This is a genomic window from Cupriavidus lacunae (assembly GCF_003353055.1).
Classification (GTDB): domain Bacteria; phylum Pseudomonadota; class Gammaproteobacteria; order Burkholderiales; family Burkholderiaceae; genus Cupriavidus; species Cupriavidus lacunae.
In genome coordinates this window covers 1-56,123 of record NZ_QKWJ01000027.1, presented here as the reverse complement: position 1 = coordinate 56,123, position 56,123 = coordinate 1, and the positions used below count along the sequence as shown (strand labels likewise).

51 protein-coding genes and 2 pseudogenes (1 of these 53 running past the window's edge) are annotated in these 56,123 nt (G+C 64.7%); 23 read left to right on the top strand and 30 right to left on the bottom strand.

What is annotated here, in order from left to right; translation table 11 throughout:
• The 3 genes from kce to DN412_RS21190 all read left to right on the top strand — a co-directional run.
• On the top strand, nucleotides 1-716 hold the 3' portion of the coding sequence (kce, locus tag DN412_RS21200; protein ID WP_115213377.1) for a 3,5-dioxohexanoate:acetyl-CoA acetone transferase. 214 nt of this gene lie to the left of the window's left edge; the window shows 716 of its 930 coding nt (coding positions 215-930); its start codon lies beyond the left edge, outside the window; the stop codon is at nucleotides 714-716.
• 319 nt (nucleotides 717-1,035) lie between these two features.
• Nucleotides 1,036-1,227 carry a hypothetical protein gene (locus DN412_RS21195; protein WP_244222727.1) on the top strand — a complete coding sequence of 64 codons (192 nt, stop codon included), beginning with the start codon at nucleotides 1,036-1,038 and terminating at the stop codon, nucleotides 1,225-1,227.
• A 383-nt stretch (nucleotides 1,228-1,610) separates the two neighbouring features.
• Complete coding sequence (locus DN412_RS21190; RefSeq protein WP_115213376.1) at nucleotides 1,611-2,768, top strand: pyridoxal phosphate-dependent aminotransferase; 1,158 nt, start codon at nucleotides 1,611-1,613, stop codon at nucleotides 2,766-2,768.
• A 167-nt stretch (nucleotides 2,769-2,935) separates the two neighbouring features.
• On the opposite strand, the gene DN412_RS21185 is transcribed toward DN412_RS21190, so the two are convergent.
• Complete coding sequence (locus tag DN412_RS21185; protein WP_115213375.1) at nucleotides 2,936-3,949, bottom strand: 1-aminocyclopropane-1-carboxylate deaminase; 1,014 nt, start codon at nucleotides 3,947-3,949, stop codon at nucleotides 2,936-2,938.
• Nucleotides 3,950-4,843: 894 nt separating this feature from the next.
• Between DN412_RS21185 and DN412_RS21175 the strand changes: the two genes are divergently transcribed.
• Nucleotides 4,844-5,152, top strand: coding sequence for a penicillin-binding protein (locus tag DN412_RS21175; RefSeq protein ID WP_244222726.1), 309 nt, complete (start codon nucleotides 4,844-4,846; stop codon nucleotides 5,150-5,152).
• Between the two features lie 68 nt (nucleotides 5,153-5,220).
• On the opposite strand, the gene DN412_RS21170 is transcribed toward DN412_RS21175, so the two are convergent.
• From DN412_RS21170 to DN412_RS21145, 6 genes are all read right to left on the bottom strand, one after another.
• Entirely contained in the window at nucleotides 5,221-5,787 is a 567-nt protein-coding gene (locus tag DN412_RS21170; protein WP_115213373.1) for a cytochrome b/b6 domain-containing protein, read from the bottom strand.
• A 24-nt stretch (nucleotides 5,788-5,811) separates the two neighbouring features.
• Complete coding sequence (locus tag DN412_RS21165; RefSeq protein ID WP_078199300.1) at nucleotides 5,812-6,078, bottom strand: PepSY domain-containing protein; 267 nt, start codon at nucleotides 6,076-6,078, stop codon at nucleotides 5,812-5,814.
• A gap of 142 nt (nucleotides 6,079-6,220) precedes the next feature.
• Nucleotides 6,221-7,411: a cellulose synthase complex periplasmic endoglucanase BcsZ gene (gene bcsZ / locus DN412_RS21160; protein WP_115213372.1), complete on the bottom strand. Its 1,191-nt coding sequence runs from the start codon at nucleotides 7,409-7,411 to the stop codon at nucleotides 6,221-6,223.
• Between the two features lie 357 nt (nucleotides 7,412-7,768).
• The gene (bcsS, locus tag DN412_RS21155; protein ID WP_115213371.1) at nucleotides 7,769-8,515 is read right to left on the bottom strand and encodes a cellulose biosynthesis protein BcsS; all 747 of its coding nucleotides are present in this window, start codon (nucleotides 8,513-8,515) and stop codon (nucleotides 7,769-7,771) included.
• 13 nt (nucleotides 8,516-8,528) lie between these two features.
• On the bottom strand, nucleotides 8,529-10,667 hold the full coding sequence (locus DN412_RS21150) for a glycosyltransferase family 2 protein (RefSeq protein ID WP_115213370.1): 2,139 nt from the start codon (nucleotides 10,665-10,667) through the stop codon (nucleotides 8,529-8,531).
• 543 nt (nucleotides 10,668-11,210) lie between these two features.
• On the bottom strand, nucleotides 11,211-12,095 hold the full coding sequence (locus DN412_RS21145) for a LysR family transcriptional regulator (protein WP_115213369.1): 885 nt from the start codon (nucleotides 12,093-12,095) through the stop codon (nucleotides 11,211-11,213).
• A 124-nt stretch (nucleotides 12,096-12,219) separates the two neighbouring features.
• Here DN412_RS21145 and argC point away from each other — a divergent pair, with 124 nt between their 5' ends.
• The gene (argC, locus tag DN412_RS21140) at nucleotides 12,220-13,146 is read left to right on the top strand and encodes an N-acetyl-gamma-glutamyl-phosphate reductase (RefSeq protein ID WP_115213368.1); all 927 of its coding nucleotides are present in this window, start codon (nucleotides 12,220-12,222) and stop codon (nucleotides 13,144-13,146) included.
• 219 nt (nucleotides 13,147-13,365) lie between these two features.
• On the opposite strand, the gene DN412_RS21135 is transcribed toward argC, so the two are convergent.
• From DN412_RS21135 to DN412_RS21055, 16 genes and pseudogenes are all read right to left on the bottom strand, one after another.
• Complete coding sequence (locus tag DN412_RS21135; RefSeq protein WP_115213367.1) at nucleotides 13,366-13,587, bottom strand: DUF1484 family protein; 222 nt, start codon at nucleotides 13,585-13,587, stop codon at nucleotides 13,366-13,368.
• A gap of 313 nt (nucleotides 13,588-13,900) precedes the next feature.
• Entirely contained in the window at nucleotides 13,901-14,398 is a 498-nt protein-coding gene (locus DN412_RS21130) for a hypothetical protein (RefSeq protein WP_115213366.1), read from the bottom strand.
• Between the two features lie 86 nt (nucleotides 14,399-14,484).
• Nucleotides 14,485-15,807, bottom strand: coding sequence for a sensor histidine kinase (locus tag DN412_RS21125; protein WP_115213365.1), 1,323 nt, complete (start codon nucleotides 15,805-15,807; stop codon nucleotides 14,485-14,487).
• A gap of 8 nt (nucleotides 15,808-15,815) precedes the next feature.
• Entirely contained in the window at nucleotides 15,816-17,108 is a 1,293-nt protein-coding gene (gene cqsA, locus DN412_RS21120) for an alpha-hydroxyketone-type quorum-sensing autoinducer synthase (RefSeq protein ID WP_115213364.1), read from the bottom strand.
• Between the two features lie 678 nt (nucleotides 17,109-17,786).
• Nucleotides 17,787-19,559 carry a SulP family inorganic anion transporter gene (locus DN412_RS21110; protein WP_115213362.1) on the bottom strand — a complete coding sequence of 591 codons (1,773 nt, stop codon included), beginning with the start codon at nucleotides 19,557-19,559 and terminating at the stop codon, nucleotides 17,787-17,789.
• Nucleotides 19,556-20,839 carry a glycolate oxidase subunit GlcF gene (glcF, locus tag DN412_RS21105; RefSeq protein WP_115213361.1) on the bottom strand — a complete coding sequence of 428 codons (1,284 nt, stop codon included), beginning with the start codon at nucleotides 20,837-20,839 and terminating at the stop codon, nucleotides 19,556-19,558. Before glcF ends, DN412_RS21110 begins: the two co-directional genes overlap by 4 nt.
• Before the next feature lie 6 nt (nucleotides 20,840-20,845).
• Nucleotides 20,846-21,919, bottom strand: a complete 1,074-nt coding sequence (glcE, locus tag DN412_RS21100; protein WP_115213360.1) for a glycolate oxidase subunit GlcE — start codon at nucleotides 21,917-21,919, stop codon at nucleotides 20,846-20,848.
• A 28-nt stretch (nucleotides 21,920-21,947) separates the two neighbouring features.
• Nucleotides 21,948-23,441 carry an FAD-linked oxidase C-terminal domain-containing protein gene (locus DN412_RS21095; RefSeq protein ID WP_115213359.1) on the bottom strand — a complete coding sequence of 498 codons (1,494 nt, stop codon included), beginning with the start codon at nucleotides 23,439-23,441 and terminating at the stop codon, nucleotides 21,948-21,950.
• A gap of 147 nt (nucleotides 23,442-23,588) precedes the next feature.
• Nucleotides 23,589-24,905, bottom strand: a complete 1,317-nt coding sequence (locus tag DN412_RS21090; protein ID WP_244222725.1) for an MFS transporter — start codon at nucleotides 24,903-24,905, stop codon at nucleotides 23,589-23,591.
• Nucleotides 24,906-25,042: 137 nt separating this feature from the next.
• Complete coding sequence (locus tag DN412_RS21085; protein ID WP_115213358.1) at nucleotides 25,043-26,500, bottom strand: sulfatase family protein; 1,458 nt, start codon at nucleotides 26,498-26,500, stop codon at nucleotides 25,043-25,045.
• Nucleotides 26,501-26,600: 100 nt separating this feature from the next.
• On the bottom strand, nucleotides 26,601-27,389 hold the full coding sequence (locus DN412_RS21080; protein ID WP_115213357.1) for a GntR family transcriptional regulator: 789 nt from the start codon (nucleotides 27,387-27,389) through the stop codon (nucleotides 26,601-26,603).
• A gap of 170 nt (nucleotides 27,390-27,559) precedes the next feature.
• Nucleotides 27,560-29,251 (bottom strand): GMC family oxidoreductase, encoded by a 1,692-nt coding sequence (locus DN412_RS21075; RefSeq protein ID WP_115213356.1) that lies wholly within the window; start codon nucleotides 29,249-29,251, stop codon nucleotides 27,560-27,562.
• A gap of 46 nt (nucleotides 29,252-29,297) precedes the next feature.
• The gene (locus DN412_RS21070; protein WP_115213355.1) at nucleotides 29,298-30,257 is read right to left on the bottom strand and encodes a PDR/VanB family oxidoreductase; all 960 of its coding nucleotides are present in this window, start codon (nucleotides 30,255-30,257) and stop codon (nucleotides 29,298-29,300) included.
• Nucleotides 30,258-30,291: 34 nt separating this feature from the next.
• Entirely contained in the window at nucleotides 30,292-31,719 is a 1,428-nt protein-coding gene (locus DN412_RS21065) for a Rieske 2Fe-2S domain-containing protein (RefSeq protein ID WP_115213354.1), read from the bottom strand.
• Nucleotides 31,720-31,764: 45 nt separating this feature from the next.
• A complete protein-coding gene (locus DN412_RS21060) occupies nucleotides 31,765-33,213 on the bottom strand; it encodes an NAD-dependent succinate-semialdehyde dehydrogenase (protein WP_115213353.1) in 1,449 nt (482 codons plus the stop codon).
• Between the two features lie 296 nt (nucleotides 33,214-33,509).
• Nucleotides 33,510-33,748, bottom strand: a pseudogene (locus DN412_RS21055) (hypothetical protein); the annotation flags it as partial.
• Nucleotides 33,749-33,786: 38 nt separating this feature from the next.
• Between DN412_RS21055 and DN412_RS21050 the strand changes: the two are divergent.
• The gene (locus tag DN412_RS21050) at nucleotides 33,787-34,392 is read left to right on the top strand and encodes a LysR substrate-binding domain-containing protein (protein ID WP_244222724.1); all 606 of its coding nucleotides are present in this window, start codon (nucleotides 33,787-33,789) and stop codon (nucleotides 34,390-34,392) included.
• A gap of 51 nt (nucleotides 34,393-34,443) precedes the next feature.
• Here DN412_RS21050 and DN412_RS21045 read toward each other — a convergent pair whose 3' ends face one another.
• The 3 genes from DN412_RS21045 to DN412_RS21035 form a co-directional block, all read right to left on the bottom strand.
• A complete protein-coding gene (locus tag DN412_RS21045) occupies nucleotides 34,444-35,622 on the bottom strand; it encodes an acyl-CoA dehydrogenase family protein (RefSeq protein WP_115213352.1) in 1,179 nt (392 codons plus the stop codon).
• Between the two features lie 59 nt (nucleotides 35,623-35,681).
• Nucleotides 35,682-36,683, bottom strand: coding sequence for a Bug family tripartite tricarboxylate transporter substrate binding protein (locus DN412_RS21040; RefSeq protein WP_115213351.1), 1,002 nt, complete (start codon nucleotides 36,681-36,683; stop codon nucleotides 35,682-35,684).
• 131 nt (nucleotides 36,684-36,814) lie between these two features.
• Nucleotides 36,815-37,660 carry an IclR family transcriptional regulator gene (locus DN412_RS21035; protein WP_425267434.1) on the bottom strand — a complete coding sequence of 282 codons (846 nt, stop codon included), beginning with the start codon at nucleotides 37,658-37,660 and terminating at the stop codon, nucleotides 36,815-36,817.
• A 125-nt stretch (nucleotides 37,661-37,785) separates the two neighbouring features.
• On the opposite strand from DN412_RS21035, the gene DN412_RS21030 reads away from it, so the two are divergent.
• Entirely contained in the window at nucleotides 37,786-39,021 is a 1,236-nt protein-coding gene (locus tag DN412_RS21030) for a CaiB/BaiF CoA transferase family protein (RefSeq protein ID WP_115213349.1), read from the top strand.
• Nucleotides 39,022-39,034: 13 nt separating this feature from the next.
• Here DN412_RS21030 and DN412_RS21025 read toward each other — a convergent pair whose 3' ends face one another.
• Complete coding sequence (locus DN412_RS21025; RefSeq protein WP_244222723.1) at nucleotides 39,035-39,628, bottom strand: LysR substrate-binding domain-containing protein; 594 nt, start codon at nucleotides 39,626-39,628, stop codon at nucleotides 39,035-39,037.
• Between DN412_RS21025 and DN412_RS21020 the strand changes: the two genes are divergently transcribed.
• Both DN412_RS21020 and DN412_RS21015 read left to right on the top strand, forming a co-directional pair.
• Complete coding sequence (locus tag DN412_RS21020) at nucleotides 39,620-40,603, top strand: DUF3100 domain-containing protein (RefSeq protein WP_244222722.1); 984 nt, start codon at nucleotides 39,620-39,622, stop codon at nucleotides 40,601-40,603. The two genes, DN412_RS21025 and DN412_RS21020, sit on opposite strands and share 9 nt — an antisense overlap.
• Before the next feature lie 25 nt (nucleotides 40,604-40,628).
• Nucleotides 40,629-41,801 (top strand): M20 aminoacylase family protein, encoded by a 1,173-nt coding sequence (locus tag DN412_RS21015; protein ID WP_115213348.1) that lies wholly within the window; start codon nucleotides 40,629-40,631, stop codon nucleotides 41,799-41,801.
• Between the two features lie 10 nt (nucleotides 41,802-41,811).
• Here the strand turns inward: DN412_RS21015 and DN412_RS21010 are convergent, their stop codons facing one another.
• A complete protein-coding gene (locus tag DN412_RS21010) occupies nucleotides 41,812-42,393 on the bottom strand; it encodes a nuclear transport factor 2 family protein (RefSeq protein WP_115213347.1) in 582 nt (193 codons plus the stop codon).
• Between the two features lie 109 nt (nucleotides 42,394-42,502).
• On the opposite strand from DN412_RS21010, the gene DN412_RS21005 reads away from it, so the two are divergent.
• Nucleotides 42,503-43,045: a MarR family winged helix-turn-helix transcriptional regulator gene (locus DN412_RS21005; protein WP_078199349.1), complete on the top strand. Its 543-nt coding sequence runs from the start codon at nucleotides 42,503-42,505 to the stop codon at nucleotides 43,043-43,045.
• A gap of 13 nt (nucleotides 43,046-43,058) precedes the next feature.
• Here DN412_RS21005 and DN412_RS21000 read toward each other — a convergent pair whose 3' ends face one another.
• Nucleotides 43,059-44,282, bottom strand: a complete 1,224-nt coding sequence (locus tag DN412_RS21000) for an IscS subfamily cysteine desulfurase (protein ID WP_115213346.1) — start codon at nucleotides 44,280-44,282, stop codon at nucleotides 43,059-43,061.
• A 369-nt stretch (nucleotides 44,283-44,651) separates the two neighbouring features.
• On the opposite strand from DN412_RS21000, the gene DN412_RS20995 reads away from it, so the two are divergent.
• The 13 genes from DN412_RS20995 to DN412_RS20935 all read left to right on the top strand — a co-directional run bounded on the left by DN412_RS20995 (nucleotide 44,652) and on the right by DN412_RS20935 (nucleotide 55,608).
• Nucleotides 44,652-45,197 (top strand): flavin reductase family protein, encoded by a 546-nt coding sequence (locus tag DN412_RS20995; RefSeq protein ID WP_115213345.1) that lies wholly within the window; start codon nucleotides 44,652-44,654, stop codon nucleotides 45,195-45,197.
• Nucleotides 45,198-45,230: 33 nt separating this feature from the next.
• On the top strand, nucleotides 45,231-46,715 hold the full coding sequence (locus DN412_RS20990; protein ID WP_115213344.1) for a 4-hydroxyphenylacetate 3-hydroxylase family protein: 1,485 nt from the start codon (nucleotides 45,231-45,233) through the stop codon (nucleotides 46,713-46,715).
• A 45-nt stretch (nucleotides 46,716-46,760) separates the two neighbouring features.
• Complete coding sequence (locus DN412_RS20985; protein WP_115213343.1) at nucleotides 46,761-47,141, top strand: cupin domain-containing protein; 381 nt, start codon at nucleotides 46,761-46,763, stop codon at nucleotides 47,139-47,141.
• A gap of 2 nt (nucleotides 47,142-47,143) precedes the next feature.
• On the top strand, nucleotides 47,144-48,457 hold the full coding sequence (locus DN412_RS20980; RefSeq protein ID WP_115213342.1) for an amidase: 1,314 nt from the start codon (nucleotides 47,144-47,146) through the stop codon (nucleotides 48,455-48,457).
• 48 nt (nucleotides 48,458-48,505) lie between these two features.
• Nucleotides 48,506-49,732: an ABC transporter substrate-binding protein gene (locus DN412_RS20975; protein ID WP_115213341.1), complete on the top strand. Its 1,227-nt coding sequence runs from the start codon at nucleotides 48,506-48,508 to the stop codon at nucleotides 49,730-49,732.
• 66 nt (nucleotides 49,733-49,798) lie between these two features.
• Entirely contained in the window at nucleotides 49,799-50,488 is a 690-nt protein-coding gene (locus tag DN412_RS20970; protein WP_115213340.1) for a DUF2848 domain-containing protein, read from the top strand.
• 49 nt (nucleotides 50,489-50,537) lie between these two features.
• Nucleotides 50,538-51,311: an ABC transporter ATP-binding protein gene (locus DN412_RS20965; RefSeq protein ID WP_115213339.1), complete on the top strand. Its 774-nt coding sequence runs from the start codon at nucleotides 50,538-50,540 to the stop codon at nucleotides 51,309-51,311.
• 17 nt (nucleotides 51,312-51,328) lie between these two features.
• The gene (locus tag DN412_RS20960) at nucleotides 51,329-52,054 is read left to right on the top strand and encodes an ABC transporter ATP-binding protein (protein ID WP_115213338.1); all 726 of its coding nucleotides are present in this window, start codon (nucleotides 51,329-51,331) and stop codon (nucleotides 52,052-52,054) included.
• Nucleotides 52,055-52,063: 9 nt separating this feature from the next.
• Nucleotides 52,064-52,948, top strand: coding sequence for a branched-chain amino acid ABC transporter permease (locus tag DN412_RS20955; RefSeq protein WP_115213337.1), 885 nt, complete (start codon nucleotides 52,064-52,066; stop codon nucleotides 52,946-52,948).
• Entirely contained in the window at nucleotides 52,948-53,964 is a 1,017-nt protein-coding gene (locus tag DN412_RS20950; RefSeq protein WP_115213336.1) for a branched-chain amino acid ABC transporter permease, read from the top strand. The genes DN412_RS20955 and DN412_RS20950 overlap by 1 nt, the downstream gene beginning before the upstream one ends.
• Before the next feature lie 386 nt (nucleotides 53,965-54,350).
• A complete protein-coding gene (locus DN412_RS20945; RefSeq protein ID WP_244222721.1) occupies nucleotides 54,351-54,755 on the top strand; it encodes a PAAR domain-containing protein in 405 nt (134 codons plus the stop codon).
• Nucleotides 54,664-55,230, top strand: a complete 567-nt coding sequence (locus DN412_RS45875; protein WP_115213335.1) for a PAAR domain-containing protein — start codon at nucleotides 54,664-54,666, stop codon at nucleotides 55,228-55,230. The genes DN412_RS20945 and DN412_RS45875 overlap by 92 nt, the downstream gene beginning before the upstream one ends.
• A gap of 3 nt (nucleotides 55,231-55,233) precedes the next feature.
• Nucleotides 55,234-55,608, top strand: a complete 375-nt coding sequence (locus DN412_RS20935; RefSeq protein WP_115213334.1) for a T6SS effector amidase Tae4 family protein — start codon at nucleotides 55,234-55,236, stop codon at nucleotides 55,606-55,608.
• A 400-nt stretch (nucleotides 55,609-56,008) separates the two neighbouring features.
• Here the strand turns inward: DN412_RS20935 and DN412_RS44065 are convergent.
• Nucleotides 56,009-56,123 (bottom strand): annotated as a pseudogene (locus DN412_RS44065) (IS630 family transposase); the annotation flags it as partial.

Sequence of the window (56,123 nt, the reverse complement as noted above, 5' to 3'; positions counted from 1 at the left end):
ACGCGTCGACTGACGCGGTGATCAACATTACCTCGGGGGGCACGTTCTCGATGACCCTGGACCAGCGGCTTGCTGGTGCGTTGGATATCTCGGCGGAGATGGCGTCGTGCAACATGGGGACGATGAACTTCGCCATCTATCCAGTCCTGGAGAAAATGAAGGAATTCAAGTACGAGTGGGAGCGGGACTTCATCGAGGGAACCCGGCGGAGCATTTTCCGCAACACGTTCGCCGATATCGAGGAAGTGCTTGACCGGCTCGGCAACGCTCACCAAACGCGCTTCGAGTTCGAGTGCTATGACGTCAGCCACCTCTACAACCTGAAGCACTTTGTGGATCGTGGCCTCGTGACCGGCCCGCTGTTCCTGCAGTTTGTCCTGGGTGTGCTCGGGGGCATCGGGGCCGACACCGAGAATCTGGTGCACATGAAGCGCATCGCCGACAAGCTGTTCGGCGATGGCTACCAGTGGTCGGTCCTGGGTGCTGGTCGCCATCAGACGCCGTTGGTCACGCAAGCGGCCTTGATGGGGGGGAACGTTCGCGTGGGGCTCGAAGACTCGCTGACTGTCGGTGCTGGGCAGCTTGCAAAGTCGAACGCGGAACAGGTCTCGAGAATTCGCGACGTGCTGGAGAGGCTTGGCTTCGAGATCGCGACCCCGGCCGAGGCGAGGCAGATGCTTGGCCTTAAAGGCAAGGACAAGGTACTGCTCGGTTGAGGTAGTGGGAGATCACGGCCTGAGCACGGACTACGACAGACCTGCCTGGCTCCCTGCGCCCGAAGACGGGCGGCGATGGAATGGCGCCGCCTCGTCATGGATGAACAGATCGCTATCAGGCAAGCGTATGTTCGGGGCGCTCGCTCGTGGCGAATGGCGGCTTTCTCGGACCGGACACTCACTGAGACTCCGCGAATGTCGTCGCCTCCCTCGGGCCGAACGGCGGCAATTCGGCCGTGTCGGTCATCGGCAATCCGAGACCGGCTGACTCAAACTGGCCGGAAGCTGCCGTTTGCGCTTGCCGCATGGAAGAAAGACAGTGAGCTCCGTATCGCCGGCGTACTGGCAGATCACGATGGCCGCGAAGTCGACCGCTGACAAGGGCTATAAGGTCTCGGTCAAATATCCGTTCGACACGAGCTGGACTGCCGCCGGCGCGTGCAAAAACGTGGCTGACGCCTTCGGCACCGCCGTGCAGGAACTGCTGAAGCAGGTTATGACGAACCCGTAATTCCCGGCGCTGGCCGGGAAATAGGGCGTCCCGCAGGACACTCCCTCTCGCTTCGCGCCGGAGGGCGGCTGACATGCCGAAGGAAGATCTTCGATGGGCGGGCGCGTCCTACCAGCCGGAAGTTGCGTTATTCCGTTATCGACCCATTTCCGCCATTCGAATCCTCCCCAACTCAATGGCGGCTGTCTGAGTACAACGGCCATTCACTTCCGATGTCGGTCCGGCAGTAACCGATCATCGTTCGAAAACTGGCTATTTTTCGCTCCGCCTGGAGTGCTCGCATTGAAATACGCCCAGGTAGAAACAGCATGGATACGTAACGTCACTTGCCCCTGGCCCGCTTTCCCATTTCAATGAAGTTGGTGGGAACAAGGAGTGAAATCATGGCAGTCACACGCTTGCAAAAGATTCCAGGCATCGGGGTTGACAGGATGGCCGACAAGGCGGACTCGATGCGAAACGCCAACATTCTTCGGCTAGAGAACCTCGACACTGACTTGCGGCCGCCACCGGCGGCGATCCGGCGCACGCACGACGCGATCGATGACGATGCTGCCAACAGCTATCTACCATTCATGGGGCAGCATGCGCTGCGGGAAGCTGCAGTCGAGCGCATTCGACGCTTCTCTGGCGTCGCATACGACCCTGATGCCGAATGCATCATTTCCGCGGGTGGTTTGGCCGGAATCCTGAATGTCCTTCTATCGACACTGGAAACGGGGGACGAGGTCGTACTCACCGATCCGACCTATGCAGGCCTGATCAATCGCGTCTACCTCGCTGGGGGCGTGCCAAGATTTGCGCGCCTCATACCAGGGATCGATGGCTGGCGACTTGACCTGGAGAGTCTCGTTGACGCGATTGGGCCCCGCACACGAGCATTGCTCATCATGTCGCCGTCGATGCCGACTGGCTTCGTCGTGTCTGCGATGGAATGGGAGGCGATCGCCCTGCATTGCGAGCGGGCCGGTGCGTGGCTGGTATATGACGCGGCCATGGAGAGAATCCTGTTTGACGGTCGGCAGGTCGTCCACCCCGTTTCTCTGCCTGGCATGCGCGAGCGCACCATCACCGTCGGCTCGGTTTCCAAGGAGTACCGCATGATTGGCTGGCGAGTCGGCTGGATAGTCGGGCCGGAGCAGCTTATGGCCGACGTTCGGCTGACCAGCCTATCAAACGTCGTGTGCCAGGTCGGCATCGCAATGCCAGGGGCTACTGCCGCATTGACTGCCGACGATGATGGCGTGGCCGCGGCGACGGCAGTGTGGGAAAGGCGTCGCGATGCTGTGATGTCCGCGCTGACGGATCTTCCCGTGATTCGTCCGCACGGCGGATGGTCTCTTCTGATTGATACTGAACAGCTCGGTCTTGCACCGTCGGAGGCCTCCAGGCGCTTGTTGGAGCGAGGCGAAGTGGCGGCCACGCCGATGGACAACTGGGGGCCAAGCGGTAGCCGCTACCTGCGCCTCGTATTTGCCAATGAGCCCATCGAGCGCCTGGCTGACATTCGCGCGCGGATTCGTCTGTCTTGGGACATCTGATACCTGCAAGCCTGGCAGGCGCTTGTTAGTTGAGTACTTGGCCGCCTCATCCTTCGTCGGTCTCTACCTCGGCCTTGCAATTCACAGGCGCGTTATGGGAGTCATGGCGAGACCCGACGTTCGAATGACTGAGTGATCGGGGGCTCATACGATCTTGTGCAAGCCGATCATGCGAACGCCTTGTGATACGCGTTGAGAGCGGGCGCGCCGCCCAGATGCACGTACAGCACGTTCGTTCCCTTCGGAATCTCACCCGCCTTCGCCATCGCGATCAGGCCCGCCATAGATTTGCCCTCATACACCGGATCGGTGAGCATCGCCTCAAGTCGCGCTGCCGTGCGGATCGCATCGATCGTCTGATCGTCGGGCAGGCCATAGTCCGGGCCCGCGAAACGCGGATCGACGATCACGTCGGCGTCGTCGATCGGCTTGCCGATGCCGATCAGTTCCGCCGTCTGTCGCGCGCTCTTCGTCACGGCGCGGCGCGTCATCGCCTCGTTGCATGCGGTATCGATGCCGATCAGGCGGCGTGGTCTGTCCTGCGCCTTGAAGCCTGCGACCATGCCGCCCTGTGTCGAGCCGGTGCAGGTCGCGGTGATCACGGTGTCGAAGAACACGCCCATTTCCTGTTCCTGACGCGCGAGTTCATCGGTGAAGTTCGCATAGCCGAGGCCACCAAGGGGATGATCGGATGCACCCGCCGGAATCGCGTAAGGCTTGCCGCCTTCCCGGCGCACCTGCTCGAGGGCGCGCGACCACGTCTCCTTCACCTCGGTCGAGTAGCCCTCACCCTCCAGCAGCGTCTCGGCGCCCATCAGCCGCGACAGCAGGATATTGCCGACCTTGTCGTAGACCGGATCGTCCCAGTGGGTCCACTCCTCCTGCACCAGCCGGCAGCGCATGCCGAGCACCGCCGCGACGGCCGCAACCTGGCGCGTGTGATTCGACTGAATGTTGCCGATGGAAACGAGCGTGTCGGCGCCTTGTTTCACTGCGTCAGCGGCGAGCCACTCAAGCTTGCGAATCTTGTTGCCGCCAAACGCGAGCCCGGACGATACATCGTCGCGCTTTGCCCACACCGAAATGCCGAGCATATCGGACAGGCGATTGAGCCGATGAATCGGCGAGGGGAAGAAGCCAAGCGAGATGCGGCCGAAGCGATTTTCGAGATCAAGTGCCATGGCGAACTCCCTGTCGAAGAACCGAGGGAAAGATTGACTCTAGATTAGGTCCAAAAGGGCGAGATATTGGAGCGTGGCGCGCCTTCACCTGCGGCGCCTCGCCTGGGGCGAAGTGGAATTCAAATAGGACTTGTGTCGCGTACGCTCGCGCTCTCGGTGGAATGGGTGAGGCGCAAACAGCACATTCGAGCGAGCTGCTTCGGGCGTGTCCACACGTGACGCTGCTCACCGTAGTGCAGGCCGCGTACCTTCATTGCCGATTTGCTGGCACGCAACTGCCGCGGCGGCAATCCACCGGGTCTCTCTTGTATTGCACGGTATAGTCTGAGCACCAATGCAACGATCCGACGTGGTTATCAGGTCGGATCGGATTTCAACAGATTAATGGAAGGGCTTGGGGCTACACCGGCCTTTCTTCGTCACACAGAGCGGCGGCGATGGCCGATGATTCGACCTGCATAGTCGGTGGCCGACTGGCTGTTTCCAATAGAGACCGGTCGGCTGAGCGTCTCAGTCCATAGGCGGTCGAACGACGCCGCATGGGCCGATCTGAGCCACTGACCGGTGCCGCATTCGTAGAACGAAGTAATTCTGTCACTCCGGAATCCCGCCGCCAAAGCGTCCAAGGGTGGTGTGGGCGAGAGAGGTGCCTGGTTCAGAGACAGCGAGGGCAACCTCCTTGCCATCGGGCAGGCGATCAGGTGAGCAGGTCGGTATCCGCAGGGTGCGGGCGCGCACCTGGCAAGCTGTGTCTGTTCGCCAACGTCGCCTAATCTTATGTTTTAGCGACCAGCGAGTGGAAAACTCGCCCGAAGTCGCAACGCGTACATTTTCGAGCCGGGGCTGGCGGAAGGAGTCATCATCATGCGACTCTCACTAATAGTCAGCGGCGCCATGCTGGCGCTTTTGGCATGTACATTGGATCCGGCCGGAACAGGCGCCTTTACAGTCATGGGGCCGGCCAGTTTCGATCGCACCTTCACCGCAGCAGCCGGGGCAATGGGCGACGAGGGCCTGGCGATCAGCGTCGAGGACCCGGTCAATGGCGTGGTCGTCGGCAGTCTCGATACCAGGACGGTGATGGCCAGTGTTCACCAGCAGGCAGACGGCTACGTGCGGGTTGAATTCGACAGCATGGCTGCACAGGATCCAGCGTTGATGGCGCGCATTTCGCGCAACTACAATCGCCGCATGGGGCGCTGAATCGCGTCAGAGGTCAAGCGATTGCTTCACTACCTCAGTTCGCAGTGCGCCTCTTCGACCCTTTCCCGTCAATCTTTGTCGTCCGCGGCGGATGCCTTGCCTTGATCCGGCGCCGCCGGTTTCCTTCCGGTCACCATGGACAGGATCAGGTTCTCCTTGTGCAACCGGCTCATCAGAATCGCGGCGGCAACATGCATGCCCACCAGCGCTAACAGCAAATAGGCGAGGACGCCATGGAGGTCCTTGGGCCAGTCTTCGCCCCAGAACATATCCAGTCTCGACATCCAGCCGGTGGCGGCAAGCGCAAGGATGAGGATCCACAGCACGAGCATCATCAGCGCGCCAAGCGGATTGTGGCCAAGGAAGCGGGGCGGATGCCCGGCAACGGCGGCCTTGACATACGCTACCACGCCGCTGGCGCGGGGAAGCCATTCGCGGAAATTCCCGGCGCCGCTGCCCACCATGCCCCAGGCTACGCGGACCAGCACCAGGCACGCGGCCGCGTAGCCAAGGTTGCGGTGCAGCGGCCCGCCGGAATCCTCATACAGGTCCCACAGCACCAGCGCCGCCACGCCCCAGTGCGTGAGACGGACGATGGGATCCCAGACCTGGACAGACTGGCGCAAAGGCTTCATGGCGCAGCGGCGGGGAGGCGAGCGTTACTTCTGGATTTCTGCCTTGACTATGTCCAGCGTCTTGGTATCGAAGTAGATTTCCGCCTTTTTTCCCTCCTTGGTCGTGCCGTAGATCTCGTAGCAATTCCCGTCGGTCTTGAACTTCTTGATGTTGTAGCCCTGCGCTTCAATCTTGGCGCGGGCATCGCTCTCTTTCATCCATTCGCTCTTGGGGTGCGCGGGGCACTTCGCGCTGGCCAGCGCGGAACCGGACACCAGGATCATTGCCATCAGCGCGCCAATTCTAAGCATGAGACGTCTCCGTATCGTGGGAGCGATCAGCATAGTGCACCCAATAATGATTCGCAATCAGCGGGAGCACTACTTGGCAGGCGTTGTGGTTCTGTTGGCCCGGAAGATCAGTTCGAGACCGCGCATTGACTTTGCGAGCGCCTCAGTGCCGGCGCATGTCGAGGTGGCCCGAGGCAGAGAACCGATAGCGCCCTTCGACAAAGCCCAGCCCGAACAGGCCCAATACCGTGTCATAGTAGGTAGGGCCGCCGGCTCCTGACGGCGCGCCCACGATTTCCTGCGCGCGTGCCCATTGGGTAGTCAGAGCGGGCGAGCTGACGGCCTTCAGGAATGGCAGCAACGCCGCGGAGAAGCCTGGCGGCCCGACGCCTTCGACCCTTGCAGTCTCTACATACATTTTCTCCGGCGGTGCCGGACGGCCCTCCAGGCGCGCTGCGTTGGGCAGCAACGCTTGGATCAGGCCGTGCCGGGTGGCGTCCTTCTTTGGCGTCATGCCAGCCCACAGATAGACCCGCACGGCGTCATAGCTGCTGACGTCCCCCTTCACTGGATCGCGTAGAAATCCGCGCGCGCGGGCTCCAGCGCTGTAGGCCGACCAATCTGGCACGATGCCGGCGCGGGACACCGCGCTGATCAGCTTTGCCGCCTGTCCGGCCAGCGTACCCCACGGGCCGGAGGGGTCGAAGGCGGCCAGCCGCCGCAGCAGGGGTACCGGCAGATAGCTCGGATTCACGCGCCAAATGCGAAAACCGCCTGAGCCGTGTTCAACAAATCCTTGCGGACCAGGCAGTAACATGGGTCCGAAGCCGGGGAGTGTGACGACCTCTCGCGCCGCCACCAAGCGAAGCAAGGCGCGTGCCGCGCTGGCATAAGCAGGGGCATTCCACCAGCGCGCCGCTTCAGCCAGCGCAAACGCGAACCATAGATCTGCGTCTGCAGCCGAATTGCGGTCCATGACTCCCCACGTGCCATCATTGCGTCGACCCCACTGCCACGCGGGAAGCTTGTCATCCACCCTGCCATCGCCGAGATTGACTACACTCCACTGCCAGAGTCGGTCAAATGTGTCTCGGTCATCTGCGATCAGGGCAAACACCATTCCGTAGGACTGCCCCTCCGACGTGCTTTGCCGCGTGCGCGTTGAAAAGTCGATGACGCGGCCGTCGCCTTGCATGAAGCGGTCCAGGAACTGCTGGTAGAGCGGCCAAGGCGCTGCGCGCGCCGCGGAAGTTGGCGAAAGGGCGCGCGTCACGGGAGACCAGGGAGCGGCCACGCCGATGCTGGCGATCGCGCCGGCACAAGTCAGATAACGACGACGCGTTTGGTCTGTCATTGCAAACGGCACGTGCGCGTGCCGCCATGTAGGGCTGGGTAGGTTCTGGCCTCCATTGCATCTCAGTTGAACAGGCTGCAAACTGGGCGGGCACAATCGCAGCCTTTAGTTCCGAACGGGGTCATGCCACAACGATTGCTGGTCCACCAAAGGGTGTGTCCAGACTCAATGGCAGCTCGTCGTTGAATGCCTGCGGAAATTCCAGGTCACGCGGCATTCCTGCCGGCGTTCTCGGCCAACGCCCTTGGTCAGCAATCGGCATGACGCACGCGGGTCGCGCAATGATGCTGTCATGCTAAATCGCGAACCGGCCTGAACGTGGGGGAGAAAGCCTGCCGGCTGAAAAGTCGCTGGCCTTCAGAAAAACTTGCTGATTTCCAGACCGCCATAAAATGCCCGCGACACACCGGACGTTTTCTTTACGCCAGTAAAAAAGCCAAGGTTCAGGGTCTGGGTGAGGGGGATCCCAGTCAATACCAGGCCGCCTTGCGTGGAGTGGTAGAACGGGTCGCCATGCTTGATCAGTTCCACGCCGGCCCAGGCCTTACCGAACACTTTGTACATCACGCGCCCGCGCGCCCAGTATGCCTGCGGTCCGAAGGTGTAAGAGCCAATGCCGTTGACAAGCCATCGATGCGCATACTCCTGTTGTCCCAAAACGGTCAGCGCCAGCCCCCATTCGCCGCCGTCATTGCGGTTATCGGCGCCTTCCGGCGACACGCGGTTGTAGCGGTAGCGCGCTCCAGCGGTGGCTTCCACCCAGCCCGTTTCCCAGCCTTTCTGAAGCCCCAACGCTGCCTCGGCGGCCTGGCCGTTCACCGACACTGTGGTGCCGTTGGATCCGTAGCTGTAGTGGTAATCGCTCGCAACCAGCTTCTGCGTCAGATATGGCACGGGCAGCCAGCTTGCCGATACGCCGACGTACTCGCTGCGCTCCCCGCCACCGGCAAAGTTGGCCCCGCCGAACAAAGTACCGGCTCGGGCCGGCAGCGCTGCCGTGGCTGCCGCTCCGGCCACGAGGGCAGTGGCCAATGAAAGCGTTAAGGGAGCCAAGGGGGCGCGGGTGAAGTCAGCCCGGTACGGTTTTCGCGTACTCCGCGTCATGAGGATTCCTCTTTCAGGCCGCCACGGCGTGCGGTCCAATGTTGTACAAGTGAAAGTCACCGGTGGGTGTGCTGAGTCGGCCGGTAGGTGTAAGGCTCACGGTCTGTTCGGTCGGCTTCCCGGCGGCGGGCTGGCGCAGCGTGACACCTGCGTTCAGGTCCAGTTCTATGCTGCTGAACAGCAGCGGTGCGGCACCCTCGATAGTGGCAATGGCAACCGGCAGCGCGCCTGAGCGCAATGGTTGCACCACCAACCCGGCCCCCCAACTCTGCGCGAACAGCGGTCCGCTGCCGTCCCTGCGCAGTAGCTCGGCCAGCCGTGTCAGCGGCGGCGTCTCCGTATCCGTCAGGTTTCCCATGTCGAGCTGCAGCCGGCTGCCATACAAGAAGCTTTCCAGCGCGCCTGTGTTGCCGCGCGCATCCCATTGGAAGCGAAGCCCGACCGAAGACGTGCCAGCCGGGTCCTTGGTGCGATGGCCGACAAACGTGGCAACGGCCGTATCCCGCACGATCAGGTTGGGCAGGTGGATGAGCACGTTCACGGTAACGCCACGCGCCAGGCCCGGGACTGGCTCTCCCACGTAGAGCGCGCCATTGGGAGACAGGTCCGACGTGAGCCCGAGGTAAGTCCTGTCGTTTGCTGCCAGAGTGACCGGCAAGCGCAGCGGAAATCTGTACTCGCCGCGACGGTTGGCGGCATGTCTGTGCGCAAATGCGGCGACCGAAATGGCCATCAGCAGCGTGACCAGCGTCCAGATCATTGTGACAATGCCGGCACCAACCGGAATGCTACCCGTATGCATGCGGTACAACCCCATTGGCACGCTGACGGTCGCGATGCTGGCCAGCATCAGCAATGGCGACAGCCACAACCAGACCTTGCCGGTATCAGACAACTGCTTGTCGGTGACCGCAAACGGGATATCGCGACGGAACAGCCCCATGCTGGTAGACATGAAGGCGAAGAACCGCGCCATTGCGTACTGTTCGCTGAGCAACAGTGAGTTGTACCCGCGTCCCAGTTCCAGGTGTACCAGTATCGACAGCAGGTAATACAGGCAGAACAGTAGCAGGAATGTGTCGAGTGGCGCGACGATGGGCAGTTTTCCGAACAGGAACACGGCCGGCGGCGTCAGGAAGAAGATCAGCTTCTGCCAGCCCTCGAAAAAGAACAGCGCCGAGGCGAAATAATTCAGACGCTGGCCCAGCGTGAGACCCCGCCCGAACAGAATGTTCTCTTGCCGGAACACCTGCATGGAACCCATGCCCCAGCGCATACGCTGCTTCAGGTAGGTATCGATGCTGTGCGGCGCCAGGCCGAACGCCAGCGATTCGCCATAGTAGACCGACCGGTATCCGCGCTTGTGCAGTTTGATTGCCGTGTGCACATCCTCTGTCACGGTTTCCGTGGCAAAGCCGCCAATTTCGTCAAGCGCGGCCCGCCGGACCACTGCGCAACTGCCGCAGAAGAAGGCGGCGTTCAGGACATCCTTGCCGCGCTGGATGATCTTGAAAAACAGGGCCTGCTCATCCCAGACCCGCTTTTTGCCAAGCCGGTGGCCAAAGGAGTCGATGTTGAAAAAATCTTGCGGCGTTTGCACGAACGCGACCTTTTCGTCGCGGAAGAAACCTAACGTCTTCACCAGGAAATCCTTGCGCGGCGCGTGATCGGCATCGAATATCGCGATGAAATCGCCGTCAGTCAACTTCAGCGCGTGGTTCAGATTGCCGGCTTTGGCATGGAGATTGTCCTGGCGCGACAGGTAGCGGCAACCCAGTTCCGCTGCAAGCTTGCGCATGCTCTCCCGACGCCCGTCATCGAGCAGCCAGGTCTCATGCGGGTAGTCCATCCATTTGGCTGCCAGTAGCGTTCGGCGCAACAGCTCGACTGACTCGTTGTAGGTGGGAACGTAGACATCGACCTTAAGCCCCTCTTGGGGCGGCACAGGCTCGCGTACGCTCAGCCGGTAGGTCATCAGCACGAACAGCAGCCCGCTCAGGTAGCCATAGATTTCGGCGGCGTAGAGAGGGATCGAGAGCCAGGGCGCCGCATGATTGATGGTGCCGAGCCGCCAGGCCATATAAACCAGGCCGCAAGCCACGTAAATCGTGACAAGCCAGGTGATATACCGTTTGGGTTGCTCGGTCTTCATGTCTGGATCCAAGGGCATGGCTCAATGTCAGTCGGCAACTACGGAAACTGCGGCCCAACACGGCGTGCCCGCAATCAGGAAAGGAACGCGTGTTGCGCCATTCCGATGACATGCGATGGCAGGCTAAGGCCTTCCAGTTGATCCTGTACCTACCCAACTGCCGACGTCCTTCCGCTGCTTCAATCAGCCAAACCACCAGAGGCGTTATCCAGCCGGAAACAGCCTGCAATCCGTTTTCAGGTCGCCCTGGCAATGGCGGGGCCGAAGCGTGCGGGCCGCGCAGGCGCCCTTGCAGTTAAGAGTAAGCGACATTCTCGCCTGCGCCAGCCTGAGTCGGTACATTTCTTCAGTCTGATAGGCCACACAATGTTGGATTTTGATCTTTTGTGTGCCTTATGAGGCATATTTTTTAAAAAACCGGACGCTTGGGTTGCTTCAAATCACGTAGGTTTGATTCCACGGACGTCGGGGGTTCTTCTTTGGACATAAAGGGGGACATAAAGGGGACAGTCCCCTGTCAGCGCCATGAGAAATGGCAAATTCCTACGTCAATCGCAGATCCCACAGCGCATCGAGTACATGTTGCGTGGAACGCTCGACGTGCCCCGCACGATGCGCAATGCCGAGCCGACGCCACAACGCCGGGCGCAGCGGACGCATGACAATGCGCCCGTCGGGTAATGGCGTAGTGGCCTCATGAGGCAACAGCGCCGCGCCATAACCTGCCGCTACCAGACTCTTGATCGCATCGTTGTAATTGAGCTGAATGCGCGGCGCAGGATGGTGCCCTCCGGACGCAAACCACTCCGCAGTCAGACGCGACAGACGCGTAGTCGCATCATTAAGAATGAGAGGTTGAGCGGCGAGCCATTCAGGCGTAATGCGAGCCGGACACTGCCAATGCGCCGGCACAAAGGCCATCACGGGGTCGCGGCGCCAAGGCTTTATCACGAGTCCAGCCACCGGAGGCTGAGGCAGTGCGACCAGCCCAATATCCAGCGTCCCATCCGCCAATCGGGTTAGCGTTTCATGCGAGGTGAGTACCGCGATCTGAATATCGATAGCGGGATGGTGCTGACGCAGCACTTCAAGCGCTTGCGGCAAAAGGTGCGCAATCGCGCCGGTCGATGCTCCGAGCCGAACGCGTCCGACAAGCCCTTGAACCTGGCGGTGAACATCGTCCAACGCCTGTTCCGCGTCGGCCAACAGTCGACGCGCGCGCTCGACCAACAACTCGCCTGTTGCCGACGGCCGAACATGTCCACGCTTGCGCGACAGGAGCGGAGCACCGATGCGCTCTTCCAGTTCAGCAATGTGGAGGCTGACCGTTGGTGGCGCCAGATGCAACGCACGCGCCGCGTCGGCGAATGAGCCACGGTCGGCAATAGCGACCAGGGTGCGCAAGCGGTCCAGGCTGATCTCTCGCATGTCGGCGTCCCGATTCAGAAAAACTGAATGTCCAGGTTATGAAATTCAACTTTCGCTATTCTAGCGGTGCGCGGAAGATAACAGGCTTGTTCCACTTGTTACCAGTCACCGGAGTATCGCGCGCATGAGCTCTCCCCTTGTTTTCATCGACGGCGACCAAGGCACCACCGGGTTGCAAATTCACGAACGGCTTCGCGGCCGGACCGATCTGAAACTGGTCACGCTTCCCGCGGCGGAACGCAAGGATTCCAGGCGTCGCGCCGAAGCCATCAACGCCTGCGACATCGCCATCCTCTGCCTGCCCGATGGCGCCGCGCGCGAGGCGGTGGACGCCATTGTTAACCCTGCCGTCAGAGTAATCGACGCAAGTTCCGCCCATCGCACAAAGCCGGACTGGACATACGGCTTTCCGGAAATGACTCCGGGACAGGCTGAGCGCATTGCGGCCGCAGGTCGGGTCACCAATCCAGGTTGCTATCCGACCGGTGCAATTGGCCTGCTGCGTCCCCTGCTGCACGCCGGGCTCATTCCAGGGAACCACCCGGTCAGCATTTTCGCGGTGTCTGGTTACTCCGGACGCGGGCGTGCCGGCGTGGAAGAACACGAGGGGCCGGGTGCTGTCAACGCACCGTCGTACCAGGTGTATGGTCTGGAGCTCGCGCACAAGCACACCCCGGAGATCCAGCAGCACGCCGGACTCGCGCAGCGTCCGATCTTCGTCCCTGCGTATGGTGCGTTCCGCCAGGGCATCGTGCTGACGGTGCCCTTGGATGTGCGGCTGCTGGCACCCCACGTAGACGGCGCCACGTTACACGCGTGCCTCGCACGCCACTATGCCGAGGCGGCCCACGTACATGTCTTGCCGCTGCACGAATCGTGCGTTTTAAAGCAGCTGGATCCGCAGGTACTGAACGGTACGGACGATATGCGCTTAAGCGTGTTTCCTAACATGGAACACGGGCACGTTTTGCTATCCGCGGTTTTCGATAATCTGGGCAAAGGCGCAGCCGGCGCTGCGGTTCAGAACCTGAACCTGATGCTCGCGCAGTAATGGTGGCCGATGGCTTGCGCTGATGTTCGGCTGCAACTATATGCCAACGATTGTTGGCAATCTGGTCGTGGCAGTCGAATGTCTCAAACTGGCCGAAATGCGTCAGTCCAGGCAGCAGATCAACCAACCCTGTACCAGCCCCCAAAAGAAAACCGCAGCCGAAGCTGCGGTTATTTCACCCTGCCAGCGCGACAGCCCCGGCAGCATCAAGACCCTCACTCACTCCCTCGGACAAAGCTCCCCCGCCGTCTGCTCCAGCTTCGCCTTAATCATCCCCACCAGGCACCGGATACCGTGGCACGCCTCCGAACATTCGCTTTCCACTTCCAGCAGCGCCATGACCCTATCCAGTCCGGCACCGATGCAATCCAGCGATTCCCGACACTCTTCCGGAATGGCAGCTAAGGTGGTTTGTTTTTTCGACGCGATTTGTTCCTGCATTGCGAGCTCCTATCAAAGTTGGATAACCCGCCTGTTACCTGCATTTGAAGGGTGGCGGGCCTGACAGCGGGGGTAGCAATGCCGGCACACCAACGTAAGACCGACCAGCCTCGCGGCTGCCCCGCCCGGCCCGCCATTGAATGACGACGTGCACGTGCGTGAGGATATGGGCGCGTGGGCGACCATCAGTTAGTGTGGAACAGGTTGCTACACCCGATCACCGTTGTTTCGGTGATGGCTCTAGTGTCCTCATCTCCGCCGGCCGTGACGATCAGACGATTCGCAATCTTCAGGAACAGTTGATGGTTGCCGCCTAGCGAATCCGGTCGAACCCACCAGCAGCCCAGCGCTCAGCGCTGTCGCGCGTCAGCCGAAAATCCGGCCGCACCTTCACAGTCGCCAGCACCTCGCCGAGGGGATCTTCGGCCGTGAGCGTGCCAAAGGGCTCAAACTCATCGGGCGTGATGACAAGCTTCACAATCACGGTGCCGGACTCAGACTCAATGCTGACCTGCTTGTTAAGCTGCGCATGCAACTGCTGCTCATGCCGCCGGATAACTTCCGAAGCCGTCTTGACCAACGTCTGGTGCGCGGTAGCATCCAGCGGCTTGGGATCAACCTTGTTCCGCCCCATCGTCCAGGGTCCGACCAGCGCGGGCTCGGCGCTGCCGTCGCGGATCATTTCGACCGCCCAGCCGTCCCCATCCTCGTTCTTGATGACCCGGGCGGTCCAGCCCTTGTCGCGCCAGAGGCGGGGCTCGTGGATGGCGGTGGATTCGTGCTCGGGCAGGGCGTCGTCGGTGTGGTGCATCAATCTCGTGGTACGGGTCAGGGGAACCCGCGAGGATACTATAGGGGCCGGCTTGGGCGGCCAGCGCACTGGCAGTGCGCCTCAGTTCAATGCGCCTCAGGCCATTTCCCCTTGCGGGGAAAGCGCATATCGAACTCGGTGAACACGTGCTCCTCGGAGCGGCAGCAGATGGTGGCCCCCCAGCTGTTCAGCACCTTCTGGCAAAACGCCAGCCCGATGCCGGTGCCGCGATGCGCCGGGTAAGAGAAGAAGGGCTGGAACATCCGGGCCAGCACTTGCGGCGGCACGCCCGTGGCGGTGTCGCGGAACATCACATGGACGGCGTCGGGCCGGACCTCGCTGCGGATATGGATGGTGCCCTTGCCGGCCCGCTTGGTCGCTTCCAGCGCGTTCTTCAGCAGGTTGGTCGTGACCAGCCCGAACAACTGGGGGTTGCCCATTACGTAGGCGGGGCAAGGCAGGTCGACGGTGACCAGTTCCAGGTCGGTCTGCTCGAACGGAAACCGGCCGATGGCGTCGCGGATCACGCCGCCCAGTTCGAACAGCTCCTGCGTGGCGTTGTCGGGGTTCTTGGAGTTGGCGACCAGCAGTTCAATGCTGTTGCTGATATGGGCCAGGTCCGACTCCATCCGGGCCACGGCCTGCATCAATCCGTCGCGCAGCGGCGTGTCCTGGTCCAACGCCGTCGGCAGCCGGGCCTTGAGGCCCCTGGCGGTCATGGCCAGGCTGGTCAGCGGCGTGCGCAATTCGTGCGCGACGGTTGCCAGCGCGGCGGCCATCCCGCGCCGCTTCTGTTCGGCCAGCAGCTGGCGGTCCATCTTGATCACCACCAGCACCGCGATGACAAAGCCGATCACCGGCAGCTGCAGCAATATCGGCGCCCACGGGATGCCGCCCATGGAGTTGCCGGCCAGCACGAACAGCGCGATCGCCGCCGCGGCGCCCGAGAACAAGGCAATGGTCGCGAACGCGGTGTTGAAGTGATAGAGGATCACTACCGCGATGATGACCGATTCGGCCCAGACCATGGAGCCGCCATTCTCCAGGTAGAAGAAGATGAAGGCGAACGGCAGGCCTACGGTAATGGCAAAGAGAGCATAGGGCGGCAGCCAGCGCCGGTCCGAGAAGGCGGAGGCGAACAGCAGCGGCACGAACAGCGCGGTGCAGACCAGGCGCAGCCAGAGGTTTTCATAGGGCTGGGGGAAGACGTGGGACCAGATCACGTAGTACAGCGGGTGTCCGATCACGCCCAGCGCGCCCACCATCTGGATCCGGCGCAGCCGGATGACGCTTTCCTCGTCCAGCAGGGTGGCCCGCGCGGCGGTCTCGAACACGGTCTGCCACGCCTGGCGGGCAAGGCCGGCAAGGGTGGTGCGGCCGTCTTCCGCTTGCGCTACCTTTGCATCCATCTCCGGGACTACTCCTCGCGGGAACCGGCCAGCGGCCCGCTTGTGGGATTTTGAGGCTTGCGCCGGGCGCGGCGGGTCGAGGACCACTCATCCAGCCGGACTTCGTCGCGGATGCTGGCGAGCACGCCGACCAGGCGGTCGATTTCGTTGGCGGCAAGTTTCGCATGCAGCGTAAGTCGCATCAATGCCCGATTCTTGGGGGTTGCCGGCGAACAGAATACCGCGCCGAAGATCCCGCGGCGCTGCAGCGCATCGCGCAGCACCTTGACTTGCGGCTCGGTTCCCGCCTCCAGGCCGATGATCTGCTCGGAGCCCTCGCTGATGTTGTAGCCCAGTTCGGCAATCGCGGCCCGGGTGTCGCGGGTGATGGCGTGCAGGCGCGCACGGCGCTCATCCGCCGCGGCGACGAAATCCGTCACGGCGTTGAACCACGCAAGCTCATGCCGCAGCAGCCCGGAGCTGAAAATGGCCGGCCGGGACTCAACCGCGAAAAAGTCCTTGAAGTCGGTCGAACAGGCAACATAGCCGGCGCGGCCGGCGAAGGCCTTGGCCAGCGAGGCCGTGCGGAAGTGTACGCGCTCAGACAGCCCGAGCGCGGGCACCAGGCCGCCGCCAGCCGGCCCATGGGTGCCGAGCGAGTGCGACTCGTCCACGACCAGCACGCAACCCGACGCCTCCGCCAGGTCGACATAGTCCTCCAGCGGCGCCACGCTGCCGGTGGTGCTGTAGACCGAGTCCACCATGATCACGCCCGGGCCGAAGCGCTCAAGCTGGCGGCGCACGTGGTCGCAATCGTTGTGGCGCACCGGCACGGCCTGCGCGCCCGCGGCGATGATGCCCTCCCACAGAGAGGCATGCCCGTTCATGTCGATATAGACCGGAATGCCGGGGCCGGCAATGCACTGCACCAGGCCGACATTGGCGGCCCAGCCGGACTGGGCGATCAGCCCGTCCTCGGCCTGCATCAGGTTGGCGATCTTGCGCTCGACCCGCCGCTGCGGGGTGTCGCCGTGCTGGAACACGGACGACATCAGCAACTCCGGCTCTTCATCGAGGAAGGCGCGCGCCTGCGCCTGGACCAGTGACGATTCCCCGAGCAGGCAGAGATAGTCGTTGCTGCTCAGGTGCAGCGCATCGGGCCCGGGCGTGAGTCCGTGAAGCAGGTGATCGCCGCCCCAGAGCTTGCCCATCCGCTCGTCGAAATGTTGTGCCATCCGCGTCGTGATCCATGGCGGCAGAGTGGGCGCTTTGGCGCGGGGGGCGTGGTGCATCGAATGCGGAGTCTCGGCTTCGGAGAACATCGGCGTTCCTTCTACAAGTCGGATAAAGAGTGAGATCGGTGGCAAGGATTGGCATGGCGGCTGCGGCAATAGATGCCGTCCGCGGGCGACGCGGCCGCACCCGGTCCTTCCGGCGAGGTGCCATTGCTGGCAAGCCGGGGAAGTCCTTTTTTATGTAGCGACCACTGTGCCAGCCTTAATCAGCGATTGTGACCGGACTTACACTAATGCAACGCCCGTTTGGAGAGGGGGTTGCCGGGGTGAGGCAGCCGCGCCACGGCCCATTCTTCGTCGGCACGATGGGCGAATGGCTTCCAGGAAATGCCTTTATAGGCACTTATGTGATCTATGCGCTATCTGTTGCTCCGGGCCCTTGAGGGTCGGATCGGGCGTGGCTCGTCCTTGGCGGGACCTCGTCAGGCCCGGGATTGCCAAATGCCCATCATCAGTCTTGGTGACGAACGCCCTTTTTGGACGTCCTGGTTTCCAGGCAGGCGGCTCCGGAAGCGGGCCATGGCCAGAAAGGGGGCAGCATCTTGGGACGTAGCACTAAGGGCGGGAAACAAGGGGGCGGCCTGGCACGCAGGCTGCGGCCGGTGGCAATCGTCGCCAGCGTGGCGTGGCTGGCGGCGTGTGGGGGAGGGGATGGCGGCGGCTCCGGGGGGCGCCGCCCGCGGCCAGGCGTCTGCCCGCCTTCAATCACTTGCTGCCCGGGCACTCTCTGAAGACCCGCGCCGTGCAATCCACACAGATTTTCCGGTCCAACCGGGGCAGCACCGCACGCAGGGCCTCGTCCTTGCTGTCAAAGATGTTGCCGGCACCAAGACGGTCGGCGAAGCCGGTCCGCGCCCAGGCCTTGCGCACGTCGCTGCGTGGCCGATGGAAGTAGAGGCCTCCGCCGGCGGCGCGCCGCTCGGCCAGTTCGTGCTCCCATAGTTCGGCGCCGACCTGGTCGATGAAGTTCATGCTCCGGGCCATGGCCAGCAGGTGCTTTTGTCCGGGTTGCCGGCTGCGCATGTCATGGAGGCGGTCCGTTACGTGCTGGACTGCGCCGAAGTACACAGCCCCTTCGATTCGCACCAGCTTGAGCTGCGGGCATTCAGGTTGGGCCTCGGTCAGGTCCTCCAGCGGCGTGAAGCGGCGCGCGGGATCGTTGCGGTCCGGCACCAGGCTGCGCACGGCCGGCCGGGAGGTACGGTAGAGGTAGGCGACCAGTGACAGCATGCTGCCCAGCAGCACGGCAAGCTCCAGCCGCAGCACAAGGGTGGCGGCGAAGGTACCGATGGCAATGGCGAACTCGCTGCGGTTTTCCCGGGCGAGGCGGCGCAGTCGTCCAACGTTGACCAGGCCGGCCGATACCAGCAGCAGCATGGCGGCGATCGCCGCCAGCGGCAGTTGCGCCAGCAAGGGCGCGCTGATGGTCACTAGCAGGACCAGCAGCACGGCCGAGAACATGCTTGCCAGCGGGGTTTGCGCGCCGGCCTCGAAGTTCGGCATGGAGCGGCCCAGCGAGCCGCAGGAGACATAGGAAGAGAAGAAGCCGCCCGCCAGGTTGGACAGGCCCTGGCCGACAAACTCGCGGTTGGCGTCGATCGGCTGGCCCGAGCGCAGGGCCACCGCCTTGGCAATCGAGATCGACTGGCCCAGTGCGACGATGGTCAGCGCGGCGGATATGCCAAGCAGTTCGGGCAGGGCCTGCCAGGATACCTGGGGCACCTTGAAGGGCGGCAGCGCGGAAGGGATGGCGCCCACCACCTGCACGCGCTGGCCGCCGAACGCCGGCATCCCCAGCAGCAGGGCGATACCACAGCCGCCAAGCAAGCCGATCAGCATGAATGGCAGGCGCTGCGATAGCCGCCGCGCTGCGATGGTCACGGCCATGGTGCCGATGCCGACGGCTACCGCGGCCGGGCTGACGGCGTCCAGGTGTTGCAGCAAGTGGGTCACCACGCCGAAGGCGCTGGTGCCGGCAGGCACCGCCAGGCCGAAGAAGTCCTTCAGCCCGTACAGGCCGATCAAGGTCGCCGCACCGCCGGTGAAGCCGAGCAGGACGGAAGGCGAAATGAAGTTGGCGGCGGAGCCCAGGCGCAGCAGGCCAATCAGCAGCTGCATGGCGCCGACCAGTATGGCCACGATCAGCGCGAGGTTGATATAGCCATCGCTGCCTGGTGTGGCCAGCGGCGCCAGCATGGCAAGCAGCGCCAGCGAATTGGCATTGGTCGGTCCGGACATCACATGCCAGCTTGAGCCGAAGAGTGCAGCGACGATGCATGGCACCACGGCGGTGTAGATCCCATACTCCGGCGGCAACCCTGCCAGCGTGGCGAAGGCGACGCCTTGCGGCAGCACCAGCACCGCGCCAAGCAGCCCGGCCATCAGGTCCGCGCGCAAGGTGGCAGTGGTGATGTGATGGCACCAGGCCGGCAGCAGTCCAGCGCCTTGTGCGTGGGGGCGGCGCAGAAGGCTGGTCATGGCGTGTCCCCCGTATGGGCCGCGTGCAACAGTTGGTCCACCAGTTCAATCCAGTGCCTGACCGGCGTATCGGTGCCGCCCTGCAGATGGGCCAGGCAGCCGATATTGGCGGAGACGATCGTCTGCGGCGCGCAGGCGTGCAGGTTGGCCAGTTTCTGGTCGCGCAAGCGGTTGGCCAGCTCTGGCTGCAGCATCGAATACGTGCCGGCGGAACCGCAACACAGGTGACTGTCGGCACAAAGCGCAACCTCGACACCAAGCGCGCCCAGCAGCGCTTCCACCTTGCCGCGAATGCGCTGGCCGTGCTGCAGTGTGCAGGGCGGGTGATAGGCCACGCGCGGGGGTGCCTGGCGGCCGCCGCCTGCAGTGGCCGGAGGCAGCATCGATACCAGCCGGTCCCCATGCTCGGGCATTAGCTCGCTAAGGTCACGGGCCATTGCGGAGATACGCGCTGCCTTGCCGGCGTACACGGGATCGGCGCGAAGCAGGTGGCCATATTCCTTGACCATGACGCCGCAGCCGGAAGCGTTGATGACGATGGCCTCAGCCCCGGCTTCGACCATGGGCCACCACGCGTCGACGTTCCGGCGCAGCTGGGCCAGCGCGCCTAGGTGATCGCTCATATGGTGGCGGATGGCACCGCAGCAGGCAGCGCTGCCGGCGCGCAGCATCCGGATGCCGAGGCGGTCGAGCACGCGTGCCGTGGCTGCGTTGATGTTCGGGGACATCGCGGGTTGTGCGCAGCCGTCGAGCAGGATCATCGTGCGTGGGTGCGCCGTGGCCGGCCAGCGACCGGGCCCGCGGCGGGGCGGAACCTTGCTGCGGAGGCTGGCGGGCAGCAGCGTCCGCACGGCCTGGCCAACGCGCATGGCGGGGCCGAACAGGCGTGGGCGTGACAAGCCTTCCCTGAGCATCCAGCGGATGGCGCGCTCACGAATGGGGCGTTTGATTCCCTGTGCGTCCAGCCGCTGATCGACAACCGCCCGGCCGATATCCACCAGGCGCCCATAAGCCACGCCCGAAGGGCAGGTTGACTCGCAGTTGCGGCAACTGAGGCAGCGGTCCAGATGGCTGCGCGTGCTTGCGCTGACTTCGGCGCCTTCCATCACCTGTTTCATCAGGTAGATGCGCCCGCGCGGCCCGTCGAGTTCGTCGCCCGTCAGCTGATAGGTCGGGCAGGTTGCGGTGCAGAAGCCGCAGTGAACGCATTTCTGGACGATGGTGGCGGCTTCTTCGCCATCGGCGCGGTCACGCAGGAACTCGGCTAGCTGGATTTGCATGGCGATTCAGAGTTGGGTGTAGAGGCGGCCAGGGTTGAAGATGCGCGCGGGATCGAAGGCGTCCTTGAGCCGCAGATGAATGTCGAGCAGTGGTTGCGGCAGCGTGGTGAAGACATCGCCTGCCTGGCGGCCGTTGCGAAACAGCGTGGCATGGCCGCACGCTGCGGCGGCCACGGCCCGCACATGGTCTGCGCTGGCGTCGGTCAGCCACCAGCGCTGCCCGCCGCCCCACTCGATCAGTTGCTGGCCAGGCAGGTCGGTTACCGGCGCGCTCGAGGGAACGGCCAGGCGCCATAGCGCGGCACCCCGGTGCGCGCCGGCGAACCAGGGGAGGGTGTGGTCGCGCAGGCCCGTCCAGAAGGCAGCGGCGTCTGCGTCCGTCATCCGTTCGCCGCCAAGCTTCCGGCACGCGGCGGCCACCGCGGCGCCGGCGCCGGACAGGCGCACGCGCAGCACGCCATCGGCCCAGGCAGAGGCGCTGACAGGCAGCGGCCGGCCGCCCCAGGCATTGAGGCAATCGAGTGCGGTGGGTTCGTCCATCTCGAAGCACACGCTTTGCTCGGCGAATGGCATGGGCAGGACTTTCAGCGATACCTCGAGGATCAGCCCGAGCGTGCCGAGCGAGCCGGCCATCAGCCGCGATACGTCGTACCCCGCGACGTTCTTCACCACCCGGCCGCCGAAGCGCAGCACATCTCCGCGGCCATCCATCATCTGCAGCCCCAACACGAAATCGCGCAGCGCTCCGACCGCCTGGCGACGCGGCCCTGACAGGCCAGCGGCAACGGTGCCGCCCACCGTGCCGCCGGCGCCAAAACGCGGGGCTTCGAAAGCCAGCAGTTGCCGGTGCCGGGCCAGCTCGGCATCGATCTCGGCCAGCGGGGTGCCGCAGCGCGCGGTGATGACCAGTTCGGTGGGGTCGTAGTCGACGATGCCGTGGAACAAGCGGGTATCCAGCGGTTCACCGCGAGGCGCATTGCCGTAGAAGTCCTTGGTGCCGGCACCGCGCAGGCACAGGGGACGGCGCAGCCTGCCGGCGTGCCGGATGGTGTCGCGAAACGATTCGATGATGGCTTGCATGGGGTGGGTCAAATCGGGGGCGGCGTCGTCAGTAACGCGGCAAGTCGGGATGGGGCAGCAGGCCGCCGCTGACGCGCTGCCGGCCGTACTCCGCGCAGCGCGCCAGCGTGGGGATCGCCTTGTCGGGGTTGAGCAGGCGATCCGGGTCGAAGGCGGCCTTCACGCGGAAGAACATCGCGCGTTCCGGCGCGGCGAACTGGGTGCACATGACATCGAGCTTCTCCACGCCCACGCCGTGCTCGCCGGTCACGGTGCCGCCCAGTTCGACGCAGGCCTCGAGGATGTCGGTGCCGAACTGCTCGGCACGATGCCACTCCCGCGCTTCGGCACCGTTGAACAGGATCAGCGGATGCATGTTGCCGTCACCGGCGTGAAACACGTTAATGCAGCGCAGCCCGTAGCGGGCCTCCATCTGCTGGATGCGCCGCAGCAGCGTGCCGATATGCTTGCGCGGGATGGTGCCGTCCATGCAGTAGTAGTCCGGCGAGATGCGGCCCGCGGCCGGAAAGGCGTTCTTGCGCCCGCTCCAGAAGCGCAGACGCTCTTCTTCACTTGCAGACACCTGGATGCGCGTGGCGCCGCAGCGGCGCAGCACCCGGGTCATCCGTTCGATCTCTTCCGCGACTTCCTCCGGCGTGCCATCCGATTCGCAGAGCAGGATCGCTGCTGCCTCCAGGTCGTAGCCGGCGTGAACGTATTGCTCCACCGCGATGGTGGCGGCCTGGTCCATCATCTCCAGTCCGGCTGGGATGATGCCTGCGGCGATCACCTCGGCAACGGCGTTGCCGCCGGCTTCGACGTCATCGAAGCTGGCCATGATCACCTGGGCCAGCTGCGGCTTTGGCACCAGCCTGAGCGTGACTTCTGTCACCACGGCCAGCATGCCCTCGGAGCCGATCACCAGTGGGAGCAGGTCGAGACCAGGTGCGTCAGGGGCGAGCGCGCCGAACTTTACCGGCTCGCCGCGCAGCGTCAGGCCGCGCACGCACAGAACGTTGTGCAGCGTCAGCCCATACTTCAGGCAATGCACGCCGCCCGCGTTCTCGCCGATGTTGCCGCCGATCGTGCAGGCGATCTGCGACGAGGGATCCGGTGCGTAGTAAAGCCCGTGGCCGGCTGCCGCTTCAGATACGGCGAGGTTGCGCACGCCTGGCTGTACTGTGGCCGTGCGCGCGCGCGGGTCGATATTGAGAATCCGCTTGAAGCGCGCCATGGACAGCACCAGCCCGTTGGCGACTGGCTTTGCGCCGCCCGAAAGGCTGGTGCCGGCGCCGCGCGGCACGACGGGAACGCCCAGCCGGTGGCAGATGCGCAATATCTCGCCGACCTGCTCGATGGTCTCCGGCAGCACTACCGCCAGTGGAATCTGGCGGTGGGCTACAAGGCCGTCGCACTCATAAGGTGCCGTGTCTTCAGCGGACCAGAGCACGGCCGCATCGGGCAGGACACCTGACAGGGCCTGCAGCAGCATCGACGGTTGCGAAGGCGCCGCTGGCTGGGTTGCGACGGCGCTACCGGGCATAGCGGATTCCTGCCTCTGCCTTCGGATTGGATGGCATGTCTTCCTTCTCTTGCGGTAAGCGTGAGGGTGCCGCGCCTCAGCCCGGCGGCGTGGCCGCACGGGCAAGGCCTGAAACGCGACAGGAGTGGGGGGCGTCAGGCGTCGGGGTCAGTCCGCGAGGACGGCGCGCGGTTCGGCAACTGCGGAGCCGCGCCGCAGACTATGCGCGGCGAAGCGGCGCTTGCTGGCCTCGGGATTGATGAGGCAGAAGCCGATCACGCTGGCAATGACCGAAAGCACGCCTGCCAGGACAAAGCCGTTGTCGTAGCCAATGCCCGGCGTCGATGCGCCCTGGATCAGCTTGCCCATCAGCGCCGGCGCGACCAGGCCGCCGGTGGTGGCCAGTGCGCTGTTGATCGACATCATCCCCGAGCGCTGGCTGTCCGGAATGATCTCCGCCACGATAGTGGAGCTCAGCACAAAAGTGATCTGCGGCAGGTTGCATCCCAGGGCCAGCAGGATGACCTTCAGCAGGGGCTGCTGCACACCGTAGACCGACAGGCAGATCAGCACGCCGCCAGCCAGCGCGAAGGCGCAGGTCAGCCAGGCACGCGCGCGCACCGAGGCCACGCCGCGCTTGAGCATGCGTTCCGACAGCCATGAGCCGCCCAGCACGATCGGGATGTTGAAGGCGGTGAAGAGCATGAACATCCAGCCCGTGGCGGTGGCGTCATAGTGCATCACCGTGCCGAGATAGGACGGTACCCACGTAAACATCACCGAGAAGATCCAGTACGTGGTCCAGTACAGGAGCATATTGGCCAGGAAGGTGCGGTCGGTCAGCAAGCTTGCATACGAGACATGCACCGCCGGGTGCTGCGTGCCAGCCCCCTTGTTTTCGCTGCTGACGTTGCCCTCCGAGCCGATGAACATCCACAGCACCATCCACACCAGGCTGGCGATGCCCAGCGTCATGAACGCGGCGTGCCAGCTCCAGCGCACCAATACGTAAGTCAGCAGCGGGCCGGAGATCAGCAGGCCGGCGGTGACGCCCTGGAAGATGATCGCGGACGGCAGGTTGCGGCGGTCGTTGCGGAACCACTTGTAGCAGGCATGCAGCGCCAGCGGGTAGGCCGGTCCCTCCCCCGCGCCGAGCAGGATGCGCGAGAAGAACAGCAGCGGCACCGACGCGGTAAAGGCGAGCGGAAATTGCGAGATCCCCCAGATGGCTGCGCACACGAGCAAGAGCGCCTTGGACGACACACGATTGGCGACAAAGCCGAAACCGATCGCCGAGATCGAGAACAGTAGGAAGAAGCTGCTGGCGATCATGCCGAATTCGGACGGCGAGATATGTAACTCCGCCATCAACGGCTTGGCGACGATGCCGAGGATGGCCTTGTCCATGAAATTGATGACCATGAACAGAGCGAGCATGATGGTGATGATCCAGCCGCGCAGGTTGGGGTTCTTGATGCGGGACATAGTGTCTACCTCCGGTATCGGTGGGGGCCTTCTGGCTCTTATATGTAGTGGCTTAGTTCAGGCCGCCCGCGTGCCGTCTGCTTCTTTCTTCAAATCTTAGTGGTTCGGCACAAAGCGGGCGGTGTCGTGGGCAAGCGTCAGTCGAACACGATGGCGGCGCCCGGCGGGGGGCTGAAGCCGAGGTCGCCGCGCTGGATCACGAACTCGCGGCCGCCATTGGCTTCGAGCAGCTCAGCCTGGCGCTGCCTCACCTTGTGATCCACCGCGACGGGGTCGCAGATGGCAAGCAGGCGTTGGTGGCAATCCTTGAGAACGGCTGCGTAGGCGGGCTCCTGCGCCAGGTCATGCAGCTCTTCCGGATCGGCAGCAAGGTCGAACAACTGCGGCGGGTAGTCCACGTAGCAGACGTACTTGTACTGCTTGTGGCGGATCATGAAGGCGCCGGTGGCCGAGCCCATGCCGTGGTATTCCACCATCACGTTGCGCAAGGGCTTTTCGCCGTCGGCGAGGTCGTTCAGCGACACGCCGGGGAAGCCGTCGCGCAGCGCGGGATCGTCCACGCCCACGGATTCCAGGATGAAGGGGTAGGCATCGACGTGGCTGGCAGGCGTATCGATGACCTTGCCAACGGGGATGTCCGGACCGGCCATGATCAGCGGCACGCCGGCGGCCTCTTCGAACATGGTGGACTTGCCCCACATGCCGCGGCTGCCGAGGTTGTCGCCATGGTCGCTGGTGTAGAGCACGCGGGTGTCGTCGGCCAGCCCGGATTCATTGAGCGCCTGCAGGACCTTGCCGATGTTCTCGTCCAGGAAGGAGCACAGGCCGTAGTAGCCGGCCAGCGCCTTCTTCAGCTTGGCCTCGTCGAAATAGTCGTCGTAGTTGAAGCTGCTGCGATAGTCGACGAGGTAAGGGTGGTCGGGGCGCTCGTGGCGCGCGTACAGCTTGGGCAGCGGCAGGTCGCGGTCGTAGTACTTGTAGAAGTGCTCGGGCGGCGCGGTCAGCGGGAAGTGCGGGGCGACGAAGGAAACGAACAGCACCCACGGCTTGTCTTGGTGCTTCGCCGCCTGCTCGCGCAGCCACACCTGGGCACGCGCGGCGATCTCCCGGTCATAGAAGGTGTACTGACTCTCGCCGGGGCCGGCCAGGTTGGCCATCTTGTAGGCACCCTTGCGCACCGGCAGGTCGCTGCGCACCAGGCCCATCAGGTCGCCCTTGCCCTCGATGATATGCATGGGGATGATCTCCTCGGAGAAGCCGTGGTCCTCGCCTTCTTCGCGGAAATGCAGCTTGCCGATCGACACTACGCGGTGGCCGCGCTCGCGCAGCTTATGGTGCCAGCTGGGGATCACGCCATCGTAGGCATCGGCATTGTCGGCGTATCCCATCTGGTGGATGTACTTGCCCACCGCGAAGGATGCCCGCGCCGGTATGCACACCGGGCTGGTGCAATAAGCCGAGCTGAAGCGCACCCCGCCGGCGGCAAGCCGGTCAAGGTTGGGTGTTTCGACGATGGGATGCCCGGCACAACCCAGCATCTTGGGGTTGTGCTCGTCGGACATGATGATCAGCAGGTTCTTGGCGGTCTTGGCCATGGCTTACCTCTTTACTATGGAGCTATATAGTTATTGAATCCGAAAAAAAATTTGCGGCTTGCACCGGCGGGCTGGGCTTGCGCCGCCCGCCGGCCGGACGTCAGCGGCGGCCGCCCACCGCTTCGTCGGGAATGCACAGGGTTCGCGTGGTTGGGGGGATAAAGAACTCCTGGTAATACACGCAGGCCTCGCGTCCCATTTGCGCCACCGCCTGCAGGAAGATGCCGGTTGCGGGAGGCTTCAGCTCAAGGACCGAAACGATCCTTTCGTCGAACGGCATGGCGCGCACGAAATGCCCGACGCGAGTGATCGGCACATTCGATTCGCGGGCGATCAGCCGCTTGAAGTTGACCCCGCTCAGCTTCGCCAGCGGTGTGTCCCACAAGGCGGGCAGCAGCCGGCGGTCGGTATAAAACTGCGTGAAGACATTGAACTCATTGTTCACGTTGATTACGCGGTCGATCCGGATCACGTTGTCGAAAGCCTGCGGGAAGTGCGCGGACCATGCGCCGCTGCCCTTGACTGCTTCGCGCTTGAGGGCCTTGGAGTAGATCGGCAGGTAGCTTTCGCCATCGTCATCGAGAAAGCGGCAGTGCCAGGGGTCTTCCAGGCGCAGGTCGGTTTCTGCAACGAAGCTCCCTAGCCCATGCTGCCGCACCACGATGCCCTGTTCCGACAGGTTGCGCAGCGCACGCTGCACGGTGCCGAGGCTGAACGGGGTCAGCTCCGCCAGTTCCTCTTCCGTAGGCAGCTTGTCGCCGGGCTTCCAGTAGCCGGAGGTGATGGCTTCCACCAGTGCGTCGGTCAGCCGCACGTACTTTGGCTGGCCGCCTTTGCTCGGGCGCCGCAACTGCTCGAAAATCCCTGCGTGGTCGGTGGGCTCTGCCATGATTGTTGCCTCAGAAAGCGTTGTGTTCGTCGCGGCATCGGCCCCCACCCTGGCTGGGGATGCCGGCAGTTCCGGGCCGGCGCTGGCATGGCCAGGTGGGGCCGGGTACCTTCAAGCCGCTAAATATATCCTAACGCTTATCTCCTCCAGGGTGCCCTCCGGCGCCGGCATCAGGCTTGCACTGCCGGGCCCGGCGCGGCGGTGCGCTCGGCCTGCGCGCCTGGCACGGTCAGCAGCGCGGGCAACGCATCTCCCCGGCCCGGGCCGGCATCCTCCAGGGTCATGTCGGCGGCCTTCTCCCCGATCATGATCGCCGGGGCGTTGGTATTGCCCGACACCAGCGTGGGCATGATGGAGGCATCGGCCACGCGCAGCCGGCGCACGCCGCGCACACGCAGGCGCTCATCGAGCACCGCGCCGGCGTCGCTGCCCATGCGGCAAGTGCCTACGGGGTGGAAGATGCTGGAGCCGTAGGCGCGGATGAATGCCAGGATCTCGTCATCGGTCTGCACGCCGGAGCCCGGCAGGTATTCGTCAAGGATGTACGGCGACAGGCTGCGGGTGCCAGCCAGCGCGCGCGCTACCTTCACGCCGGCGATCATCACGGACCGGTCATGCGCGGTGGCCAGGTAGTTCGGCGTCATTGCGGGCGGCACCGAGGGATCGCGCGAGGTGATGCGAAGCGAGCCGCGGCTGGTCGGCCGCAGTTGGCACATCGACATCGTGAATCCCGAAAACGCATGCGGCTTGCCCGCGGTGCTGTCTGCGCTGATGGTGCCGAAATGGAACTGGATGTCCGGCGTGCCGGCATCCTCGAGCGCGCGCGTGAACAAACCACCCAACTGGATGCCAATGGCCAGCGGCCCTTTGCGGAACAGCATCCATTTCAGGCCGATCTTCATCCGGCGCCACAGGCTCTGCAGGTCGTCGTTGGTGGTGATCGGCCTGGCGCACTTGTACATCAGGCGGACTTGCAAGTGGTCCTGCAGGTTCTCGCCGACACCGGCGGAGTCGGCCACCACCGGAATGCCATGGCTGCGCAGCAGCGCCGCGGGCCCGATGCCGGACAGCTGCAGCAACTGCGGCGACTGGATCGCGCCGGCACAGAGTATGACTTCACGCGTGGCACGCGCAATGCGTTCGCGCCCGTGCTGGCGGAAGCTGACGCCGACGGCCGTAGTGCCTTCGAACAGCACGCGCGAAGTCTGGGCATCGGTTTCCACCACCAGATTCGGCCGGCTGCGCGCGGGCTTCAGGTAAGCCTTGGCGCTGGAGCAGCGCCAGCCGTTGCGGGAAGTGAGCTGGTAGTAGCCGGCACCTTCCTGGCTGGCACCGTTGAAATCGTCGGTGCGCGGAATGCCGAGTTCTCCCGCCGCGCCGATGAAGGCCTCGACCAGCTCGTGCTTTTCGCGGATCGGCGACACCTGCAGCGGGCCGCTTTTGCCATGGTAGGCGCCGCCAAGGCTGTGGTTGGTCTCCGACTTGATGAAGTAGGGCAGCACGTCCTTCCAGGCCCAGCCGGCGTTGCCCAGCGACGCCCAGTGGTCATAGTCCTCGGCTTGCCCGCGCACATAGACCAGGCCGTTGATCGAGCTGGACCCGCCCAGCGTGCGCCCGCGTGGCCAGTAGACCTTGCGCTGGTTCAGGTGCGGCTGGGCTTCGGTATAGAACCGCCAGTTGTACCTGGCGTCGAACATGGTCTTGCCGTAGCCGATCGGGATGTGGATCCAGATGTTCTTGTCGGCGGGGCCCGCTTCCAGCAGCAGCACGGAATAGCGTCCGTCTTCGCTCAGCCGGCCGGCCAGCGCGCAGCCGGCGGAACCAGCACCTACGATGATGTAGTCGTACGTGCGCTCAGTCATGCCTGTCTCCTCTTTGTCTTGATGGTCTGCCGTGCCTGCAGGCCGGCTAGATGTCCAGCACCAGCAGCTCGGAACTTGAGCGCGAGCAGCACACTGTCAGGTACTGGCTGCGCTCTTCGTCGCTGAGAATGAAGTCGCAATGCTCGGGTGTTCCTTCCAGGTAGCGCGTGCGGCAGGTGCCGCAGACACCGGCCTCGCACGAGGTCTCGCAGGCGATGCCTGCCTCGCGCAGGGTTTGTGCGATGGACTTGTCCGCGGGCACCGCCAGCGTCTGGCCGGTACTGGCGATGCGCACCGCGAAGGCGCCGTCGCTGACTGGATTTTCGGCACGCGGCCATGCCGCCGGCGGCGCCGCGAAGTACTCGCAGTGCACGGTGCCCTGCGGCCAGTGCGCCGTGGCCTTGGCCACGGCCGCCATCCATCCTGGCGGGCCGCAGTAGTACACGTGCGTGCCGACCTCCGGATGGCGCAGCAGGTCGGCCAGCGATAGGCCTTGCGCGGGGTCGCCATGGTCATAGTGGTGGATGGCCTTGCCGGCTTCCACCAGCGGCGCCAGCTGCTCCCGGAACGCGGTGCGCTGAGGCGCTCGGGTGCAATAGTGCAGCCCGTACTCCGCGCCGGCTGCGCGCAGGTGCGCCACCATCGCCATCATCGGCGTGATGCCGATGCCGCCGGCCAGCAGCAGGTGGCGCCTGGCGTCGGGCTCCAGCGGGAAGTGGTTGCGCGGCGCGGAGACCCGGATCAGGTCGCCGGCACCCACCGAGGCATGCAGCGCCTTTGAGCCGCCGCGCCCATCCCCGACATTGAGCACGCCGATGACATAGCGCTTGCGCTCCAGGGGATCGTTGCTCAGGGAGTACTGGCGCACGAAGCCGCCGGGGATATGCACGTCGATATGGGCGCCGGCCGTGAAGGCCGGCAGGTCGGCGCCGGCCGGATCAACGAGTTCGTAGGCATTGATGCCGACGGCTTCGTTGGTAATGGATCGGACACGGAGTTCTAGCATGATGGTTCTCGGTTACCGCGGCGCCTGTTGCCGCTCAGGCATCGGTGCCGGTCAGCAGCGCCGTGGCACCGCCTTCCAGCCCGCCATCGATGTCGTCCAGGCGCCGGCGCACATGCGCGTCGCGCTCGCCGCTGGGCAGGGCATCGGCTTCCTTCAGGATCGCCAGGACCTGCTTGCCGACCTTGGCCATCAGCGCGCGGTCGTCGGCTGCCTTGGGAATGCACAACACGGAATCCTGGGCGTACATGGGCAGCGTATCGCCCGCGGCGATGGCTGTGGAGCGCGTCATATCAGCCGGCAACTGGCCGCGCGCGCCTTCGCGCAGCAGCTTGCGGCACATGTAGACGCCGATGTCGGAGCGCCCCGGGTTTTCCACCGCGTGGACGGCGATCGGGCGCTGGCTTACCAGTGCTTCCCAGTCGCCCGGCGCGCGCTGGCCTTCTTCATAGGTGCGGTTGCCGGTCTGCCCGACCAGGAAGTCGATCTTGTCGACGCCGCAGTCCGCTTCGTTGCCGAGGTGGTCGGGGTCGACCTCGTCGTTGAAATGGCGCCAGCCGAAGATGATCATGTTGGTGTCGTCAACCGGCACCTGCCAGCGCGTCATGGCCGTGGTGGAGTGGCGTTCGCGCGCTGCAGTGGGAACCAGCGAGCCGATTTGCAGGCAATTGGGGAACAGCATCTCGGTGATGCGCACCCAGATCTTGTCTTCCGGCAGGCGGCGCGCGGCAATGAAGATCATGCCGTTGCCACCGCGCGTGGCCTCCCACTGCATCACCGGCATATCGCCGAAGCCTTCCAGCGAGACGCCGGCCGAGGTCTGTGCATCGACGCCTTCGACCGTCATGTGGTTGTGCAGCACCGCGGTGTGCATGTGGTCCATGATGTTCTCGAACACCTGCAGCCAGTTGCACGGATAGACGTTCGAGAAGGGCACCAGTCGCGTCCCCTTGGGCAGCGTGTAGGCGTCGAAGTCCGGAAACTCGGGCTTGGCGTCCGGCGCGCCCATGTAGGCGAAGACCAGGCCATCGCGCTCGAATGCCGGATACGCGCCGTGGCACACGGTCTCCTTGAGGCGGCTTTCGGCGGGCTCGCAAGGCGTTTCCAGCAAGGTGCCGTCGAGTCCGTAGTGCCAGCCGTGATAGCAGCAGCGGATGCCGTCTTCGGTGATGATGCCGTACTCGAGCGATGCGCCGCGGTGGCTGCAGTGGCGGTGCAGCACGCCGACGCGTCCGCGCTTGTCGCGGAACGCGACCAGGTCTTCGCTCAGGATGCGAATGGCCTTGGGCAGGTCGGCCAGCTGCTCGGACAGGCACACGGGCTGCCAGAAGCGGCGCATGTATTCGCCCATGGGCGTGCCCGGCCCGGTGTGCGTGAGTTCGGTATCCGGTCCCGGCACGTCGCGTTTGTAGTAGCCGCCGAAGGGCATGTGCTTGAGGACGTGTTCTTGCTTGGACTGGCTCATTGCTTGTCTCCTTTCTGGGATGGCGATGTGGGGAGCAGGCCGCGCTTACAGCGGGCAGGCCTGGCTGACGTACTTGGTATGCAGGTAGGCATCCAGCCCTTCCGGGCCGCCTTCGTAACCGACACCGCTCTGCTTGAGGCCGCCGATCGGCGCGTCTGCCAGCGAGGGGGTGAAGCCGTTGATGCCGATCCAGCCTGCCTCGAAAGCCTCGGTCAGGTGCGAGGCGGTGCGGATCGAGCCTGTGAACGCGTAGGCGGCAAGGCCGAAATCGACGTCGTTGGCTTGCGCAACGGCCTCGTCCAGGGAGGCAAACGGCATTACCGGCACCACCGGGCAGAAGGGCTCCTCATGCAGGATGGAGGCTTGGGGTTCCAGCTCTGCCAGTACCGTTGGCGCGTAGAAGTAGCCACGCTTGCCTATGCGGTGGCCGCCGGTCAGCACGCGTGCATGGCGGCTGTGCGCATCGGCAACGAAGGCCTCCGCCGCGGCCAGCCGGCGCGCATTGTTCAGCGGCCCCATCTGCGTGGCCGGGTCCAGGCCGTCGCCGACGCAGATCTCCTGGGCGGCGCGCACAAACTCCGCGACGAACTGATCGTAGATGCGCTCATGCACGAAGAAGCGGTTGGGAGACAGGCAGACCTGGCCGGCATTGCGGAACTTGAAGCCCACGCAGGCCTTCACCACGCGCTGGACGTCGACATCGTCGAACACCAGCACCGGCGAGTGGCCGCCCAGTTCCATGGTCACGGCCTTCAGCTGTTCGCCTGCCATGCCGCAGAGCAGCCTGCCTACCGGTACGGAACCAGTGAAGGAAACCTTGCGGATCACCGGGGATTCGATCAGCCGCCGGGAAACGTGTGCCGGAACGCCGAAGACCAGTCCGATCACGCCGGCCGGCACCCCGGCATCCTGAAACGCGCGTGCCACTTCGATGCAGGCGGCTGGCGTTTCTTCGGCGGGCTTCACCACCACCGAGCAGCCGGCTGCCAGCGCCGCCGCCAGCTTGCGCGTGACCAGGAAGGCCGGGAAATTCCAGGGCGCGAAGGCGGCAACCGGGCCAGCCGGGCGCTTGATCGTGCTTTCACTGACGCCCGCGGCGCGCGGTGCCATCACGCGGCCGTAGACGCGCTTGCCTTCTTCCGCACACCACACAATGGTCTCGATGACGCGATCCAGCTCGCCCAGCGCATCCGCCAGGGGCTTGCCGTTCTCCAGCGTCAGCATGCGTGCGATGTCCGGCTTGCGCGCCGCGATCAGGTCAGCGGCCTTGAGCATGATCCTGGCGCGCTCCCAGGGCGATACGGCGCTCCAGGTGGTAAAGCCCCGCTGCGCGGCGGCCAGCGCGGCATCCAGGTCGGCGTCGGTGGCCAGCGGCAATTGGGCCAGCACGTCTTCCGTAGCGGGATTGACCACCGGCCGGGTCTCGCGGCCAGCGCCGGAATGCCATTCGCCGCCGATCAGCATGCCGAGTTGCTGCGGATAGGCGGGGCTCATGCCATCCCCCGCGCTTGCGATTGTGTATGGATCGTCTTCATGTGGGCCTCGTTCAGCAAAGTCGAAATGTCGTTGTCTTGGAGAAACTATAGTCCTATATAGTTTCTCGTCCAAGAAAAAAATAAGGCCCTAGGGTTTTTGCGGATCTGTCCGGGATATGCGGCGCCAGGTGGCAATCAGCGCACGTGGGGCAACCTGCACTGCAGGGGCGTACCAAAGAAAACGCGCTGAAGCACATCCAAGTGCTCCAGCGCGTGCGCGCCGTCGGGCTTTCCTCGCAAATCCGTTGGGGCGCCTTACGCCTTGCCCACCCCGGCGGTCAGCGCGGAAACGTCGACGATATACAACTGCCGCTCGGAATCATGGATTGAATCGATGCAGACTTGCTGCCCGTCGCGGCTCCAGCGTGGATGCAGGTCGCAGCGGTTTCCTTCTTCAGGTCCGGGCTGGTGTAGTAGTTGCCCAGGTCATGGCGCACGCCCTGCGCCATGTCGAAGAGAAACAGCACACGCTCGTTGGTCTGCGCATCCGGATAAGCGCATCGGCTGCACGCCTTCACTCGGGCTGGGGGTGATGCCCAAGGTGATCCGGCCGTTCACCGAGCGGCACCCGGACGTGCATATCAGCCTGCAAACCGTCGGCGGGCATCAGTTGCGCGAAGGGTTGCTGCATGGCCTGTACGACCTGGTGCTGACCACCAGCGAGATCGATCATCCGCACCTGGATGTCAACGTGGTGCATCAGTCGGGGGCGGTGTGCGTGATGCACCCGGAACATCCGCTGGCGGCGCGCGACACCATCCGCGTGCGCGACCTGCGTGGGCAGTTTCTGATCCTGCTGAACGCCGACGATGCGCTGCACCTGGCGGTGCAGCGGCTGATGCAGCGCGCCGCCGTCGAGCCGTCGGCGACCATCGAGACCACTTACTCCGGCACGATCTGCACGATGGCGGCCGAAGGTGCGGGCATAGGCATCGTCAATCCCTATGTCGCGGCTGTATTCGGGCACGGCTTGCGCGTGGTGCCGCTCGCACCGCGCTGCCCGGTGGAGGTGCGCATGGCGTTCTCCGAGCATTCCGCGCCATCGGAGATCGCGGAGGAGTTCGCGGCGCTGCTTGCGGCGCATTTTCGCGTGCGCTCGCCGCTGGCGCAGAAGACGGGGCGCGGGCGGGGCGGCTGAGCGGCAGTTGCCCCAGCGCGGCACGGTCATCTCATACCATTTTGCGTTGCATTAGCCTGCGCTACTCCCCTCCAACGCCGCCCCACGCGCCTCCATCGTCCGGCGCGCAATATTGAGCTGGTGGATCTGCGTCGTGCCTTCATACAGCCGGAACAGTCGCACATCGCGATAGAAGCGCTCGGCCACGGTGCGTGCCATATAGCCGCTGCCGCCGAACACCTGCACCGCGCGGTCGGCGACGCGGCCGGCCATTTCGGAGGCGAACAGCTTGCACATCGACGCCTCCATGGTCACGTCCTCGCCGGCGTCGCGCTTGCGCGCGGTGTCGAGCACCAGTGCGCGCGCGGCGTGCAGTTCCGTATTGCTGTCGGCAATCATCTGCTGCACCAGTTGGTAATCCCCGATCGGCTTGCCGAACTGCCGGCGCTGCGCCGCGTAGCGGACCATCTCGTCGACCAGCCGGATGGCGGGCCCCACGCACAGGCCGGCCAGGTTGATGCGCTGCTTGTTCAGCGCCTTCATCGCCGTCTTGAAGCCGACATTGGGTTTTCCGCCGACGATGGCGCTGGCCGGTACGCGGCAGTCCTTCAGGTAGACATCGCCCACGGGCGAGCCGTGCTGTCCCATCTTGCGTTCCGGTTCGCTGGTGGAAAGGCCCGGGGTGCCGCGTTCGATCAGGAAGGCGCTGATGCCGTGGGCGCCCGGCGTATCGGGATCGGTGCGGGCGAACACGGTGAACAGGTCGGCGATCGGCGCATTGGTGATGAAGCACTTGGCACCATTCAGCACGTAGTGGTCGCCGTCCTGGCGTGCCGTGGTTTGCAGCGACGTCGCATCGGAGCCGGCTTCCGGTTCGGTCAGCGCAAAGCAGCCCGTCACCTTGCCGGAGGCCAGTTGCGGCAGGTAGCGCTGCCGCTGCGCTTCGGTGCCGTCGGCCACCAGCGATTCCGAGGCGATGCCGGTATTGCCGCCGAAGCGGGCACGGAACACGGTGGCGGCCTGCGAGACTTCGATGTTCACCAGCGCCAGTTCTTCGGTGGTCAGCCCTGCGCCGCCGTACGCTTCGGGGATGCTGTGGCCGAACAGGCCGAGGCGGCGCATCTGCTCGACCACGGGCTCGGGGATGACATCGGTGCGGTCGATCTCCGCCTCGAGCGGGATGCAGGTGTCCAGCACGAAGCGGCGGATATCGGCAAGCAGCGCTTGCTGGCGGGCGGAGTCGCGGATCATGGAATGGTTTCCGGTTGATTGGATGAGCGGGAGCCTGGGCGTGTGGGCCTGATGAGCGGCTACTGTGCCGTGATGCCGGCGGTCTTCAGCACGCCGGTCCACTTCTTGGTTTCGGTGTCCAGGAAGCGGTCGAATGTGGTGCTGGATTGCGGTGCCACGTCCATGCCGAGCTCGGCCAGGTGGCGTGCCGTGGCGGCGTCCGATGTGGCCTGCGCGGTGGCGTCCGCCAGTTTGCGCACCACGGCGTCCGGCGTGCCCTGCGGCGCGACCAGTCCGAACCACGCGCCCATTTCATAGCCGGGCAGGCGTGCGGCCTCGGCCACCGTTGGCACGTCCGGCAGCGCCTGCGAGCGCTTTGCCGAGGTCACCGCCAGCGCGCGCAGCTTGCCGCTTTGCACCTGCTGGCGGGCAATGGCGGCGGTCAGCGCCATCATCGAGACGCGCGCGCCCAGCAGGTCGCTCATGGCTTCAGGCTGGCCCTTGTAGGGCACGTGGGTGAGCTTCACGTGCGTCATCTGCGCCAGCAGTTCCGCCGAGAGATGGTTCGATGTGCCGACGCCCGCGCTGGCGTAGGTCAGCGTGCCGGGCTGGCTGCGCGCCGCGTCGAGCAGTTGCGGCAGCGTGCGCAGCGGCGACGAGGCCGGCACCACGATCACGTTGGGCACCGCGCCGATGCCCGCCACGGCGCGGAAGTCCTTGCTGCCGCTCTTGCCCTGGATCGACGGGTTGAGCAGCGGCCCGACCACATAGCTGGGGCTGACCGCCAGCAGCGTATAGCCATCGGCGGGCGACCTGGCGACGAAGTCCGTGCCGATGGCGCCGCCGGCACCGGTCTTGTTCTCGACGATGACGGGCTGCTTCAGCACCTTCGCCATATTCTCCGCGGTGATGCGGGTGACGGAGTCGACCACGCCGCCGGCGGAAAACGGCACGATGATCCGTATCGGGCGGTCCGGGAAGCGCGCCGCATTGTCAGGGGCGGCCAGCGCTGGCACCGGCATCAGCGCGGCGCAGACCAGCATGCCGGCAGCGAGCCGGCGCAACGGTTGGATGGCATCCATCTTGTCTCCTTGGGTTGCCAGCGCCAGGGAGCTCCCGGGCGCGAGGTCGGTCTCATGCGGGCCTCTGGCGGGCCGCTTGTCATTGCCCTGCCGGCGACATCGCCGACAGGTGCGCTGCTGCGCGGTATCGGCTACCGCGCGCAGCTCAGTTCGATCTGCCGCACCGCCTCGCGCAGCCTTGGCGCCACCTCGCGCTCCAGCATGTTGTCGCGGTTGCGCGACGCGGCGATGGTGCAGTTCAGCGCGAACGCGTCTTCGTGCAGCGACTGGCGCAACGGGGCCGCGATCGCGTGGATCTCGGGCCGCCACTCGCCGCGGCTCAGGCAGTAGCCGTGCGCGCGGAAGTGCTTCTGGTCGTCCGCCCACATCTGGCGCTCAACGTTGAAGCGCTCCGGATCGTCCACGCGCAGCCGGTTCAGCAGCGCCGTGCGCTCGTCGGCGCTGCAGGCCAGCAACACCGCGCGGCCGATCGCGCTGACCAGCAGCGGGCGGGTGCTGCCGATGTCCGGCTGGTAGAGGTTGCCGGGATCCAGCCGGCAACTGTCCACGTACACCACCGACAGGCGCTCGCGCATGCCCAGGTTCACGGTGCAGCCGGTTTCGCGCGCAATCGCCTCCATATACGGCCGTACCACCTGGCGGATCGCCAGCCCGGCCAGCATCGGGTAGGCCAGTGCCAGCACGCCGGCGCCCAGCCGGTACTTCTGGTTGCCGGGCACGCGGCTCAGGAAGCCGAGCAGCCCCAGCGTGTAGGTCAGCCGCGACACCGTGGCCTTGGGCAGTCCGGTGCGCGCCACGATGTCCTGGTTGCCCAGCACCGGGCTGGATGGCGTAAAGGCGCGCAGCACCTCCAGCCCGCGCGCAAGATTGGTGGCGAACTGGCGGTCGGTGGCCAGCGCATCTTCGCTGGCCAGGCCTGGCAGGGGCAGGGGTTCCGGGTTGCGATCCATGCTGTGCGGTGGTTGCTTGGGTTCCATGCTGGGATCCGGGAATGGGGGCGTCAATGTTGTAGCACGACCGTTCCGCACAGCGAAACCGTACTTGCATCCGGGCGGGCCGCCTGCCACTTTGCTGAAGACGCCAATGCCGCCGGAGGCCCGCCATGCAAGACAAAACCGCACATCCTGTATCGCCAGACGCACACTGCACCGGTCCGCTGGGCGGACTGCGCATCCTCGACATGGCCACCGTGGTGGCGGCGCCGTTCTCCGCCACGCTGTGTGCCGACATGGGCGCGGACGTGGTCAAGCTGGAGTTGCCCGACGGCAGCGATCCCCTGCGCGGACTGGAGCCCGTCACCGAGGACCACGCCTTGTACTGGAAGGTGACCAACCGCGGCAAGCGCGGCATCTCGCTCGACGTGCGCACCCCGTGCGGCCGCGAGATCTTCCTGCGGTTGCTGCCCCAGTTCGATGTGCTGGTCGAGAATTTCCGCACCGGCACGCTGGCGCGCTGGGGGCTGGATCTGGAGACCCTGCATGCGGCCAATCCGAAGCTGATCGTGCTGCGCCTGACCGGCTTCGGCCAGACCGGGCCCGATGCGGCGCGGCCGGGTTTTGCCCGCATCTTCGAAGCCAAAAGCGGTTTTACCAACCTGGCGGGCACGGCGCAAAGCGGGCCGATGCATATGAACTACCCGGTCGGCGACATGATTGCCGGCCTGTTCGGCGCGTTTGCGATTGCCACTGCCGTAGCCGAGCAACGCGCCAGGCCCGGGCAGCCGGGCCGCGAAATCGACCTGGCCGCCACCGAGGCGCTGTTCCGCCTGCTGGACCCGCTGGCCATCGAGTATGAACAACTGGGACATGTGCGCCAGCGCTCCGGCAACCGCACCACCTACGCGGCGCCGTCCAATATGTACCGCACCGCGGACGACGTCTGGGTAACGGTAGTCGCCTCGTCAGACGCCACCTTCCGCCGGCTGGCCGAGGCCATGGGCGCGCCGCAACTGGCGCAGGCGCCGGAGTACGCCACCAACGCCGGGCGCGTGCGCAATATCGAGGCACTGGACGGCAGCATTGCCGAGTGGTTTGCCGCGCAGCCCTATGCCGCGGTGGCGGCACGGCTGGAACAGTGCCAGGTGCCGTTCAGCAAGGTGTTCAGCATCGCCGATATCGTCGACGATCCGCAGATGGCCGCGCGACAGGCCATCGTCCGGCTGCCCGATCCGGACCTGGGCTCGGTGCCGGCGCCATGCGTGGTGCCGCGCTTCTCGGGCTATGCGCCGCCGTCACCGCGCACCGGGCCGGATGTGGGCGAACACAATGCCGAGGTTTATGGGGGGCTTGGGATCGGCGATGAAGAGCTGGCACGCTTGCGGGCAGCCGGCGTGGTCTGACGCACCGGGACTCTCACTCCCCCGTCATCAGCGCCGAGAAATCCCCCGCGATCTGCCGCAGCAGCCGTGCCGCCGGCGGCGACAACACCCGGCCCTGGCGCGACACGGTCTGGATTTCCCCCTGGTAAAGCAGGGGGTTTTTCATCGGCAGCGACATCACGCGCGCCTCGTTCAGCTGGTTCCACAAGGCGAGGCGCGTGCACAGGACATAGCCAAGCCCAGCCGCCGCGAAGTGCCCCAGCGCGTTGAATGACGAGGTGGTCAGCAGCGACTGCAGGCGCACGCCCTCGCTGATCTCGGCGGCTTCGATGTGCTGGCGCACGCCGAAAGTCCGGTGCAGCGTGGCGCCGGGGTAGGGCAGCAGGTCCTGCAGGTCCAGCGGCCGGCCCAGTTGCGCCAGCGGGTGCGAGGCCAGCACCTGGGTCTGGATCGGCATCGGATGGGCGTGGTGGCAGCGCAGCCGCGCGTCCTTGGGCGGCTGGAACACTAGCCCGATATGGGCCCTGCCATCGACAATGCGCTGCACGATCTCGTCGGTGCTGCCGACCGACAAGTCCACCGTGATGCCCGGGTGCGCCAGCATGATGGTGCGCAGGCTATGCCGCATCAGCCATTCCACGAAGCCTTCGCCCGCGACGATGTCGATACCCTGCCGCTGGCCTTGCTGCTGGGGATCAAGCGCGAGGCCGTCGGCGCGACCTTCTCCGTGGGGCGCGAGGGCAATATCGTCATCATCGGCGAGAAGTACGGCATGGCCTCGCCGGAAGGCCGCGGCGTGCTGGCCGAGTACATCACCGGCACCGTGCTGGGCGCGCTCTTTATCGCGGTGTTGTCGGGCTTTGTCAGCAGCCTGGGCATCTTCGATCCGCGTTCGCTGGCCATGGGTGCCGGCGTGGGCTCGGGCAGCCTGATGGCGGCGGCCGTCCGCGCCATCGTCGTGCAGCACCCGGGGCAGGCTTCCGAGATCATGGCCATTGCCGCGGCGTCGAACCTGCTGACCTCGGTGGCGGGCTTCTTCTTCACGCTGTTCCTGTCGCTGCCGCTGTGCTCGTGGCTGTATGGCAAGCTGGAGCCGGTGCTGGGCCGCTTCTCGCGCCGTGACGCCATGCGCGAGGTGCAGGACGTCAAGCTCGATGGCGCGCTGGCGCATGGCACCTCGGCAAGGGATGCCGCCCTCGGCTGGTTCCTGGTCGGCGCCGGTGTGGTGATCGGCAACAAGCTGTCGTACCACGTGCCGCTGTGGGAATCGCTCAAGGGCATCCTGGTGGCCATCGCCATCGTGGCGGCGTGCGACCTGCTCAAGCGCGTGTTCTCGCGCGTGCCGCTGCTGCTGACGATGTCGGTGGTGGTCACGCTGATCGGCGTGCCGGGGATGCTGCCGTTCTCCGATGCCGTCATCGCCATGACGGAAAAACTCAACTTCATGACCTTTACCACGCCGGTGCTGGCACTGGCGGGCTTGTCGGTGGCCAAGGACCTGCCGGTGTTCCGGCTGCTCGGCTGGCGCATCGTGGTGGTGTCGCTGACGGCCACCGCCGGCACCTTCCTCGGCGCCACGCTGATTGCCGAGTTCTTCCACTGAATCTCACCAGCACCAGAGACCTGACATGTACCGCGACCCTGATATTGCCGACGACATCCGCCAGAACATGCTTGCCTGGCGCCGCGACATCCACGCCGTTCCGGAAACCGCTTTCGAAGAGCACCGCACCGCCGGCATCGTGGCGCAGGCGCTCGGTTTGATGGATATCGAAGTGCAGCGGGGGCTGGCGACGACGGGCGTGGTCGGCACGCTACGCAATGGCGACGGCCCCAGCATTGCGCTGCGGGCAGACCTGGATGCGCTGAATATGCAGGAGCTGGGAAAGCCGGCCCATGCATCCACCTGTGTGGGGAAGATGCACGCGTGCGGCCACGACGGCCATACCGCCATGCTGCTGGGCGCGGCAGCGCACCTGTCGCGTAACCGCGCTGCCTTCCGCGGCACGGTGCATTTCGTGTTCCAGCCCGCCGAGGAGAATGAAGGCGGCGGCCGCGTGATGGTGGAAGAGGGCCTGTTCGACCAGTTCCCGGCCGATGCCGTCTATGGCATGCACAACTTCCCCCAGCTGCCGCGCGGCAAGTTCGCCATCCGCGCCGGCACCATGACCGCGTTCCTGGACAACTTCGAGATCGTCATCACCGGCAAGGGTGCGCATGGCGCCCAGCCGCACCACGGCATCGATTCGGTCGTCGTCTCCGCGCACCTGATCACCGCGCTAGAGACCATTGCCAGCCGCCGCACCGATCCTACCGACTCGGTCGTGGTCAGCATCACCCAGATCCACGGTGGCGATACCTGCAACGTGCTGCCTGAGTCGGTGGTGCTGCGCGGCACTATCCGCACGCTGAATCCCGCCGTGCGCGACCGCACGCAGACGGAGATGCGGCAGATCTGCGAAGGCGTGGGCGCCACCCACGGCGCGCGGATCGTGATCGACTACCGCCCCGGCTACCCCGGCGTGGTCAACACCCCCGCAGAGACCGACGCCGCCATTGCCGCCGCCGCGCAACTGGTGGGCGCCGACAATGTGAAGACCGATATCAGGCCGGCCATGGGCTCGGAAGACTTCGCCTTCATGCTGGAAAGGCGCCCCGGCGCTTATATCGGCATCGGCGCCGGCGAAAGCGCGGATGATCCGCCGCTGCACAATCCCTACTACGACTTCAACGACAAGATCCTGCCGCTGGGCGCGGCGTACTGGGTGGCGCTGGTCGCGCAGCAATTGCCGGCCAAATGACTCGCGCCCGTCAGGGCAGGCGGGCCGCTTGCGCGAACACGTTCAGGAACCCGTGTGCGGGCTGCGCGCTGGTGTGCGCTTCGATGGCGGCGGTCAGCACCGGCGCCGGCAGCCATGGGTAGGGCAGCGCCGCCTGCAGGGCCGTCAGCGTAACCGCGCCGGGATCGGCGCTCGTGTCCATCCGTTCGATATGGATATGCAGGCTGGCGATACCGTACGTGCCGTCATCGCCGGCGGCAAAGCCCCAGCGGTAGAAGCCCTTGCCGACGCGCAAGGCGCTGGCCGCCGTTTCCCGCATCACCACCAGCCAGGGGACCGTCATGGCGTTGCCGTCCAGCGCGGCGGCAACGTCGCCGATGTAGTAGGTCCGGCAGCGGTCGAACGTCTTGGCAAACTCGCTGACAAGTGTCGCGGCAATGGCGTCCGCGCCTTCTGCCTTTGGCGGGAAGCTGATGTTGTCAGTATCGATCGAGAAGGTCAGCGACGCATCCGCGGCAAAAGCTTCGTGGATCAGCGCCGGGCGGTTGTTGTCCTTGGCCTCGATGTATTGGGCCAGACGTGTTTTGGCAGTGACGAGCGGGATTGTGTTCATGCTGGACTTAAGGGTATGGTTTGAAAGGCGGGGGGCGCCGAGGTGTGGCAGCGAGTTTGATAGAATTTGGCACAAAGCTTGCATCAAAAGCTAAGTGGACATTCCGCCGATGGCAACGACTCCTGCAAACAAGAACCTGACCGTTACGCATCCGGCCTGCCTGGTCGACGGCTCGGACCGTGAGTTCCGGCACCTGGTGAATGGCCTGCTGCCGTTTGCTGCGCGCCTGCTGTCCGTGCGCGACGGCTTTGGCAGCCTGATCGGCCTGACCGGGGTCCAGTACTCGCTGATCCGTTCGATCCTGCACCTGTCGCAGCAAGGCGAGGTGACGGTCAACCAGCTCGCCGACCACCTGCACCTGAGCGGCCCGTTCATCACCATCGAGACCGGCAAGCTCAAGAAGCTGGGCCTGATCGACAAGAAGGCCCATCCCGACGACAAGCGCAAGATGCTGCTCACCGTTACCGCAGCCGGGACCCGTCTGCTCAATGAACTGCTGCCAGTGCAGCAGCAGATCAACGATGTATTGTTCGACGGCGTTTCCCGCACCGAATTCAAGGTGCTGTGCTCGGTGGTTGACCGGCTGGTCGCCAACGGCGACCGCGCCGCGCTGGATCTCGAGCACCTACAGGCGCGCCGTCAGAAGGGCTAGCGCCGCGCCGGCATCAGTGCGCGGCCCACTGCACCGTGCCGACATCGATGCCCTCCTGGTGCATCTCCCATAGCGGGCTCAGCTCGCGCAGGCGGATCACCGTGTCGCTGACCTGGCGGATGACTTCGTCCACTTCCGCGTCGGTGGTGTAGCGCCCCAGCGTAAAGCGGATCGAGCTATGCGCCAGCTCGTCGCTGCGGCCCAGCGCCCGCAGCACGAACGAGGGCTCCAGCGAGGCCGAGGTGCAGGCCGAACCCGACGACACCGCCACGTCCTTGATGCCCATGATCAGGGACTCGCCTTCGACATAGTTGAAGCTGATGTTCAGGTTGTGCGGGATACGGTGCGCCAGGCTGCCGTTCACGTAGACCTCGTCCAGCCGCGACAGCCCCGCCAGCAGCCGGTCGCGCAACGCGCCCACGCGGCGCGCTTCCTCCGCCAGTTCCAGCTTTGCCAGCCTGAACGCTTCGCCCATGCCCACGATCTGGTGCGTCGGCAGGGTGCCTGAACGCATGCCGCGCTCATGCCCGCCGCCGTGGATCTGCGCCTCGATGCGGATGCGCGGCTTGCGCCGCACGTAGAGCGCGCCGATGCCCTTGGGGCCATAGACCTTGTGCGCCGTCACGGTGAGCAGGTCGATCTTCAGCGCTTCCAGGTCGATGGCGATCTTGCCGGCGGCCTGCACCGCATCGCAGTGGAACACCACCCCCGCCGCGCGGCAGATCTCGCCGATCTGCGCCACCGGCTGGATCACGCCGATCTCGTTGTTGACCATCATCACCGACACCAGGATGGTGTCCGGCCGCATGGCCGCGCGCAGCGCGTCAAGGTCGACCAGGCCATCGGTGCCGACGTCGAGATAGGTCACCTCGAAGCCCTGCCGCTCCAGCTCGCGGCAGGTATCGAGCACGGCCTTGTGCTCGGTCTTGACGGTGATGATGTGGCTGCCCTTGCCGCGATAGAAATGCGCCGCGCCCTTGATCGCCAGGTTGTTGCCTTCGGTGGCGCCTGAGGTCCAGATGATCTCGCGCGGATCCGCATTCAGCAGCGCCGCCACATGCGCGCGCGCGGCCTCGACGGCGTCTTCCGCCTGCCAGCCGTAGTAGTGGCTGCGCGATGCGGGGTTGCCGAACTGCTGGTGCAGGAAGGGAACCATCTTCTCGACGACCCGGGTGTCGACCGGTGTCGTCGCGCTGTAGTCCATGTAGATCGGAAGGGTCTTCGGCTCGGATTGCATAGCGCTCATTCCTGGAGGCGGATGTGGGGACGACCGTGGGCAAAGCGTACCCGCTGGTCAAGGAAAGTGGGCCCGAGTCTAGCACCGGGAGGCGGCGGTTCGCGGCGGCGCCATGCTGCCGGTAGGGTTGCTTGACGCGCGCACAACTTCAATTCCGGCTGCCGGGAGCTACCTGTCCGATAACCGGAAGCCCTTGTCCAGAAAGGGTTTCCGGGTTTCGTCGAGCTGCCACGAGGTCTCTTCATCTCCTCATTCTAGGGTTTCCACTAACTTGAATGGCGTTGTTTTCTAGCATTCAATAAAAGCTAAGTTACAAAGATAAATAAACAACGTAATGAGTTTGACGAGAACACTTGCGTAGGAGTCGTGATGGCTGAGTCATCTGTTGGTCGGGGCGTCAACGTGGACGCCGGAATGGACGCAGAAGCGCAACGCCGCTTCAGGAATGCGTTGGCGATGTTTGCAACAGGCGTCGCCGTGATTACCGCGCCGCGCGAAGAAGGATCGCCGGTCGGCATCACGGTGGCGTCGTTCAACGCGGTGTCGCTGGACCCGCCGCTGGTGCTGTTCTCGGTGGACCGCCGCTGCCTGAGCCTGGGCGACCTGCGCACCGCGCGGCGCTATGCGGTCAACGTGCTGGCCGAGGCGCAGCAGGATATCTCGAACCGCTTCGCCAGGGCCAATTCCGGCAAGTGGGAAGGCATCGATTTCGGCAAGCGCGAAGGGGACAGCCATGTGCTGCTGCCGGATGCGCTGGCCACCTTTGAGTGCGAACCCTATGCCCAGCACGACGGCGGCGACCACGTGATCTTTATCGGGCGGGTGCTCCGTCATCAGGCGCGCCAGGACGGCCGGCCCCTCATCTTCTTTGGCGGCAAGTACCGGGCACTGGAAGACAGCCCGGCCGCCGCTTGAATCCGCAAGAACAGATAGTCACAGGAGAACGACATGATCAAGACCGGTAACCAGCACATCGCCATGCTGCGCGATGGCCGCGAGGTGTACCTGGACGGCAAGCGGGTGACGGATGTCACCAGCCATCCGGCCTTCCGCAACTCGATTCGCAGCTACGCCAACCTTTATGACTTCCAGGCGCAGCCCGGCAATATCGACAAGATGACCTTCCAGCCGGCGGGCACCGATCGGCGCGTGAGCCGCATCTGGGAACTGCCGACCAGCTACAACGAGCTGGTCGAGCGCCGCCAGATGCTGGAAGCCTGGACCGAGCTGCACTACGGCTTCATGGGCCGCTCGCCCGACCACGTGGCTTCCTGCATCTCGGGCATGTACATGGGCATCGATGTCTTTGAGCAGGCCGATCCGGCACGCGCCGGCGCGCTGCGCGACTATTACCGCTATGCCCGCGACAACGACCTGTTTCTCACCTATGTGATCGTCAACCCACAGGCCAACCAGTCCAAGTCCGCGCACGAGCAGGAAGACAAGTACCTGGCGGTGGGCATCGTCGACCAGGACGCGGAAGGCATCACGGTGCGCGGCGCCAAGATGCTGGCCACCAGCGGCATCATGGCCAACGAGGTCTTTTGCAGCTGCATCCAGCCGCTGCGCGAGGGCGACGAGATGTATGCGCTGTCCTTCGCGGTGCCGATGAACACCAAGGGCCTGAAGGTGATGTCGCGCAAGTCGTACGAAGCCAATGCCACCTCGGTGTTCGACAACCCGCTGGCGAGCCGCTTCGACGAGAACGACGCGGTGCTCTACTTCGACGACGTCAAGGTGCCGTGGGAGCGGATCTTCGTCGCGGGCGACGTTGGCCTGTGCGCAAAGCAGTTCCACGCCACGCCGGCGCACGTCTACCAGAACTACCAGTGCCAGGTGCGGCTGATGGTGAAACTGCGCTTCCTGGTGGGCCTGGCGCACCGCATCACCGAGATCAACGGCACCAACAGCTTCCCGCAGGTCAGGGAAATGCTGGGCCAGCTGGCCGCCGAGGCGGGCATGGTCGAGGCCTGGGTCTACGGCATGGAGGCCAAGGGCCAGGTCGGCAAGCATGGCTACTTCGTGCCGGACCGCAGCATCCTGTACGGCTCGCAGGTGGTGACCCAACAGCTCTACGGCAAGGTGCTGGCCACGCTGCGCGAGCTGGCCGGCGGCGGCATGATCATGCTGCCGTCGAGCATCGAGGATTTCGCCAATCCGTCGCTCGCCGGAATCATCGCCAAGACGCAGAAGTCGCCGGTGTGCAGCCCGGAGGAGCGCGTCAAGTTCTTCAAGCTTGCCTGGGACGCGGTTGGCTCCGAGTTTGCATCGCGCCACAACCAGTACGAGATGTTCTACGCCGGCGCCACCTTCGTCACCAAGGGGCATGCCTACCGCACCTACGACTGGCAGAACGCATCCGGGCTGGTCGACAACATGCTCGGCAGCTATTCCCTCGAAAGCGAACTGGCCAAGCTGCCGCAGGCCGCCTGAGTTCCCGCACCTTTCCCAATTCCCGCATCGAACCCGGAGATCGACATGGCAATAACCAAACTTCACGACGAGTTCCACACCCTGGACCTGGAGTCCGGCTGGGAGGTCCCCCACGGCTATCCGTCGGGCATCCAGCAGAAGATCCTGTCCGGCTCGCTGGACGAGGGCGGCCGCAGCGGCAGCCGTACCCGCCTGCTGCGCTTCCAGCCCGGCGTGTTCACCACCTCGCCTTTCGTGCATGAGTACTGGGAAGAGGTCTATCTGCTCAGCGGCGACCTGACCGTGGGCAACGACGCCAATGGCAAGGGCGGCGAAGCGTTCGTTCCCAACACCTACGCCTGCCGCCCGCCCGGCGCCTTCCACGGCCCGTTCAAGTCCAACGGCGGCTGCATGCTGCTGGAGATCCACTACTACGATCCGGCCTGATCATGGAAGCGACCATCGCAACCGCACAGCGCCAGCTTGCCGCGGGCAGCGCCAACGCGCAGTCCTTGCTGGCGTCCTGCGTCGAACGTATCTGCAACCCCGGCGGCGAGGGCGCGCGCGTCTTTCCGCACGGCGTCAGCATGGCCGCGCGCAAGCAGGGCGTGGCCGGCCCGCTCGCGGGCGTGCCGGTGTCCGTCAAGGACTTGTTCGACGTGCAGGGCGACGTGACCCGCGCCGGCGCCCGGGTGCTGCCCGAGCGTGCCGCCAGTGCCGACGCACCGGCCATCGCACGCTTGCGTGCGGCGGGGGCGGTGTTTGTCGGACGCACCAATATGACCGAGTTCGCCTACTCGGGCGTCGGCATCAATCCGCACTACGGTACGCCGCGCAATCCCTACGACCGGCAGGCGGGCCGCATTCCGGGCGGGTCGTCGTCGGGGGCAGCGGTGTCGGTCACCGACGGCATGGCCCTGGCCGCGATCGGGTCGGACACCGGCGGCTCGTGCCGGATCCCGGCGGCGTTGTGCGGCATCGTGGGCTTCAAGCCCACGGCGCGCCGCGTGCCGCTGCAGGGCACGGTGCCGCTGTCGCCCAGCTATGACTCGGTGGGCTGCCTGGCCAATACCGCGGCGTGCTGCGCCGCCATCGATGCCGTGATGGCGGGCGAGGCGCCGCCCACGGGGCCGGCGCCGCTGGCCGGGCTGCGCCTGGCGGTGCCGACCGGCCTGGTGCTGGAAGGCATGTCGGATGAGGTGGCCGAGGTCTTCAGCCGCACGCTGCGCCGACTGTCGGCGGCGGGTGCGCTGCTGCAGGACGTGAGCTTCGACAGCTGGGACCAGCTGGCCGGCATCGGCGCCAACGGCGGGCTGGTTGCCGCGGAAGCCAGTGCCTGGCACGGCAGCCTGCTGGCTGAGCAGGCCGATCGCTATGACCCGCGCGTGCTGTCGCGCATCCGGCTGGCAGACGGCCAGCGCGCCGCCGACTACCTGCGCATGCTGCAGCGCCGGGGCGAACTGTGCCGGCAGGCCGACGCCGAGCTGGCGGGCTTCGATGCCGTGGTCCTGCCCACCGTGCCGGTCGTGGCGCCGCGCATCGCGGACCTGGACGACGACGAAGCCTTCTTCAGCACCAACCGGTTGCTGCTGCGCAACCCGGCCATCGCCAACATGCTCGACCTGTGCGCGCTGTCGGTCCCGTGTCATCGCCTGGGCGACGCACCAGTGGGACTGATGCTGTTCGGGCGCCACCTGTCCGACCGCAGGCTGCTGGCCATCGGCATGGGCATCGAGGCGGCATTGCGGCACGAACGGGGCTGAGCCCCGGCAGCCGTAGCGAAGTACCCCAAAACTACAGAGGAGACATCAATGCCTGATATCCGTACCGGCGCCGCCGTACTGGCCTGCGCCACCCTGTTCGCGGCGACTGCTGCCGCGGCCGACCCGGCCCCCATCAGCGACGGCGTGGTCAAGATCGGTGTCCTGACCGATATGTCGTCGATCTTTTCCGATATCGGCGGCAAGGGCTCGGTGGTGGCCGCGCAGATGGCTGTGGACGACTTTGGCGGCAAGGTGCTGGGCGCCCCGATCCAGGTGATCAGCGCCGACCACCAGAACAAGACCGATGTCGCCGCCACGCTGGCGCGCGGCTGGTTCGACAACCAGAAGGTCGACGTGATCCAGGACGCGCTGCCGTCCTCGGTTGCGCTGGCGGTGTCCAACCTGGGCAAGCTCAAGCACAAGATCGTCATCGCCAGCGGTGCCGGCACCACGCGCCTGAGCAATGAAGACTGCTCGCCCTACACCATCCAGTACTCGTACGACACGTATGCCTTTGCCGCCAACACGGTCAAGGCGCTGGCCCGGCGCGGCGACAACAGCTGGTACTTCCTGACTGTCGACTACGCCCTGGGCGCCTCGCTGGAGAAGGACGGCACCGAGGCGCTGTCCAGTGTCGGCGGCACCCTGAAGGGCAAGGCGAAGCATCCGATCAACTCCGCCGACCTCTCGTCCTACCTGCTGCAGGGGCAGGCCTCGGGCGCGAAGGTGATCGGGCTGGCCAACGCAGGCGCCGACACGGTCAATGCGATCAAGACCGCCGCGGACTTCGGCATCAACACAGCGGGCAAGCAGAAGCTGGCCGGGCTGCACATGTTCATCAGCGACATCCGCAGTCTGGGGCTGCAAGCCGCGCAGGGCATGACGCTGACGACATCGTTCTACTGGGACCGCGACGACGCCACGCGCGCGTGGTCGCAACGCTTCTTCGAGAAGACCGGCCGCATGCCGACCCTGGTCCATGCCGGCGTGTATTCGTCGACCACGCATTACCTGAAAGCGATCCAGGCCGCGCGCACCGACGACAGCGATGCCGTGCTGGCCCGCATGCGCGAGACGCCGGTCAACGATTTCTTCGCCAAAAACGGCACGATTCGCGCCGACGGCCTGATGGTGCACGACATGTACCTCGTCGAAGTGAAGCGGCCGCAGGAGTCCAAGCGCCCCTGGGACTACTACAAGATCAAGGCCGTGATCCCTGCGAGCGAAGCGTTTCGCCCGCTCAACGCAAGCACTTGTCCGCTGGTCAGGAAGTAAGCCCGTATCCCTCACCGAGGCCGGCATTCCAGCCGGCGCTCCCCCCATTGCAGAGAGCACACGATCATGAAGACCCTTACCTTTGAACTCGACACCCGCCAGGGCAAGTCGCAACGCACCGTCACCATCCACCAGCTCATCGTGGCGGGCTGGACCGGCCGCGACGTTGAAGGCATGGAAGCCCACATCCGGGAACTGGAAGAACTGGGCGTGAAGCGCCCGCCCTATACCCCCGTGTTCTATCGCGTCGCTGCGCAACGCCTGGGCCCGGCACCGGAAATCCAGGTCAGCGGCGAGGCCAGCAGCGGCGAAGCCGAGTTCCTGCTGGTCAGGGACGGCGATGAGATCCTGGTGGGCATTGCCTCGGACCATACCGACCGCGAAGCCGAGACCTACGGCATCACCGTGTCCAAGCAGATGTGCGAGAAGCCCTGCGCGCCTGCCCTGTGGCGCCTGTCCGAGGTGCAGGGCCACTGGGACCGGCTGGTGCTGCGCTCCTACGCCACCATCGACGGCGAGCGCGTGTTGTACCAGGAGGGCCCGGTGACTGCCATGCGCTCCCCGGAGGACCTGCTGGAGCGCTTCAGCGGTCATGGCGGCGATTTTGGCGAAGGCTCGGCCATGCTGTGCGGCACGCTGCCCGCCATCGGCGGCATCCGCCCGGCGGAGCGTTTCGAGATCGAGCTGGAAGACCCGGTGCTGGGGCGCACGCTGCGCCACGCCTACGCGGTTGCGGCGCTGCCCGTCGCGGGCTGAGCATGCCGCGCCATCCCTACTGCCACGGCAGCGCCACGGAGTCACGGCCATGCACCACGACCTGATACTAGAGACCCGCAACCTCGGCAAGTCCTTCCGCGGCTTTACCGCGGTGAGCGACGTCAACCTGCGGGTGCGCCGCGGGTCGATCCATGCCTTGATCGGCCCCAACGGTGCCGGCAAGACGACCTGCTTCAACCTGCTCACCAAGTTCCTGGAGCCGACTACCGGCACCATCCTTTTCAACGGCATCGACATCACCCGCGACAAGCCCGCGCAGATCGCGCGGCGCGGCGTGATCCGCTCCTTCCAGATCTCAGCGGTGTTTCCGCACATGACGGTGATGGAGAACGTGCGCATCGGGCTGCAGCGGCAACTGGGTACGGCGTACCAGTTCTGGCGCAGCGAGCGCTCGCTCGATGTGCTCAACGACCGCGCCATGGAACTGCTCGAACAGGTCGGCCTGACCGAGTTCGCGGACACGCAGACAGTGAACCTGCCGTACGGCCGCAAGCGCGCGCTGGAGATCGCCACCACGCTGGCGATGGAGCCCGAACTGATGCTGCTCGATGAACCCACCCAGGGCATGGGCCACGAGGACGTGGACCGCGTCACGCAGCTGATCAAGAAGGTCTCGCTGGGCCGCACCATCCTGATGGTGGAGCACAACATGAGCGTGGTCTCGTCGATCGCCGACAAGATCACGGTGCTGCAGCGTGGCGCGATCCTGGCCGAAGGCCCGTATGCGGAAGTGTCGAAGGACCCGCGCGTGATGGAAGCCTACATGGGCACCGTCGACGCGGAACTGCAGGGCGCGCACTGAGCCGGGAGACCAATGAGATGACGACATCGAACACACCCGCGCTCGAGATCAGGGACCTGCACGCCTGGTACGGCGAATCGCACATCCTGCACGGCGTGGACCTGACCGTAAACCGCGGCGAAGTGGTCACGCTGCTGGGCCGCAACGGCGCCGGACGCACCACCACGCTGCGCGCGATCATGGGCCTGACCGGCGCGCGCAAGGGCTCGATCAAGGTCAACGGCCAGGAGACCATCAGCCTGCCCACGCACAAGATCGCGCACTACGGCATCGGCTACTGCCCCGAAGAGCGCGCCATCTTCTCCAGCCTCTCATGCGAAGAGAACCTGATGCTGCCGCCGGTGCTCAAGGGCGCCGACACCAGCAAGGGCATGAGCGAGGCCGATATCTACGAGATGTTCCCGAACCTGAAGGAGCGCCGCCAGAGCCAGGGCACGCGCCTGTCGGGCGGCGAGCAGCAGATGCTGGCGGTCGGGCGCATCCTGCGCACCGGCGCCAACCTGCTGCTGCTCGATGAAATCTCGGAAGGACTGGCACCGGTGATCGTGCAGGCGCTTGCGCGCATGATCCTGATGCTCAAGCAGAAGGGGTACACGGTGGTGATGGTGGAGCAGAACTTCCGCTTCGCCGCGCCGCTGGCGGACCGCTTCTACGTGATGGAGCACGGCAGCATCGTCGAGCGCTTCGCGGCCAATGAGCTGCAGGCCAAGATGCCGGTGCTGCATGAATTGCTGGGCGTATGAGGAGCACCCATGACCCTGTTTGAAATCCCGTTCCCGGCGCTGCTGTCGCAGTTGCTGCTGGGGCTAGTCAACGGCGCCTTCTATGCCATGCTGAGTCTGGGCCTGGCGGTCATCTTCGGGCTGCTGAACGTCATCAACTTTGCGCATGGCGCGCTCTTCATGCTGGGTGCGGTGCTGGCGTGGGCCGGCATGACCTATGCGGGGCTCAGCTACTGGGCGATGCTGCTGCTGTCGCCGCTGGCGGTGGCCGCGCTGGGCGTGGGGATCGAGAAGACCATGCTGCGCTGGATCTACAAGCTCGACCACATCTACGGCCTGCTGCTGACGCTGGGCATCACGCTGGTGATCGAAGGCATCTTCCGCTCGGTCTATGGCGTGTCCGGGCTGCCTTATTCCCCGCCTGAGGCGCTGCAGGGCGCCTCCGACCTTGGCTTCATGCGCTTGCCCAATTACCGCGTGTGGGTGGTCGGGGCATCGCTGGCCGTCTGCCTGTCGACCTGGTACGTGATCGAGAAAACCAAGCTGGGCGCCTACCTGCGCGCCGGCACCGAGAACCCCAAGATGGTCGAGGCCTTTGGCGTCAACGTGCCGCTGATGGTGACGCTGACCTACGGCTTCGGCGTGGCGCTGGCCGCGTTCGCCGGCGTGCTGGCAGCACCGGTGATGCAGGTATCGCCGCTGATGGGGCAGAACCTGATCATCATCGTGTTCGCGGTAGTGGTGATCGGCGGCATGGGCTCGATCATGGGTGCGATCCTGACCGGCCTCGGGCTGGGCGTGATCGAAGGGCTGACCAAGGTGTTGTACCCGGAAGCATCTTCCACCGTTGTCTTCGTCATCATGGTGGTGGTGCTGTTGTTGCGCCCGGCAGGGCTGTTCGGAAAGGAGAAGTGATGAGCGGACAATCTATCGCCGCAATCGGCGTGCGGCAGCAGCAGGTGGCGGGGCGCTTGCCCAGGCAGGTTTTGTACGGCGTGGTGCTGGCGTGCCTGCTGGCCGCGCCGCTGGCCGGTGCGTATCCGGTGTTCGTGCTCAAGGTGCTGTGCTTCGCGCTGTTCGCGTGCGCCTTCAACCTGCTGATCGGCTATACCGGGCTGCTCTCGTTCGGCCATGCGGCCTTCTTCGGCGGTGCTGGCTACGCGGCCGGGCATGCAATGAGGGTCTGGGGCGTGACGCCCGAGATCGGCCTGATCCTGGGCACCGGCATGGGCGCGCTGATCGGCTACGTGGTCGGCTCGCTGGCGATCCGCCGCCAGGGCATCTACTTCTCGATGATCACGCTGGCGCTGGCGCAGATGCTGTTCTTTATCTGCCTGCAGGCGCCGTTCACCGGTGGCGAGGACGGCCTGCAGGGCATCCCGCGCGGCAAGCTGTTCGGCGTGCTGCCGCTGTCGGACGACCTGACGCTGTACTACGTGGCGCTGGTGATCATCGTGGCCGCCTTTGCGCTGATCGTGCGCACGGTGCATTCGCCGTTCGGCCAGATCCTGAAGGCGATCAAGGAGAACGAGCCGCGCGCGGTGTCGCTGGGCTATGACGTCGACCGCTTCAAGCTGACCGCCTTCGTGCTGTCGGCGGCGCTGTCGGGGCTGGCCGGTTCGGTCAAGGCGCTGGTGCTGGGCTTCGAGACGCTCAGTGATGTGCACTGGTCGATGTCCGGCATGGTCATCCTGATGACGCTGCTGGGCGGGCTCGGCACGCTCACCGGGCCGATCGTCGGCGCGTTTGTTGTGATCGCGCTGGAGAACAAGCTTGGCGAACTGGGCAGTTACCTGGCGGCGGTGACGGGCATCGACTGGTTCAACGGGCTCGGGGAATCGGTGTCGATGGTGACCGGCATCATTTTCATCGTGTGCGTGCTGGCGTTCCGCAGGGGGATTGTGGGCAGTCTGGGGCGACGCCCCGGGTGAGGCGAAAACCGCCCATGGGGTTTCCCCCCTCTCGCGCTTGCGGGAGGGGCCGGGGAGAGAGGCATCCCTCACTCAACGTGGCCTACAAGACGGTCTGGAAGCCCGTACGCGGCTCGCGCAGGTGATCGGGGAACTGGTGGTGCGGGCGCAGGCCGAGAGTGTGGCTACCGCACTGAGCGCCCCACAACCAGGAGACCGGTAGCGGTCGCCCCGTGACAATAGGCTTCAGGCCGCCGGGCCGGCATGCAAGACTCTTGAAGAATCATTCCCAAATTTAGGCAATGTCTGATTGATCCCCACCGCCGATTTCGGCTCAATGGCATTTTGCAAAAAAGCCATATCCAACCGAGGATCAATGATGAGGCACGAAAACCAAGAAGATCTACGTGGCAGCATTCGAGGGGGCGAAGACTGTCAACGGCGGTGAAGTCGTGAAGGGTTCCGGCAATCAAAGCTACGATGGCCGTCCGATCGTCCGGGTTGGCGACGTGGCGACCTACCCGGATGGCAGTACGGCGGTGATTATGGCGGGCGCAGGCAAGGCGTGCGAGTCAGAAGGCGTGCCGGTGGCCCTCATCGGCAGCCCCCTGAGCAATGGGGACACCATTGTGTCCAGCCCCGTGACGGCGCTGGAATTCCACGAATCGGCAGACGAGCCTATCCTTGTCCTGTTCGATCCCGCCTACCTAAGAGGCCGTCATGCCGGATATTCGCTACGCACTCCGGAACGGAGACAAGACAAGCGCGGGCGGCATACTCATCGCCACGGGCCGCAGCATATTCCATCATGACCTGATAGTCGGTGTCGAAGGCGACCATGCAACGTGCCCCGCCTGCAAGGTGGGCGGGCCGGTGATGAATGACTGTTATCCGGCCGTCGATGTAGATGGCAAACAGATATTGGTGACTGGTGCGCGAGTCAATTGCAAGTGCCCGACTCACCCGGCCGTCATCCACTCGCGGACGGATTTCATTGTTGAGGTGAACCGGGGAGGCCGCAATGCGCCGTCGCCGCCATCGTCCGTGTCTTTGGCCTCTTCGAACCTGACCTCGCCCGCGACGGGTGACTACGACGAGCAAGTCCGAGTCCGAGCGGGAAATACACCCTTGGAAGGCTACCCCTACTTCATCGAGACGCCAGACGGGCGGGCATTCTCTGGATGCATAGACCAAAGCGGCAAGTTACCCCGTATATATACAGAGAACCTCAACGAATACGAAATTTATTGGGGCGATGATGCTCTAGCAAAACAGGCAGAGGTATGAGGTATGCCCAATAAGAAAACGGTCGTAACAACAAACGCGAAGCCGAATTCCATTAAGGAAGCGCGGCTTAAGACGGTAACGTTTCATGAGCTCTGGAGCAACTATCCGTTGGGTAATCCATATGACAATCCGGCCTATTCTGATCAGTGCGCGATCCGTATGAGTGAGGGGCGAACCGGAATAATAATGTTCGATGGATATTGGACTCGTGCCGGAGAGACGGCAGGGAATGCTAGTGGAGGTCATATCGATTTATGGAACGGAGAAAAGCTTACGGGCTTTGGTACTGGCCTGAGAGTAAGTTTGAATATTGTGGTTCCGGGTATTTGGTCAGATCTTCGCAACTCGAAAACAATTCTTTTCTTCCCCGTAAAATGAAGATACTGAGAGCAGTCATCGGCGTTATTACTGGTGCTGTCCTGGCTACGCTTGCTGCTTGGGGCGGGTTATATCTCTTCGGCGTTGTAGTTTTGCGCGGGAAAGGAAGTTTATTCGACACGAATCATCATGCAGCGGATCTGTTCTTTGTTGGCTGGTTCGTGTCTATGGTCGCAGCCTCATTAATTGGTGGATGGCTTGGATATTCATCCGGGCGAAGATAGGGCACACATCCACTATTTTTTCAAGCCTATACATGCGCCGCCCATGCTTCCATCATGGCGCGGCGCTGTTCGAGCACGGTGATGGGCCGCCTCTGCCTTGTTCGCCACGATATGGCCTGGCGCCTGCTTGAACGCAACAGTGGTCCATAAGCCCCGATCTGCCCCACCCCTTTTACTCAGCAGTCGGAAATATAGGCGACAGATGGAGCGTCGAAGAATGAACGGACAAGACGCGGCTTATTCTGGACGTCGGCGAGTTGCTCCTCGATCCGCTCGCGTAGCCTCTCGCCC

What these genes read in the sequence shown, in the direction of transcription:
- DN412_RS21170 (WP_115213373.1), bottom strand. Translation starts at nt 5,787, where the DNA reads ATGAAGCCTTTGCGCCAGTCTGTCCAGGTCTGGGATCCCATCGTCCGT.
- DN412_RS21060 (WP_115213353.1), bottom strand. Translation starts at nt 33,213, where the DNA reads ATGAGCCCCGCCTATCCGCAGCAACTCGGCATGCTGATCGGCGGCGAA.
- DN412_RS21080 (WP_115213357.1), bottom strand. Translation starts at nt 27,389, where the DNA reads ATGGCAGAGCCCACCGACCACGCAGGGATTTTCGAGCAGTTGCGGCGC.
- DN412_RS21125 (WP_115213365.1), bottom strand. Translation starts at nt 15,807, where the DNA reads ATGGATGCAAAGGTAGCGCAAGCGGAAGACGGCCGCACCACCCTTGCC.
- DN412_RS21075 (WP_115213356.1), bottom strand. Translation starts at nt 29,251, where the DNA reads ATGACTGAGCGCACGTACGACTACATCATCGTAGGTGCTGGTTCCGCC.
- DN412_RS20995 (WP_115213345.1), top strand. Translation starts at nt 44,652, where the DNA reads ATGGCTGAGTCATCTGTTGGTCGGGGCGTCAACGTGGACGCCGGAATG.
- DN412_RS21020 (WP_244222722.1), top strand. Translation starts at nt 39,620, where the DNA reads ATGCCGCATCAGCCATTCCACGAAGCCTTCGCCCGCGACGATGTCGAT.
- DN412_RS21145 (WP_115213369.1), bottom strand. Translation starts at nt 12,095, where the DNA reads ATGCGAGAGATCAGCCTGGACCGCTTGCGCACCCTGGTCGCTATTGCC.
- DN412_RS20965 (WP_115213339.1), top strand. Translation starts at nt 50,538, where the DNA reads ATGCACCACGACCTGATACTAGAGACCCGCAACCTCGGCAAGTCCTTC.
- DN412_RS21190 (WP_115213376.1), top strand. Translation starts at nt 1,611, where the DNA reads ATGGCAGTCACACGCTTGCAAAAGATTCCAGGCATCGGGGTTGACAGG.
- DN412_RS21065 (WP_115213354.1), bottom strand. Translation starts at nt 31,719, where the DNA reads ATGAGCCAGTCCAAGCAAGAACACGTCCTCAAGCACATGCCCTTCGGC.
- DN412_RS21030 (WP_115213349.1), top strand. Translation starts at nt 37,786, where the DNA reads ATGCAAGACAAAACCGCACATCCTGTATCGCCAGACGCACACTGCACC.
- DN412_RS20985 (WP_115213343.1), top strand. Translation starts at nt 46,761, where the DNA reads ATGGCAATAACCAAACTTCACGACGAGTTCCACACCCTGGACCTGGAG.
- DN412_RS21095 (WP_115213359.1), bottom strand. Translation starts at nt 23,441, where the DNA reads ATGCCCGGTAGCGCCGTCGCAACCCAGCCAGCGGCGCCTTCGCAACCG.
- glcE (WP_115213360.1), bottom strand. Translation starts at nt 21,919, where the DNA reads ATGCAAGCCATCATCGAATCGTTTCGCGACACCATCCGGCACGCCGGC.
- DN412_RS45875 (WP_115213335.1), top strand. Translation starts at nt 54,664, where the DNA reads ATGCCGGATATTCGCTACGCACTCCGGAACGGAGACAAGACAAGCGCG.
- DN412_RS21185 (WP_115213375.1), bottom strand. Translation starts at nt 3,949, where the DNA reads ATGGCACTTGATCTCGAAAATCGCTTCGGCCGCATCTCGCTTGGCTTC.
- argC (WP_115213368.1), top strand. Translation starts at nt 12,220, where the DNA reads ATGAGCTCTCCCCTTGTTTTCATCGACGGCGACCAAGGCACCACCGGG.
- DN412_RS20970 (WP_115213340.1), top strand. Translation starts at nt 49,799, where the DNA reads ATGAAGACCCTTACCTTTGAACTCGACACCCGCCAGGGCAAGTCGCAA.
- DN412_RS20980 (WP_115213342.1), top strand. Translation starts at nt 47,144, where the DNA reads ATGGAAGCGACCATCGCAACCGCACAGCGCCAGCTTGCCGCGGGCAGC.
- DN412_RS21135 (WP_115213367.1), bottom strand. Translation starts at nt 13,587, where the DNA reads ATGCAGGAACAAATCGCGTCGAAAAAACAAACCACCTTAGCTGCCATT.
- DN412_RS21175 (WP_244222726.1), top strand. Translation starts at nt 4,844, where the DNA reads ATGCTGGCGCTTTTGGCATGTACATTGGATCCGGCCGGAACAGGCGCC.
- DN412_RS20975 (WP_115213341.1), top strand. Translation starts at nt 48,506, where the DNA reads ATGCCTGATATCCGTACCGGCGCCGCCGTACTGGCCTGCGCCACCCTG.
- DN412_RS21150 (WP_115213370.1), bottom strand. Translation starts at nt 10,667, where the DNA reads ATGAAGACCGAGCAACCCAAACGGTATATCACCTGGCTTGTCACGATT.
- DN412_RS21085 (WP_115213358.1), bottom strand. Translation starts at nt 26,500, where the DNA reads ATGGCCAAGACCGCCAAGAACCTGCTGATCATCATGTCCGACGAGCAC.
- DN412_RS21070 (WP_115213355.1), bottom strand. Translation starts at nt 30,257, where the DNA reads ATGCTAGAACTCCGTGTCCGATCCATTACCAACGAAGCCGTCGGCATC.
- DN412_RS21035 (WP_425267434.1), bottom strand. Translation starts at nt 37,660, where the DNA reads ATGGAACCCAAGCAACCACCGCACAGCATGGATCGCAACCCGGAACCC.
- bcsS (WP_115213371.1), bottom strand. Translation starts at nt 8,515, where the DNA reads ATGACGCGGAGTACGCGAAAACCGTACCGGGCTGACTTCACCCGCGCC.
- glcF (WP_115213361.1), bottom strand. Translation starts at nt 20,839, where the DNA reads ATGCAAATCCAGCTAGCCGAGTTCCTGCGTGACCGCGCCGATGGCGAA.
- DN412_RS21090 (WP_244222725.1), bottom strand. Translation starts at nt 24,905, where the DNA reads ATGTCCCGCATCAAGAACCCCAACCTGCGCGGCTGGATCATCACCATC.
- DN412_RS21110 (WP_115213362.1), bottom strand. Translation starts at nt 19,559, where the DNA reads ATGACCAGCCTTCTGCGCCGCCCCCACGCACAAGGCGCTGGACTGCTG.
- cqsA (WP_115213364.1), bottom strand. Translation starts at nt 17,108, where the DNA reads ATGTTCTCCGAAGCCGAGACTCCGCATTCGATGCACCACGCCCCCCGC.
- DN412_RS20935 (WP_115213334.1), top strand. Translation starts at nt 55,234, where the DNA reads ATGCCCAATAAGAAAACGGTCGTAACAACAAACGCGAAGCCGAATTCC.
- bcsZ (WP_115213372.1), bottom strand. Translation starts at nt 7,411, where the DNA reads ATGACAGACCAAACGCGTCGTCGTTATCTGACTTGTGCCGGCGCGATC.
- DN412_RS21050 (WP_244222724.1), top strand. Translation starts at nt 33,787, where the DNA reads ATGCCCAAGGTGATCCGGCCGTTCACCGAGCGGCACCCGGACGTGCAT.
- DN412_RS21025 (WP_244222723.1), bottom strand. Translation starts at nt 39,628, where the DNA reads ATGCGGCATAGCCTGCGCACCATCATGCTGGCGCACCCGGGCATCACG.
- DN412_RS20960 (WP_115213338.1), top strand. Translation starts at nt 51,329, where the DNA reads ATGACGACATCGAACACACCCGCGCTCGAGATCAGGGACCTGCACGCC.
- DN412_RS20955 (WP_115213337.1), top strand. Translation starts at nt 52,064, where the DNA reads ATGACCCTGTTTGAAATCCCGTTCCCGGCGCTGCTGTCGCAGTTGCTG.
- DN412_RS21130 (WP_115213366.1), bottom strand. Translation starts at nt 14,398, where the DNA reads ATGCACCACACCGACGACGCCCTGCCCGAGCACGAATCCACCGCCATC.
- DN412_RS20950 (WP_115213336.1), top strand. Translation starts at nt 52,948, where the DNA reads ATGAGCGGACAATCTATCGCCGCAATCGGCGTGCGGCAGCAGCAGGTG.
- DN412_RS21165 (WP_078199300.1), bottom strand. Translation starts at nt 6,078, where the DNA reads ATGCTTAGAATTGGCGCGCTGATGGCAATGATCCTGGTGTCCGGTTCC.
- DN412_RS21045 (WP_115213352.1), bottom strand. Translation starts at nt 35,622, where the DNA reads ATGATCCGCGACTCCGCCCGCCAGCAAGCGCTGCTTGCCGATATCCGC.
- DN412_RS21010 (WP_115213347.1), bottom strand. Translation starts at nt 42,393, where the DNA reads ATGAACACAATCCCGCTCGTCACTGCCAAAACACGTCTGGCCCAATAC.
- DN412_RS21005 (WP_078199349.1), top strand. Translation starts at nt 42,503, where the DNA reads ATGGCAACGACTCCTGCAAACAAGAACCTGACCGTTACGCATCCGGCC.
- DN412_RS21000 (WP_115213346.1), bottom strand. Translation starts at nt 44,282, where the DNA reads ATGCAATCCGAGCCGAAGACCCTTCCGATCTACATGGACTACAGCGCG.
- DN412_RS21015 (WP_115213348.1), top strand. Translation starts at nt 40,629, where the DNA reads ATGTACCGCGACCCTGATATTGCCGACGACATCCGCCAGAACATGCTT.
- DN412_RS21040 (WP_115213351.1), bottom strand. Translation starts at nt 36,683, where the DNA reads ATGGATGCCATCCAACCGTTGCGCCGGCTCGCTGCCGGCATGCTGGTC.
- DN412_RS20990 (WP_115213344.1), top strand. Translation starts at nt 45,231, where the DNA reads ATGATCAAGACCGGTAACCAGCACATCGCCATGCTGCGCGATGGCCGC.